Source organism: Photobacterium sp. 1_MG-2023 (assembly GCF_030547945.1).
Classification (GTDB): domain Bacteria; phylum Pseudomonadota; class Gammaproteobacteria; order Enterobacterales; family Vibrionaceae; genus Photobacterium.
The window spans coordinates 173014-230684 of record NZ_JAUORR010000001.1 but is presented as its reverse complement, the minus strand read 5'-3'; the positions used below and the strand labels follow the sequence as shown (position 1 = coordinate 230684).

Here is a 57671-nt window from a genome sequence, read left to right as displayed (position 1 = left end):
TGATCATGCACCCTGCCGTCAAGAAAATCTGCGAAGCAGATTTCAGAAAACTGTTCAAATGACCGCCTTTTTCAGTGATAGAAGTTAATGAAAATATCACTGAAGTCGGTGGAAAGATGGAAGCCATAACGTTACATCACAGTGCTCCTGAGGCAGTGTCTTTGCTTAAGGCCATGGCCAATGAGCGGAGGCTGTTGATTTTATGCTATTTGCTGGAAGGGGAATTGTCGGTTGGAACCATGAGTGACCGTCTGGACTTAAGCCAGTCGGCCTTATCTCAGCATCTGGCCTGGCTCAGACGAGATGGTCTGGTTGCAACCCGCAAAGAATCTCAGACGGTGTATTACCGCCTGAAGAGTCAGGAAGTCAAATCCATGATTGAACTGTTACAGCAGATGTACTGTCCGTGATGCTCTCTCGGGCAATACTCAATCAAAGGTCTGATTTCCAGACATAAAAAAACCGGCCTGAGCCGGTTTTTTTATTGCTGATGAATCAATTCACTGAATTACAGAGCTTTGATTTTTGCAGCCAGGCGCGCTTTATGACGAGCAGCCTTGTTTTTGTGGATCAGGCCTTTAGTAGCCATACGATCAATCACAGGTTGCATATCAGCGAAGGCTTTAACAGCAACTTCTTTGTCGCCTGCTTCAATAGCAGCAACAACTTTTTTGAAGAAAGTGCGCATCATAGAACGACGGCTAGCGTTGTGCTGACGACGTTTTTCAGAAGTGATTGCACGTTTCTTAGCAGATTTGATATTTGCCAAGGGTGTAACTCCCAAATTCTTGGTACGGTGACAATTTAAGGCCGAGGAATATGCCTCTAAAACCGAAGATTGTCAAATGATTTGTGCAAATAACAGCCGTGCCATTGAATTTGGCACTTGTGCATTAACACGGTTAATATGGCGGCAGATTCTATCAGCTTTTGGTCCTGCAAGTCACCTTTCTGGGCCATCTTTTATGAGGTTTTTTTTGTGAGTAAGCGTCTTTTGCGCTCAGGGCTGATTGTCAGCAGTATGACTTTCGTTTCCCGCGTCATGGGCTTAGTGCGGGATGTGGTGGTTGCCAACCTGATGGGGGCCGGTGCTGCCGCCGATGTTTTCTTTTTTGCCAACAAAATTCCTAACTTTTTACGCCGTCTGTTTGCTGAAGGGGCTTTTTCACAAGCGTTCGTGCCTGTACTGACGGAGAGTCATGCAGGCGGGGATATGGATAAAACCCGGGATTTAATCGCGAAAGTGTCGGGGACGCTGGGCGGTATCGTGACGCTGGTGACTCTGCTAGGCGTGTTGGGTTCCGGGGTGATTACAGCGTTGTTTGGTGCTGGCTGGTTTATTGACTGGCTGAACGACGGCCCGGCAGCCCCTAAGTTTGAGCTGGCCAGTTTACTGCTGAAAATTACGTTCCCCTACTTGTGGTTTATCACTTTGGTTGCCTTATCCGGTGCCATTTTGAACACGTTAGGGAAGTTTGCCGTCTCATCCTTCACTCCGGTTTTTTTGAACATTGCCATTATTCTGTGTGCCTGGTGGGTGTCACCTCGTCTGGCACAGCCGGAGATTGGCCTGGCGGTTGGAGTGTTTCTGGGCGGCCTGATTCAGTTTTTGTTTCAGCTCCCTTTCCTCTATAAAGCTGGCGTGCTGGTGCGTCCCCGCTGGGGCTGGCGTGATCCGGGCGTGGTGAAAATCCGCACCCTGATGATCCCGGCGTTGTTTGGTGTTTCTGTCAGTCAGATTAATCTACTGTTTGATACCTTTATTGCCAGTTTCCTGATGACGGGATCGATCAGTTGGCTTTATTACTCGGACCGCTTGCTGGAGTTTCCACTGGGATTGTTCGGGATTGCGATAGCGACGGTCATCCTCCCTGCGTTGTCCCGCAAGCATGTGGATCAGAACCGTGAGCACTTTGCCCAGACCATGGACTGGGGTGTTCGTATGGTGCTCTTGCTGGGTGTGCCTGCTATGCTGGGGCTGATGGTATTGGCAAAACCGATGCTGATGGTGCTCTTCATGCGGGGCGAATTCACGCCCCATGATGTTGAGCAGGCGGGCCTGTCTTTGCTGGCGTACGCATCGGGGTTGCTGAACTTCATGCTGATCAAGGTGCTGGCACCGGGATATTATGCCCGGCAGGACACCAAAACGCCGGTTCGCTACGGTATTATCGCAATGGTGACGAACATGGTGTTTAACGCGATCTTCGCCTCCATGTTTGGTTATGTCGGACTGGCGCTGGCCACCGCATTGTCGGCATTCGTGAATGCGGCGCTGCTTTATCGCGGGTTGCACCGGGACGGTGTTTATCAGATCACCCGGACAACGCTGAGTTTTATCTTCCGGCTGATTCTGGCAGGCGGGGCGATGATTTCGGTCCTGTTGTGGTTGTCTCCGGCGATGGCGGAATGGTTATCCCTGAGCTTTTTGCTGCGGGTATACTGGCTGGCTGGTTTGATTGGTGTCGGGGCGGTGACTTATTTGCTGACACTTCTGATCACCGGTGTTCGCCTGCACCATTTGAGGACGGAAGGTTAAGATGAACGACGCTGAGACGATGGCTGTTTTGGCAAAAAAGTGCATCTTCCGGGGCGGATGGTTTTCACCCGATTGCGCTCTGGTATATAATCCGTCAGTTTTTGACTTTGGTAATGATTAAGCTGCAGATGGAATTGATCCGAGGAATTCACAATATCCGGGCCGGTCATCATGGCTGTGTCCTGACGATAGGTAATTTTGATGGGGTCCATCTGGGCCATCTGGCGGTTTTGTCTCAGGTGCGGCAACAGGCCGAACGTCTGGGCGTGCCGTCAACGGTGATGACGTTTGAACCGCAGCCGATGGAGCTCTTCGCCAAAGAGAAAGCCCCGGCTCGGCTGACCCGTTTTCGCGATAAGTACCAGCAACTGGAACATGCAGGCATTGATCGCCTGCTGTGCGTGAATTTTAATGCCCGTTTCGCCAGTATGGCGCCGGAAGATTTTGTCCGTCGCTTGTTGGTCGAACAATTGGGTGTTAAGTTTCTGGTGGTTGGTGATGATTTCTGCTTCGGTAAAGGCCGTCGCGGGGATTTTGCGATGCTGGAAGCTGCCGGACGTGAGTTCGGCTTTGAAGTGGTCAGCACACAAAGCTTTTGTGTTGATGCGAAGCGGGTCAGCAGTACAGCGATTCGCGAGGCACTGGCACAGGATCAACTGGCAGAAGCGGAAGCCATGCTGGGTCGTCCTTACAGCGTCAGTGGCCGTGTGTCCCATGGTCGTAAACTGGGACGGACCATCGGCTTTCCAACAGCGAATGTACCGCTGAAGCGCCGTGTTTCACCGGTCTCCGGTGTCTATGCGGTTGAGGTACACGGTGTGGCAGACAATCCACTGCCCGGTGTGGCTAATATTGGCCGCCGCCCTACAGTGAACGGGGAACGCCAGCAACTGGAAGTCCATGTATTTGATTATCAGTCTGACATCTACGGCTGTCAGATTGAGGTGGTTTTACACCACAAACTTCGAGATGAAATTAAATTCGCCTCCTTTGATGCGCTGAAAGCGCAAATCGAGCGTGATGCCCAGACAGCGCGGGTGTGGCTGTCTGAGCATCGTCAACATGTCCAACTTCGCCCAAGTAACGGAATTGAGAATCAATGAGCGACTATAAAGATACCCTGAACCTGCCTGAAACAGGGTTTCCGATGCGAGGCAACCTGGCACAACGCGAGCCTGCAATGCTGAAGCGTTGGTACGACGAGGACCTGTACGGTGCCATCCGTCAGGCCAAGAAGGGTAAAAAATCTTTCGTACTGCACGACGGCCCTCCTTATGCCAATGGTGATATTCATATTGGTCACGCACTGAACAAGATTCTCAAAGACATTATTATCAAGTCGAAATCCATGTCGGGTTTCGACGCACCTTACGTGCCTGGCTGGGACTGCCATGGTCTGCCTATTGAGCTGATGGTTGAGAAAAAAGTCGGCAAACCAGGCCAGAAAGTGACGGCTGCTGAGTTCCGTGAAAAGTGTCGTGCATACGCAGCGGGCCAGGTGGAAGGTCAGAAAGAAAGTTTTATTCGTCTGGGTGTCCTGGGTGAGTGGGACAAGCCATACCGCACCATGGACTTTGCGACAGAAGCCAATATCATTCGTGCGCTGGGCAAAATTGCAGACAACGGCCACCTGCTAAAAGGCTTTAAACCAGTACACTGGTGTACCGACTGTGGTTCAGCGCTGGCTGAAGCAGAAGTTGAATACAAAGACAAAGTGTCGCCGTCCATTGACGTGAAATTCAAAGCTGTGGATGAAGCCGCTGTCGTCAGCAAGTTTAAACTGGCTGGCGATCATCAGGGTCAGGGCGATGTGTCCATCGTGATCTGGACGACCACGCCTTGGACCATGCCAGCGAACCGCGCCGTGGCCGTACGTGACGATCTGGAATATGTTCTGATTCAGGTCGAAGGTGAGCAGCCTCAGCGTCTGATCGTTGCTGCTGAGCTGGCGAAAGACGTGATGGATCGTGCCGGTATCGAGCATTACCACAATCTGGGTTTTGCCAAAGGTGCCGATCTGGAACTGATGCGTTTCAATCATCCGTTCTACAGCTTTGATGTCCCTGTCATTCTGGGTGACCACGTGACCACAGAATCCGGTACGGGTTGTGTTCACACCGCACCGGGCCACGGTCAGGAAGACTTTGCCGTCGGTCAGAAATACGGCCTGGAAGTTGCCAACCCGGTTGGCAGTAACGGTGTTTACCTGCCGGATACTGAAATGTTTGCCGGTCAGCATGTGTTTAAAGCCAACGATGCCATCGTGGAAACGCTGAAAGCGCACGGTGCGCTGCTTCATCATCATGCTTATGAGCACAGCTATCCGCATTGCTGGCGCCACAAAACGCCAATCATTTTCCGTGCGACACCACAGTGGTTTGTCTCCATGGATCAGAATGGTCTGCGTGCGAAAGCACTGGAAGAAATTAAAGGCGTGCAGTGGATGCCGGAGTGGGGTCAGAGCCGCATTGAGGGCATGGTTGAAGGCCGTCCGGAATGGTGTATCTCCCGCCAGCGGACCTGGGGTGTGCCAATCGCACTGTTCGTTCATAAAGAAACTCAAGAGCTGCATCCGGACACACTGGCGCTGATTGAAAAAGTCGCCAAGCTGGTTGAAGAAAAAGGCATTCAGGCCTGGTGGGATCTGAATCCTGCTGATCTGATGGGTGAAGCCGACGCGGCACAGTATGAAAAAGTACTGGATACGCTGGATGTCTGGTTTGACTCCGGTGTTACCCATTACGCAGTGGTCGACAGCCGTGAAGAATTCAATGGCCATGCTGCTGATTTGTATCTGGAAGGTTCTGACCAGCACCGCGGCTGGTTCCAGTCTTCTCTGATTTCGTCCGTTGCGATGAAAGACAAGGCGCCGTATCGTCAGGTGCTGACGCACGGCTTTGTGGTTGATGGCCAGGGCCGCAAGATGTCCAAGTCGATCGGTAACGTGGTTGCGCCGAAAGATGTCACCAATAAGCTGGGTGCAGATATCCTGCGTCTGTGGGTGGCTTCCACCGACTACACCGGTGAAGTTGCAGTGTCTGACGAAATCCTGAAGCGCAGCGCCGATGCTTACCGCCGTATCCGGAACACCGCACGTTTCCTGCTGGCGAACCTGAGTGGTTTCAACCCGGCAACGGACTGCGTTCCAGCCGAAGAGATGGTGGCACTGGATCGCTGGGCTGTGGCCCGTGCGAAAGCCGCGCAGGACGAAATCATCAAAGCTTATGATGAATACAACCTGCACGCAGTCACGCAACGCCTGATGCACTTCTGTTCCATCGAGATGGGGTCTTTCTATCTGGATGTGATCAAAGACCGTCAGTACACCGCAAAACGCGGTGGCCATGCGCAGCGCAGTTGCCAGACTGCACTCTTCTACATTGTCGAGGCACTGGTACGCTGGATGGCACCGATCATGTCGTTTACGGCAGATGAAATCTGGAACGAAATGCCGGGTGAGCGTGATCCCTTCGTCTTTACCGGCGAATGGTATGAAGGCCTGTTCGGACTGGCTGACAACGAAGCGTTCAGCAACGAGTTCTGGACTGAAGTGCAGTCGGTTCGTGGTGCCGTGAACAAGCTGCTGGAAGAAGCCCGGAATGAAAAACGCATTGGTGGTGCCCTGCAGGCAGAAGTGACTCTGTTTGCAGAGCCTGCACTGGCGGAGAAACTGAACCGTCTGGAAGACGAGCTGCGCTTTGTGCTGCTGACCTCAAAAGCGAAAGTCGCACTGGCAGAGAACCGTCCTGCCGATGCGAAAGCGACTGAAGTTGCGGGCTTGTCTGTGCTGGTAACCCCATCTGAAGCCGAGAAATGTGACCGTTGCTGGCACCATGTGGCCGATGTGGGCACTATCGCAGGCCATGAGAAAATCTGTGGCCGCTGTGTGACCAACATTGATGGTCAGGGCGAAGAGCGTAAGTTTGCCTGATGAGTAGCTTACCGACCCTGAAGCAATCCGGAATTCGCTGGCTGTGGCTGGCGGTTCTGGTCTTTGCGATCGATATTGGCAGTAAGCTGCTGGTGATGGACACCATGGGTTACGGCTGGCCGAATCGCATTGAGGTCCTGCCGTTTTTTAACCTGCTGTATGTGCATAACTACGGTGCTGCGTTTAGTTTTCTCAGTGATGCCAGCGGCTGGCAGCGTTGGCTGTTTACGGCCATTGCACTGGGCGTGACTGCGCTCCTGCTGGTTTGGATGCGCCGCACTCCGGCCACCAACCGGATTGCCAATCCGGCGTATGCGCTGATTATTGGTGGTGCGCTGGGCAACCTGTTTGATCGCCTTTATCATGGTTACGTGGTGGATTTCCTCGATTTCTACATCGGGAAGCATCACTGGCCGGCATTCAATATTGCTGATTCGGCGATTTGTATTGGTGCAGGCATGATCATTTTGGAAGGCTTTCTGGCAGGCAAGACAAAGACCAAAGAAAGTCACTAAGCTGGCAATCAGCTCACGAAGCAGGCGCTGCCCGTTGCGACGGGCGGCGCTTTATTGTAAAAACGGTACAACATGAACGTGAGGGATGATCGCTCACGTCGCTCACAGCAATTCAGGATGTACAGATGTCGGTAATTACAGAAAACAGTGAAGTTTTGATGCACTTTTCCATCAAGCTGGAAGACGGCTCCGTTGCAGAGTCAACGCAGGCGATGGGAAAGCCTGCCAAATTCCGGATGGGAGACGGCAGTCTGACCGACAATTTTGAACGTTGCCTGCTCGGCCTGGCCGAAGGGGCGAAGAGTCAGTTTGTTCTGGAGCCGGAAGATGCTTTTGGCCAACCGAATCCGGACAATATTCACTATGTTGATTTGGCGCGTTTTGGCGCGGATGCACCTGCAGAAGTCGGCACTATTATTGCCTTCAGTGGCCCGGACGGGCAAGATATTCCAGGTGTGATCACCGCCGTGCTTGGCGACTCCGTCACGGTTGATTTCAATCATCCGCTGTCTGGCCAGCGCGTGACCTTTGATGTTGAAGTCGTTCGCATCGAAGGCTGAACCCATTGCTGATCTGGCGCACGCGCAGACAGTAAGGATCGAAATGAAAGAGTCCTCAGATATGAAAATCTTACTTGCTAACCCTCGTGGCTTTTGTGCCGGTGTTGATCGGGCGATCAGCATCGTTGAGCGTGCGCTGGAAATGTACCAGCCGCCAATTTACGTCCGGCATGAGGTGGTCCACAACCGGTTTGTCGTGGAAGGACTGAAAAAACGCGGCGCGGTATTCGTCGAAGAACTGAGTGAAGTGCCGGACGATAACATCGTGATTTTCTCGGCACATGGTGTCTCTCAGGCCGTTCGTCACGAAGCCAAGGCGCGTAAACTCACCGTGTTTGATGCAACTTGTCCGCTGGTGACCAAAGTACATATGGAAGTGGCCCGCGCCAGTCGCCGGGATATGGAAGTGGTGCTGATCGGACATGCCGGTCACCCGGAAGTTGAAGGCACCATGGGTCAGTATGCCAGTGAGTCCGGCGGGATGTATCTGGTTGAAAAACCAGATGATGTTAACGTGCTGCTGGGCGTTGTGAAAGATCCGGACAACCTGCATTATGTCAGCCAGACAACGCTGTCGGTAGATGAAACGGCGGATGTGATTGATCGGTTACGCGAAGTGTTCCCGGCCATTCAGGGCCCGCGAAAAGATGATATTTGCTACGCGACCCAGAACCGGCAGGATGCAGTACGTGAAATGGCTGCCAGCGTGGATGTGATGATTGTGGTGGGCTCAAAGAACTCATCCAATTCAAACCGCCTGCGTGAACTGGCAGAAAAGCTGGGAACACCAAGCTACCTGACGGATTGTGCTGAAGATGTCGATGCCAATTGGTTCACGGGAATGCAAAGCGTCGGGGTGACTGCCGGAGCATCTGCGCCAGAAGCCCTGGTAAACCAGATCATTGCTCGTATTCAGTCGTTTGTTGGCGGTGAAGTTGAAGAGCTGAGTGGCCGGGAAGAGAACATGTTCTTTGAAGTCCCGCGCGAGCTTCAGGTGAAAAACGTCGGCTAAGCGTCGATGAAACGGATGAATTCAGGAACCCCGGCTTTGCCGGGGTTTTTTTTCGCCGGGAGACAGGCTAGATTAGTGGGCTGCTGAGAATTTTAAGGAGAAACAGCTATGGTCAGAATCGCGGTTGCCGGAGCGGCAGGGCGAATGGGACGTCAGTTACTTAAGGCGGCAGCTCAGTCTGAGCATGCTCAGGTCGGTGCTGCAACAGAACGTCCGCAAAGCAGCCTGATCGGAGTCGATGCAGGGGAGCTGGCAGGCATTGGAAAACTGGACGTTGCTGTGGTCGATGACTTAGAAAAGGCGATCCATGATTTTGATGTCCTGATTGATTTCACGGCACCTGTGGCGACCCTGGCGAATATCGCGCTTTGCCGCAAGCACAACAAGAAGATTGTGATTGGCACAACCGGCTTCAGTGAAGAAGAAAAAGCACTGATTGACGAAGCGGCTGGCGAGATTGCAGTGGTGATGGCGCCAAACTACAGCGTGGGTGTCAACCTGACCTTCAAATTGCTGGAAAAAGCCGCCAAAGTGATGGGCGAGTACTGCGACATTGAGATCATTGAAGCGCACCACAGACACAAAGTCGATGCGCCATCCGGCACAGCTCTGGGGATGGGTGAGGCGATTGCGAGTGCGATGGGCAATAAGCTGAGTGACGTGGCTGTGTACGCCCGTGAAGGCATTACCGGTGAACGCAGCCGGAACGAGATTGGATTTGCCACGATCCGGGCCGGCGATATCGTGGGTGAACATACGGCGATGTTCGCAGACATTGGCGAGCGGGTGGAAATCACGCACAAAGCAACCGATCGGATGACCTTCGCGAATGGGGCGGTACGCGCTGCAGTCTGGTTAGAGCAGCAACCAGCTGGCTTCTATACCATGCAGGATGTCCTTGGTTTGAATGACCTGTAATTTTTTCAACGGCCAGATTAATGGCCGTTTTTTTTATCTGTACGTGATAAAAAATGCCCCGCCTCGACCCCCGGTTTTGCATAATTTCTCAAAATGACCGAGATTGAATTCTCCTTGCGATGGCGGTTGCGTTTGCACAACTTAGGTTGCTATTTTCTGGTTTTTAGGCGCCTTAACTGAATATCGCCATCAAAAACCATGCTTATCTTGGGTTTTTTTGACTTTTTTTACGTTGTTTTCTTTTTTGGCTCTCGGTCCACAGTGCCGCAAACGGTTGCCTGAACATGCAGCCAGAAACACGGTAGAAACGGGCAGGAAAAGATGTTCTTTCACAGGTTTGGCGTCAAAGGAGACCTCTGATCGGGATATTTAAAATTAAATTTCACCCTGTTGTTGACACCTTGGACGTGGATCTCTAGAATGCGCGCAATTTGTCAAAAATCGGCTTGACTCGGTTGATGACTTTCTATGGAATGGGTGAGTGCAATTTTATCCGTTTTATTTGCGTTTTTATGAAGATTGGAGGTTGTCTTGAGCAAATCGGCGCTGTTAGTCCTTGAGGACGGGACTGTATTCCACGGCGTATCCATCGGTGCAGATGGTTCGGCCGTTGGTGAAGTTGTTTTCAATACCTCGATGACGGGGTATCAGGAAATTCTCACTGACCCCTCTTACTCTCAACAGATTGTGACCCTTACTTATCCCCACATTGGCAACACCGGAACCAATTCCGAAGACGAAGAATCTACTTCAATCCATGCGCAAGGCCTGGTAATTCGCGACCTCCCTCTGATTGCTTCCAATTTCCGCTCCCAACAGACCCTGTCTGATTATCTGAAATCCCAGAATATTGTCGGCATTGCTGATATTGACACCCGTAAACTGACCCGTTTGCTGCGTGAGAAAGGCGCCCAGAACGGTTGCATCATGGCGGGGGATAATCTGGACCCTGCACTGGCGCTGGAAAAAGCAAAAGCGTTTCCTGGCCTGAAAGGTATGGATCTGGCGAAAGTGGTGACGACCAAAGAAAACTACAGCTGGACACAAGGTTCCTGGACGCTGGAGAACGGTTTGCCGGAAGCACAGAATGCGAGCGACCTGCCTTACCATGTTGTGGCGTATGATTTCGGTGCCAAGCGCAATATTCTGCGCATGCTGGTTGACCGCGGCTGCCGCCTGACCGTCGTGCCGGCTGAAACCTCAGCCGAAGACGTGCTGGCCATGAATCCGGACGGTATTTTCCTGTCGAACGGACCAGGCGACCCGGAACCATGTACTTACGCGATTGAAGCCACTCAAACCTTCCTGGACAAAGGACTGCCAATCTTTGGCATCTGCCTGGGACACCAGATTCTGGCGCTGGCCAGCGGTGCCAAGACGGTGAAAATGAAGTTCGGCCACCACGGTGCGAACCACCCGGTGAAAGATCTGGACCGCAATGTTGTGATGATCACCAGCCAGAACCACGGCTTTGCTGCCGACGAAGAGACGCTGCCAGAGAACCTGCGCGCCACGCATAAATCTCTGTTTGATGGTTCCCTGCAGGGAATTCACCGTACCGACAAGCCAGCGTTCAGCTTCCAGGGTCACCCGGAAGCCAGCCCGGGCCCGCACGATGCGGCACCACTTTTTGACCACTTTATCGAACTGATTAAACAGCACAGCGCCTAAGCCGGAGTAGTAAAACGATGCCAAAACGTACTGACATACAAAGTGTTCTGATTCTGGGTGCCGGTCCGATTGTGATTGGCCAGGCGTGTGAATTCGACTATTCAGGCGCACAAGCCTGTAAAGCGCTGCGTGAAGAAGGTTATCGCGTCATCCTGGTGAACTCGAATCCCGCGACGATCATGACCGACCCTGAAATGGCGGATGCGACTTATATTGAGCCGATCCACTGGGAAGTGGTTCGTAAAATCATCGAAAAAGAGCGTCCGGACGCGATCCTGCCAACCATGGGCGGCCAGACGGCACTGAACTGTGCACTGGCGCTGGAAAAGCATGGTGTGCTGGAAGAATTCGGCGTCGAGATGATTGGTGCGACTGCAGACGCGATTGATAAAGCCGAAGACCGTTCACGCTTCGACAAAGCGATGAAATCAATTGGTCTGGCGTGTCCGCGCGCAGATACTGCGAAGAACATGGAAGAAGCCTACAAAGTCCTCGATATGGTCGGCTTCCCTTGTATTATCCGTCCGTCCTTCACCATGGGTGGGACCGGTGGCGGTATCGCGTACAACAAAGAAGAATTCGAAGAAATCTGCCGCCGTGGTCTGGATCTTTCTCCAACCAATGAGCTGCTGATTGATGAATCTCTGATTGGCTGGAAAGAGTACGAGATGGAAGTGGTCCGTGACAAAGCGGACAACTGTATCATCGTTTGTGCGATTGAAAACTTTGACCCGATGGGCATTCACACCGGTGACTCCATCACGGTTGCACCGGCTCAGACGCTGACAGACAAAGAATATCAGCTGATGCGGAATGCTTCTCTGGCCGTTCTGCGTGAAATCGGCGTAGAAACCGGTGGCTCCAACGTTCAGTTCGGGATTAACCCGAAAGATGGCCGTATGGTCATCATTGAGATGAACCCGCGTGTTTCACGTTCTTCTGCACTGGCGTCGAAAGCAACAGGCTTCCCGATTGCTAAAGTGGCAGCAAAACTGGCCGTTGGCTTCACGCTTGATGAGCTGATGAACGACATCACCGGTGGAGCAACGCCTGCGTCGTTCGAACCAACCATCGACTACGTTGTCACCAAGATCCCACGCTTTAACTTCGAAAAATTCGCGGGTGCAAACGACCGCCTGACGACTCAGATGAAGTCTGTCGGCGAGGTGATGGCGATTGGCCGGAACCAGCAGGAGTCGCTGCAAAAGGCGCTGCGTGGTCTGGAAGTGGGTGCCAATGGTTTCGACGAGATGGTTGATCTGGATGATCCGGAAGCCTTGACCAAGATCCGCCATGAACTGAAAGAAGCGGGTGCAGAGCGTATCTGGTACATCGCGGATGCCTTCCGTGCCGGTTTGTCTGTGGATGGCGTGTTTAACCTGACTAACATCGACCGCTGGTTCCTGGTTCAGATTGAAGAACTGGTGCAGATGGAAGCTAAAGTCAAAGAAGGCGGCTTTGCCGGTCTGACAGGCGACTTCCTGCGTCAGCTGAAGCGTAAAGGTTTCTCGGATGCGCGTCTGGCGAAACTGCTGGGTGTTGCGGAACTGGAAATCCGCAAAGAGCGTGACCGTCACGACATCCACCCGGTTTACAAGCGTGTGGATACCTGTGCGGCTGAATTCTCATCAGACACCGCTTACATGTACTCGTCTTATGATGAAGAGTGTGAAGCGAACCCGACTGACCGTGACAAAATCATGGTACTGGGCGGTGGCCCAAACCGTATCGGTCAGGGCATTGAATTCGATTACTGCTGCGTTCACGCCTCACTGGCTCTGCGCGAAGACGGTTACGAAACCATCATGGTGAACTGTAACCCAGAAACCGTCTCGACTGATTACGATACCTCGGACCGTCTGTATTTTGAGCCGGTAACGCTGGAAGATGTGCTGTCGATTGTTCGTGTTGAGAAGCCGAAAGGTGTGATTGTGCAATACGGTGGTCAAACCCCGCTGAAACTGGCACGTGCACTGGAAGCGGCCGGTGTGCCGATTATCGGCACCAGCCCGGATGCGATTGACCGTGCTGAAGACCGCGAACGTTTCCAGCAAGCGGTTGATCGTCTGGGTCTGAAGCAACCGGAAAATGCGACCGTGACGGCGATGGAGCAGGCGATTGAGAAATCAAAAGAGATTGGTTTCCCGCTGGTGGTTCGCCCGTCTTATGTTCTGGGTGGTCGTGCGATGGAAATCGTCTACGACGAAACCGATCTGCGCCGCTACTTCAACGAAGCCGTCAGTGTGTCCAACGAATCTCCGGTTCTGCTGGACCGCTTCCTGGATGATGCGACTGAAGTGGATGTGGATGCGATTTGTGACGGTGAGCGCGTTGTGATCGGCGGCATCATGGAGCACATCGAGCAAGCGGGTGTTCACTCGGGTGACTCGGCCTGTTCGCTGCCTGCATACACGCTGAGCCAGGAAATTCAGGATGAAATGCGCCGTCAGGTTGAAAAGCTGGCCTTTGAGCTGGGTGTTCGCGGCCTGATGAATACGCAGTTTGCTGTGAAAGATAACGAAGTTTATCTGATTGAAGTGAACCCGCGTGCAGCCCGGACTGTACCTTTCGTCTCGAAAGCCACCGGTGCGCCGCTGGCGAAAATTGCAGCCCGTGTGATGGCTGGTCAGTCGCTGGAACAACAAGGTTTCACCAAAGAAATCATTCCACCGTATTACTCGGTGAAAGAAGTGGTGCTGCCATTCAACAAGTTCCCGGGTGTGGACCCAATCCTTGGCCCTGAAATGCGCTCAACGGGTGAAGTGATGGGTGTGGGCGAGACTTTTGCAGAAGCATTTGCCAAAGCCGAGCTGGGTTGTGGCAAAGAACACAGCCGCGACCAGAAAGGCCGCGCGCTACTGTCTGTGCGTAACAACGACAAACGCCGAGTGGTGGATCTGGCTGCGAAGCTGGTGAAACTGGGTTATGAGCTGGATGCAACCCACGGCACTGCAGTGATTCTGGGTGAAGCGGGCATCAACCCGCGTTTGGTGAATAAGGTGCATGAAGGCCGTCCTCACATTCTTGACCGCATCAAGAACAATGAGTACAGCTACATCATCAACACGGCAGAAGGTCGTCAGGCGATTGAAGACTCCAAAGTCCTGCGTCGCGGTGCACTGGCCGAGAAAGTGAACTACACCACAACGCTGAATGCTGCCTTTGCAACCTGTATGGCACTGACTGCGGATGACCGCAATACAGTCACTTCCGTTCAGGAACTGCATGCCCGAATCAAATAAGTTTGATTCACGCTCAGTGAAATAACACTGAAATCCTGCAGGCCCCGGCAAATTGTCGGGGCCTGTTTTTTTTTGTCTCTGATCTTTGCGTGCAGCATGATCGTGATAAAACTCATCACTTGAATCTTGCATCATTCCACAATGCAATTGAGAGCATGATTGTACTTTTCAGTCTCACTTCTCCCATTTTTTGTATCTGAATCAATCTGACCTAGTTTTGAACTCAGCAAGCTTTTTTCACGGTTCATTGAGTCAAATCATCACGCTTAAAGCGTGGTGTCATGCGGCTTTGCGGATGAAAAGTCGTTCAGCACAGACAAAAATAAGGAATGGTTATGTCAGACGTCAGTTTTTTAGAGGATGCGTTCCACGGCCTGCTCCCGTTTGAGCAGGATGAAATTGCACAGGCTTATCAAGCTTGTCTCGAATTTGGGTTGCCTGAATCCAATGCGGAATCCAAACACATTCTGATTCTCGGTTGCGGGATTGCCGGTATGGTCTCGGCGGCTTTATTAAGAAAAGCCGGGCACCGGGTCACCATTGTTGAAGGGAATACCCGGGTCGGGGGGCGGATCCGGACATTTCGAAATACCCCGCAAAAGCGATATTTTGAAGATGATCATTTATCGGCTGAAGCAGGCGCAATGCGCATCCCGGATCAACACAAACTGGTGCAATACCTGATTGATTCGACTGGTGTTCAGAAGCAGCTTTTCCTGAATAAAAGTATTTCGAGAAAAGACGCGCTTTCCGGCAAGATTCAGCAGCCGGACCGGGATGCACAAGGCAATGTTGATCTTTCAAACCTGGCAGCGACCGGCAATAACCTTGTTCATGTGAACCGACGCCATGTGTTGCGGAAAAATTACGAGCTGGAAGGGTCAGATATTAATGAGTTGCTGAACTATGACCTCAACGCAAACGAGAAATTTTCCACCGCGTCTGAATTACTGGAAAAAGCGATTGGCGATCTGGTGAATCAGGTTCATGCGGATCCGAAAACAGCCTGGCCTCAGATCATTGAAAAATACGGTGAGTATTCCATGCGTCGCTTCCTGAAAGAGGCCATCGTTGAACTCAGCGGAAATGAGCATTTATCGGAAAATGCACTCGAGATGATCGGCGTGATCGAGAATCTTGAATCCCGTATGTCTTACTCCTTTATTCAGAGCTTTATTGAGCTCGCAATCATTCGGCCGGACACCGCTTTTTGGCTGATTCAGGGCGGCACAGACAAATTCACGCAAGCCTATTACGACCAGGAAAATCTTGATGATGTGACGTATCTGAATCAGACCGTCAACGCGCTGTATCTGTGCGAAGAAACCGGCAAAGTCAAAATTAAAACGGAAGTGTCCCACGATATTGCTGATCGTCTGGAGCAGGATCAGGCCGTTGCCAAGCTGCTGTCGGAACGCAGCTGGGACGAAGCCATTGTCACCATTCCGTTTTCGAGTTTCCGGATGGTGCAGGTGTGGCCGGAAATCAGTCAGGAAAAACGTAAAGCCGTGCGTGAACTGCATTACGATGCTGCGACCAAAGTGCTGCTGGAGTTCCGGGAGCGTTTCTGGGAAACCCGCAATGAGATTTACGGCGGTGGCTCGGTCACCGATCTGCCGAACCGGTTTATGTACTACCCGAGTGAGCGCATGGGTTCCAGTAAAGGCGGTGTGATGCTGGCGAGCTACTCCTGGGCAGATGATGCCCGTAAATGGGATTCGATGTCGGACTATGATCGCTATTGCTATGCCCTCAACAATGTCGCCATTGTGCATGCCGATCATGAGCCTGGCGCGGATTATGCCGTCAGGGAAGCTGCGCAACAGAAAATCCGGGATTTGTGTGTCTTCGATCCGAAGAAGTACAAGGACAATCAGGACAACATCGTTGGCGCTGCAACGGTCAGTTGGATGAACGATCCTTATGCTTTCGGCGAGGCTGCGATTTTCTATCCGGGACAGCTCCATTTACTGCACAAAGCCATTATTCAGTCGGAGTGGCCGCACCCGGAAACTGGCAAAGCCCGGCTGCATTTCGCTGGTGAACATGCATCTCTGAAGCACGCCTGGATTGAAGGGGCCGTGGAATCGGCGGTCAATGCGGCACTGCTGGCAAACGAAAATGAGTTGCCCACGCTGAAACGCGGATAAGGAGGCAGTATGAATCGGTTGCCTTATCTCAATCACCCGGACGGACTTTCGGCGGAAGCACTGGCGGCCTATGATCACATCTCGGCCAGCAGAGGGCATGTCTCCGGCGTATTTGCCTTATTGCTCAATTCACCGAAAGCTGCGGACCTGGTGGCGGATCTGGGTGGGTTTATCCGGTTCGATTCCTGTCTGAATCCGGCGGTGAAAGAGCTGGTGATCCTCACTGCACTCAGTGAAAACGCATGTCAGTTTGAGTGGGGCTATCATGTCGGTTTCGCACAAAAGGCGGGTGTGTCTCCGCAGGTGATCGAAGTGATAGGCCAGCGCTTGCCACTGGACGGGCAGTCAGAGGTCAGTGAACGCGAGCGGGAGCTGGTGGCTTACGTGCGTCGGCTGTTGGTAAACAAACGGGTGGATGATTCGTTATTTCGTAAATTTCAGGCGCAGTACACGGTGCAGGAAATCACTGAAATCACGCTGACGGCGGGCTACTACGCCATGGTCGCCGCTCTGCTGAATGCCGGTCAGATCCCGGCCGCATCCGGAAATCCGACCTTACCCGAACCGGGTGCATACCGTACCACATCTTTATAAATACAAAGCGAAAGCCGGTGCATACAGCACCGGCTTATTTTTTTATCTATCACTGAGTGGGCGATGTCCGGTGGTCTCAGCTGCATAGGGAGATGAGCAATGTCTGTGAATTTAAATCAAACCAATATTGGCTTAGACGACCCGAACTTTCAGACCGTTTTTGCTAACTTACAGGGCAACATTCTGAAAGGTCACGGCCGCGATGCCGCCCGGCATGTTTTTTTCAGTCTGGGTTCGGATGAAGCCGCCAACCGGCGCTGGATTCGGCAACTGGCTGAAACAGTGACCTCTATGTCGGAACAGGATCGCCAGCATCAGGCCTTTAAACAGCAGGGCAAAGCCGATCATCTGTTTGTCAATCTGATGCTCAGTGCGACCGGATACCGCCACCTTGGGGTGGCGCAGACACAATGGCCGGATGATCAGGCGTTTCTGGCCGGGATGAAAGATGTAACGCAGCGCTACGATACTGCGCCACGGGGGGATCACAAACCCACAGTAAATCCCCTGAATGATGACTTATCACAGTGGGAAACACCGTTTACACAAACGATTGATGGCATGGTGATCTTCGCGCTCAGCGGCGATCCGGCAACGGTTGAGCAATCGCTGGATCATCAGGTTCAGGCCCTGAAGCAATCCCTGGATGGCATCGGGCAGATTGTCGTGGTGCAGCGTGGTCATGTGATGCGTAATGACAAGCAGCAGGTGATTGAACACTTTGGTTTTGTGGATGGGGTCAGTAATCCAAAGTTTCTCTTCTCGGAGCTGAATGAGGAATACCGTAACGGCGGTTACAGCCAGAATGATCCGAGCGCGCCGCTCAGTCTGGTGATGGTGCCGGATCCCGGTGGCGATCAGTCGAGTTTCGGCACCTATGTGGTGTACCGGAAGCTGCAGCAAAACATCAAGGGGTTCTGGCAACGCGCGGATTTGCTGGCCAATACCTTATCTGAAAAAGCGGATCGGAAAGTTTCGCCGGACTTTGCGGGTGCCCTGTGTGTCGGACGGTTCAAAGACGGCACCCCTATCAGTGAACAGGCCGGGGATGGCTGGACCAATCTGTTCAATAACTTCAATTTTGATCAGGATGCCGATGGCTTGCGGTGCCCGTTTCATGCCCATGTCCGCAAGACCAATCCACGGGGTGATACGGTTCGTCAGTTTAATTCACCGCCCACGATCGAACGCAGTCGCCGGATTGTCCGTCGCGGGATCAGTTTTGGGGATACGGAACTCAACCCTGCCACGGAATGGACGGATGCCGGGCTGCTGTTTCTGAGTGTTCAGGCCAGCATTGTCGATCAGTTTATTTTCATGCAGCACACCTGGTGTAATAACGAAAACTTCCTGCGCGGAGATGTCGGGTTAGATCCTTTGGTGGGTCAGCTTCAACCCGGACAGACGCCGGAATCACAGACTTGGTCGACTGGCTGGGGAAGCCCGACGGCAGACAAAGTAAGCTTCAGCTTTTCCGGATTTGTGCGTACAAAAGGCGGCGAGTACTTCTTTATGCCGAGTCTTCATTTCCTGAAAAACTTACCGGCATGACAGGAGGTCCAATGCAAGACGATCCGACAACAATGCCCGTCGCCCGTTATGTACTGAAAGCCATTCAGGCCAATGGTGTTGACCATGTATTTATGGTCCCAGGCGGAGTGGTGGACCCGTTTCTCAATCAGTTTGGAACGGGGGATGAGGATGTGAAAGCCATCGTGGCGGCCAGTGAAACCGGTGCAGCTTATATGGCGGATGGCTATGCCAGAGCCAGTGGTCGGTTTGGTGTCTGTATGGGCATCGGTGGTCCCGGCACGGCCAATATGATCGGGCCGCTGGCAACGGCTTATACGGATGAGTCCCCGGTGCTGGCGCTGGCCGGGGAAATTCCGACCGCTTGGAATGGCCGCGGTGGTTTTCAGGATGCCAGTGAAGCCGGTCTGAATGACATCAGCATGCTGAGTCCGGTGACGGAAATGGCGATGAAGGTCCCGGAAGCGGACATGGTGCCGCATTTGCTGGACCGGGCATTTCGCACCATGCTGGGACAGTCACTCAGGCCGGTCAGCCTGAGTTTTCCCAAGGAAATTCAGACGCAGACGCTCAACAGCCAGCAACACCCTGTGCCGGTATTGCATGATTCGGCACGCACGCCGCGCGCCTTTGATCTGAAGGGTGCTGAGCAATTGTGTCAGGGGCTGATTCAGGCCAGCGAACAGGGGAAAGCCAATGTATCGATTCTGGTCGGCAGCGGAGCCATTCGGGCCGAAGCCACGCAGGCTCTGATAACCTTCGCGGAAACCTACCAGATCCCGGTGGCAACAACCCTGAAAGCCAAAGGTGTCTTTCCTGAAAATCATCCGCTCTCTTTGGGGGTATTCGGGTATTCAGGCACGCAGCACGCAACGCTGGCCTTGCTGCATCAGCATGCACTGGCGGCGGGTCAATCTGAGATAGCAGACAATCAGCTGCTGCTTGTGCTGGGTTCGAGCCTGAACCAGCGGGATACCATGCGTTGGGATCGGGCTTTAACACCGGAAGCAGGCATTTATCAGGCCGATCTGGACATCGGGATTTTCGACAAAAACTTCCCGGTTCAGTTCCCGATTCAGGGCGATGTGAGTGCGGTGCTGGACTGGCTGACGATGCCAGTACAGACAGAACGCTTAAAGCCGTTGCAGGCAATGAATTCGCGGCGCCAGTCATGGCTTCGCACGATAAAGGATCTCCCCAGGTTTTATGAACCGGAGGACCTGAACAGTCATGCGGTGCCGATGAACCCGGCGCGGGTCATTGCTGAACTGCAGCGTATCGCGCCGAAAGACTCCGTGATGATTGGAGATTCCGGCGCGCACCGGGCGTTTGCCGGACATTACTGGCAATGTGATGGCCCCAGGCAGTATCTGACGGCCACAGCACTGGCGCCGATGGGCTGGGCGATCCCGGCTGGTGTGGGGGCCAAAGTGGCCAATCCGGATCATCCCTGTGTGGTGATCACCGGGGACGGTTGCATGCTGATGAACGGGATCGAGATTCAGACGGCAGCGCGACATCAGTTACCCTTGGTGGTGCTGGTGATCAATAACAGCGCGCTGGGAAATGTTTACCTGCGCGCTGAAACCGACAATGCCAAAGCGCTCACAACGCTGGCCACACATGACTGGGTGGCATTTTCCCGCGCATTGGGCGGGGATGGCATCGTGGTTAAGTGTCCGGAGGAGCTGGCCCAAGCCTTTGATCGGGCTTTTACCGCCAAAGGCCCCTTTGTGATTGATGCTCGTTGTGACCCGAACATTCAAACACCGGTAAACCCATGGCGTCAGGAACTGGCGCATCCCGACTGGTCGGAATCCTGATTGTTCAGAGAAGGAGTGAAATGGATGGCAAAGTTACCTTTGATTGAGCGCGCTGATCTGGATGCGCAGGGGCAGGCAATTTACGACACTTTGCTGGGACCGCGAGACGGATTGTCCGGGATGTACCGGACCTTAATGAACCATCCGGTACTGGCACAGCATATTGGTCAGCTTGGCACTTATGTCCGGTATGAAAGTGAATTGGCAGGCGATCTGCGTGAACTGGGTATTCTGGCGACAGCCCGCTGCATTGGTGCCCCTTTTGTCTGGGAGAAGCATATTGTTCCGGCGGAGCGTGCCGGATTACCGCAACAGGTGATTCAGCAGGTTCTATCCGGAGATTTAGCGAGCGCAACGATGAAACCTCTTTACCTGAATACCTGGCAGGTGGCTCAGGATGTGGCGTATCAGCGCGGAATTGCTGAGACGACGCAACAGGCATTGATTGATGAAATCGGGGTGCAGGGATTGCTGGATCTGGTGATGGCTTGTGGCATGTACCGTATGATATCAACGGTGGTATTTTCATTTGATGTACCGTTGCCGGAAGCCGGTGAAGCACCGTTCTGAACCGCAATCTTATCCATCTCCCGGCCCTCAGAAAGTCTGAGGGCCGGGGATCAATGCGGAAGCATCAGTAGGCATTGTAGAGGTCGGTATACAGGATGCGTTCGAATCGGGTAATGTCCGGATCCGTCGGTGGCGCATCCGCTGGCTTTTCGGGGGGCAGATAGTTGGTGACAAACTGAACGACCAGCAGCGATTGACCGGATTTTGCTGTCATCACGCCAGCGAGATTGAAAGTGCCGTACAAAGAACCGGATTTCGCGGCCAGGTGCTGTTTCACGGGGGCCTGACGCACACTTTGACGATATTTCAGCGTACCGGTTTCACCTGCGATCGGAAAATCAGCCAGTAACCCCAGTTGCTTATCATGCTGATAAATGTAAGTGATTACTTTCATCATGTCCGTTGCCATAATCCGGTTATCCCGCGACAAACCTGAACCATCGGCCAGAACAGCAAGGCTGAGGTCAATGCCTGCGTGTGCTTGAATGATTTCCTTGATAGCGGCTGTCCCGTTGCGGAAACTGCCCGACTGTTCGTAGTAACGCTGTCCCAGAGTTTTCGCCAGATTATCAGCGATCAGATTATCTGAGTCTTCCAGCATGACTTTCAGTAACACGGGCAGCTTGTCTGAATGATGTGAGACCAGCATCTTGCCCTGTTTCCGGTCATTTCGCAGGATTTCCCCTTTGAACTGAATCCCATTCCGTTTCAGCTCTTGCTGCAGCACACTGCGGACATAAGCTTCGGTATCAACCACGGCGAAATTCAGTGGCAGGGGATTTTCCCGCTGAGGCAGGCAGCCCGAGAGCTGATAATGGTTTCCGGGTTGAGTCACCAGTTCTAATGCACAGAATTCTGATGTCTGTTCCTCTTTGGTCACGACTTTTGCTGTGCTGGTGGCAGAAATGGGCTGATGTGCAGGGACATGTAGCCGGGTCAGTTGTCCCGGTTGCTGGTCACTGTACAGGGCTGCCTGCACACAGTTGTGCTCGAGTGTGATGCTGCTCGAGGGGGCGCTGTAACAGACGCCAAGGCTGTCCCATGGCCAACCCGGTGCCTGCTCATAGCCGGTAAACTGGCTCCCGTTCAGATAAATATTGCCGCGAATCCGGCGAATGCCCTGCTTTTTCAACTGGCGCAGCATGGCCGTTAAATCCTGGCGCGACAATGTCGGATCACCGCTGAAGTTCAGGATCAGGTCATCGCCCTGTTGCTCGATTTGGGTCGTAAAACGGAAATTGTCTCCGAGGTACAGCTTTGCGGCTAATGCGGTCAGAACTTTTTGGGTACTGGCCGGTGCCTGAAGTTGTTCCGCCCTTTGGCTGTAAATGAGTTCGCCTGTGGCCGGATTGCTGATCATCAAAGCAAGGTCGTGCCCGGGAGGCAGCGTTTCAATGGCCGCCTTCGGCGAGAAACTGGCAAATGCCGGAGGCATCAGCAGCAGGGAAGAAAGAAGAAGGCCAACTGTTTTTTTCATCATTGTCATTATTTGCCGTTGCAGGTTGAATCGGGAATCTTAGGGATTTTGAGACCGCTCCGGCAAATAAAGTTCGTCAGTATCCTGTTAAATCATCCGGAAAGGGATTTGCTTTCCAGAATATGACGGTGTTGAACGATGCGCAGGCTGATCTCATCATTTAAGTCGGGTGAACTGGGTGGGGCATCATTCCCCTTATTTTTCATGCGTGATATAGCATATCAGCTCAGAGGAAACACTGCATGATGGCGACATCGTCATAGATAAAGAGACTTTTTCGGACACTTTATCAGAACCATGATTCAGAGGTTGCATCCGGGCCTGAGTATTAGGTATCTTGTGGGACAGAAATTGAAGTTCTTCTATATGCGTTAGCCCAGACTTGTGCTGGGCTGGCTTTTTTTTTGTCCGAAAAGCAATCTCGCTTTTTTGGCGTTTCGAGGTAGATAACATTATGGAAAAGATCCCAATGACAGTCCGCGGCGAACAGCAGCTGCGTCAAGAGCTGGACGCCTTGATGAAACGTCGTCCACAGATTACTGAGGCCATTGCTGAAGCGCGTGAACTGGGTGATCTGAAAGAAAATGCTGAATATCACGCTGCCCGCGAAGAGCAGGGAATCTGTGAAGCTCAGATCCGTGACATCGAATATAAACTGTCTGTTTCGCAAGTGATCGATGTGACCAAGATGACGAACACAGGAAAAGTCATTTTTGGCGCGACAGTCTCGCTGCTGGATATCAATACAGATGATGAAGTCACTTACTGCATCGTGGGTGATGATGAGGCCGATATCAAACGTGGTCTGATTTCGGTGAATTCACCAATTGCTCGTGGGTTGATTGGCAAACAGGAAGGTGACGAAGTCAGTATCGCCACACCGGGCGGTAAGAAAGAATTCGAAATCGAAAAGGTCGAGTATATTTAATGACCGGGGGCCAGCAGGTTTATTGTTAATAAATGTAACAACCAAGCTGGCCTGTCACGATAAAAAAGGCCGCGTTGGCGGCCTTTTTTATTTGCGTGGAAGCTCGATTTTTCGATCTTCAGACTGACGATATAGCACCAGGATGTTGCCGATCACCTGGACTTTTTCTGCCTGAGTTTCACGGACGATCGCGTCAACAATCAGTTGTTTGGTTTCGCGTTCTTCCGCAGCAACCTTCACCTTGATTAATTCGTGATGGCCAAGGGCCAGTTCAATTTCTGACAGCACGGCTTCAGTCAGGCCGTTTGCCCCCATCAGGACAACTGGCTTCAGGCTGTGAGCAAGGCCTTTCAGGTATTGCTTCTGTTTGGTGCTTAGATTCATGGTGACTCAATATCTATAACAAGGGTTGAAAACAGGGTATTCTAACGCCATCTAGTCAATATGACTAACGTTGTTTCGTTACGCTGGTGTTCCTGCCAACTCTGGGCCACAGTAAAAGTAGTACCGCTGAACCAGAACGGGAACAAAAGGTAGCTTGGTGTAAACGCATTGGGTAATGCATGAGTAAAAAGAAACATTCGGCCAGCTCAGGGCGCTGGCTGAAAGAACATTTTGATGATAAGTATGTCCTGGAAGCTCAAAAGAAGGGCTACCGTTCCCGCGCTATTTTTAAGCTGGAAGAAATCCAGAATAAAGATAAGTTATTGAAACCAGGAATGACCGTGGTGGACCTCGGGGCTGCACCAGGTGGCTGGTCTCAATATGCAGCGAATGTGGTCGGTGATGACGGGCAAGTGATTGCCTGTGATATTCTGCCCATGGATTCGCTGCCGGGTGTCAGCTTCTTACAGGGAGATTTCCGTGAGGAGGCTGTGCTGGATGCGCTGCTCGAACGTATTCAACCAGACATGGTGGATGTGGTGTTGTCTGATATGGCGCCGAACATGAGCGGCAATCAGGCATCCGATCAACCTAGAGCAATGTATCTTGTTGAACTAGCATTAGATATGTGCAGACAGGTCCTTGCACCAAACGGAAGCTTTGCAGTAAAAGTATTCCAGGGCGAAGGCTTTGATCAATATCTGGCAGAAGTGCGTAGTATGTTCAAGGTCGTTAAAATCCGTAAACCTGACTCCTCCAGGGATCGATCCCGGGAAGTCTATATTGTGGCTACAGGTTATAAACTGTAGTACTCTACATTCATCTTTAAAGTTATCGCGAGGTTAACACCTTGAGTGACATGGCAAAAAACTTGATTTTGTGGTTAGTCATCGCTGTGGTGCTGATGTCTGTTTTTCAGAGCTTCGGTCCCGGTGATAGTGCTGGCCGTCAAGTCGACTACACAACTTTTGTCCGGGAAATCGGTCAGGATCAGATTAGGGAAGTACGATTCAATGATCGTGAGATCACGGTATTTAAGCGTGATAACACCCGTTACTTGACTTACCTGCCTGTCTTGAATGACCAGAAATTACTGGACGACCTGATCAACGCAAATGTCAAAGTCGTTGGGACACCACCGGAAGAACAAAGCCTGCTGGCTTCTATCTTCATCTCCTGGTTCCCGATGCTGTTGCTGATCGGGGTATGGATATTCTTTATGCGTCAGATGCAGGGCGGCGGTGGCAAAGGCGCCATGTCGTTCGGTAAATCTAAAGCGCGCATGATGAGTGAAGATCAGATCAAAACAACGTTTAATGACGTTGCTGGGTGTGATGAAGCCAAAGAAGATGTGAAAGAGCTGGTGGATTACCTGCGTGACCCGAGCCGCTTCCAGAAACTGGGGGGTAAAATCCCAACAGGTGTTCTGATGGTTGGTCCTCCGGGTACGGGTAAAACCCTGTTGGCGAAAGCCATTGCTGGTGAAGCCAAAGTACCGTTCTTTACAATTTCCGGTTCTGACTTTGTTGAAATGTTTGTCGGTGTGGGTGCATCCCGTGTCCGTGACATGTTTGATCAGGCGAAGAAAGCTGCGCCTTGTATCATCTTCATCGATGAGATTGATGCCGTCGGTCGTCAGCGTGGTGCTGGTGTGGGTGGTGGTCACGATGAGCGTGAGCAAACCCTGAACCAGATGCTGGTTGAAATGGATGGTTTTGAAGGTCACGAAGGGATTATCGTGATTGCGGCAACGAACCGTCCGGATGTTCTGGACCCAGCTCTGCTGCGTCCGGGCCGATTCGACCGTCAGGTGGTTGTTGGCTTACCAGATGTCCGTGGCCGTGAGCAAATTCTAAAAGTTCATATGCGTAAGGTCCCGCTGGATGGTGATGTTGAACCATCACTGATTGCCCGTGGTACGCCAGGATTCTCCGGTGCCGATCTTGCGAACCTGGTGAACGAAGCGGCACTCTTTGCCGCACGTGGAAACAAACGCACCGTCTCTATGGTGGAGTTCGAGCTGGCGAAAGACAAAATCATGATGGGCGCAGAGCGTAAATCGATGGTGATGTCTGAAGATCAGAAAGAATCGACGGCTTATCACGAAGCAGGTCATGCCATTATTGGTCGTCTGGTGCCGGATCATGACCCTGTCTACAAGGTCTCGATTATTCCACGCGGTCGTGCACTGGGTGTCACCATGTATCTGCCAGAGCAGGATCGTGTCAGCCACTCGAAAGAGTACCTGGAATCCATGATTTCCAGTCTGTATGGTGGCCGTCTGGCGGAAGAGCTGATTTACGGTTTCGAAAAAGTTTCGACTGGTGCATCGAACGACATTGAACGTGCCACAGATATCGCACGTAAAATGGTGACACAGTGGGGTTTCTCAGAAAAGCTGGGTCCTCTGCTTTATGCAGAAGATGAAGGTGAAGTTTTCCTGGGCCGTTCTGTGACCAAAACCAAGCATATGTCTGAAGACACTGCGCGTGCGATTGATGAAGAAGTTCGTTCAATTATTGATCGGAACTATGAACGCGCACGTGAGATTCTTGAAGGCAATATGGACATTCTTCATGCGATGAAAGATGCGCTGATGAAGTATGAAACCATTGATGCTGGTCAGCTGGATGATCTGATGGAGCGCAAGTCTGAAATCCGTGCCCCGAAAGGGTGGGGGGATAAAGACGATACACTGAAAGCGGACACGCTTGAATCAGAGAACAAAGTGGCAAGTACTGAAGGGAAGGATGCGGAAAAACCAGCAGACAAACCTGAGCAGGTGCAACCACACCACAGCGAAGAAAATGACAAGCCACAGGCCTAAACCTTGTGGTGAGACCAAAACCCCGGGGCGACTCGGGGTTTTTTGTTTCCAGGGTAATATGATGAACCTTAGCAAGTGAGCCACGCCAGCGTGTGCTCCCCCAGTCAGGAGTAATGGGCCTTGTTATTGAAAAGTAAAGAAAAAGCACTTGACCTTTCTTACCCGCATACCATGGGTATTCTCAACTTCACGCCGGATTCCTTCTCCGATGGCGGTCAATTCAATCATTTGGATAATGCGCTGCGACACGTGGAAGCGATGCTGGCCGTTGGCACCAGTATCATTGATGTGGGTGGCGAGTCTACCCGGCCTGGTGCGGCGGATGTGTCGGTTGAAGAAGAACTGGCGCGTGTCGTCCCGGTCATTGAAGCGATTCGATCGCGATTTGATTGCTGGATTTCTGTGGATAGCAGCAAAGCAGCCGTGATGACAGAATCGGTGAATGCTGGCGCGGATTTGATTAATGACATCCGGGCACTGCGTGAACCCGGTGCCATGGCAGCTGCGGCTCAGGCCGGTGTCCCGATTTGTTTAATGCATATGCAGGGCCAACCGCGTACAATGCAGCATGAGCCACACTACGAGGATTTGCTCAAGGATGTGAATACATTTCTGACTGAGCGAATTCAGGCTTGTGAAGCAGCAGGTATAAACCGGGATCAGTTGATTCTGGATCCGGGGTATGGCTTTGGGAAAACCCTGACGCATAACTATCAGTTGCTGGCTCATCTGGATAAATTTCATCAGTTTGGCTTACCCCTGTTGGTGGGGATGTCCAGAAAATCCATGATCTGTAAACTATTGAATAAATCACCTGCGGAAGCGTTGGCAGGGAGCCTTGCGTGTGCGTCCATTGCGGCAATGAAAGGTGCCCAGATTATCCGGGTTCATGATACTCAGGAAACTCAGGACGTGCTGGCTGTCTGCCGAAAGACGCTGGAACAGGCAAAATAAAGAGCTAGGAGCTATTTTTCATGGCTGAACGTAAATATTTCGGCACCGACGGTGTCCGTGGCCGGGTTGGCCAGTCACCGATCACCCCAGAATTTGTGTTGAAGCTGGGCTGGGCTGCCGGCCGGGTTCTGTCTCAACAGGGCACGAAAAAAGTCATTATCGGAAAAGATACCCGGATCTCAGGCTATATGCTGGAATCTGCGCTGGAAGCGGGGCTGGCAGCAGCAGGTTTGCAGGCAGCATTTACCGGTCCGATGCCAACCCCGGCGGTGGCTTATCTGACACGGACTTTCCGTGCTGAAGCGGGCATTGTGATTTCTGCTTCTCATAACCCGTATTACGACAACGGAATCAAGTTTTTCTCTTCTGAGGGCACTAAACTGCCGGATGAGGTGGAAGCTGCCATTGAAGCGGAACTGGATAAAGAGCTGGTGTGTGTTGAGTCGGCCAGTCTGGGGAAAGCTTCTCGGATCAATGATGCTGCCGGTCGTTATATTGAGTTCTGTAAAGGGACTTTCCCGTCTCACTTAAGTCTGGCGGGCTATAAAATTGTTGTCGATTGTGCACATGGTGCAACCTATCACATTGCCCCGAATGTCTTCCGTGAGTTAGGTGCTGAAGTGATCACGCTGGGCTGTGAGCCAAACGGTATCAATATCAATGCTGAAGTGGGTGCCACAGATGTGCGTGCGCTTCAGGCAAAAGTGATCGCAGAAAAAGCACATTTCGGCATTGCGCTGGATGGTGACGGCGATCGCGTGATCATGGTGGATGAAGAAGGCAATAAGGTGGATGGCGATCAGATCGCATACATCATTGCACGTCATGCACAAAACCGGGGTGAGCTCAAAGGCGGCGTTGTCGGCACCCTGATGACCAATCTAGGCATGGAACTGGCACTGAAAGCATTGGATATTCCGTTTGTCCGGGCCAAAGTGGGTGACCGCTATGTGATGGAAGCGCTGGTGAAGCATCAGTGGAGTATCGGTGCGGAAAACTCCGGCCACGTGATTGTGCTGGATAAAGTGACCACGGGTGATGGTATTGTGGCTGGCCTGCAGGTTATGGCTGCGATTGTGGGCACGCAAAAAACGCTGCAACAGTTGTGTGAAGGCCTGACCATGTTCCCGCAGATACTGGAAAATGTCCGGTTTGCTGGAGATGCCAACCCGCTTGAATCCGAAGCAGTTCTTGCTGCGCAACAGGCAGCTGAAGCGCAACTGGGTGAACGTGGGCGCGTGCTGCTGCGTAAGTCCGGTACTGAACCGTTGATCCGGGTGATGGTCGAAGGCGAAGATGAAGCACTGGTTCGTGAATCAGCGTTGTCAATTGCACAAGCTGTGAAAGAAAACTGCTAAGGTTTTGCATCATAAAGAATTCCGGTCAGCAGTGTCTCATCGGAATTCTTTTTACAAAAACGATTATTTCTTACTCAAGTGATCCACCAATTGCGACATTCTTGGAAAAATCGCTTGTCACTCATGTCGGCATTCGCTAGTATTCCCTCGCTCCTGACGAAGGGGTGCGCTGGCACTGCTAACGCAAAGCCGGCACAACAATATGGAACATAGGTGGAACCCATGTACGAAATTCTACTTGTGATTTATCTGTTGGCTGCGCTTGGTGTAATTGGCCTGGTTCTGGTTCAACAGGGTAAAGGCGCAGATATGGGAGCCTCATTCGGGGCTGGTGCATCAGGAACTTTGTTCGGTGCCAGCGGCTCTGGTAATTTCTTGACCCGAATGACTGCAGTTTTTGCAACCGTATTTTTTGTGATCAGCTTGATTCTTGGCAACATGAGTGCCAAGCAAGAGGATACAACCAGTGGCTGGGAAAACTTAAGTGTTCCAGCACAGCAAGAACAATCTGTTGAAAAAACTGAGAAAGCGCCAGTAAACAGCGATATTCCTCAGTAATCAGCAGCGTTGCCGAGATGGTGAAATTGGTAGACACGCTAGCATGAGGTGCTAGTGCCGTAAGGTGTAGGGGTTCAAGTCCCCTTCTCGGCACCATTCTTCAGTTACTTGAAAGAGTAACGACTGAGGGATATAATCGCCTTCAGAATTACGGACGCGGGGTGGAGCAGCTTGGTAGCTCGTCGGGCTCATAACCCGAAGGTCGTCGGTTCAAATCCGGCCCCCGCAACCAACTTGGATGATAATTGAGTAATGCTCAGTTATCAGTGGCTTGCCGCCCAGATGAAATCGGCGCCACATCCGGGTTTAGAAAAGCGACGATTCCTGGAACAGAATCGCTGTCGTTTTTCTGCTATAACCTTTAGAGGTTTTAGCTATCAGGGTCCAGAGATAATAAACCCCGTAATTCGGGGTTTTTTATTATCTGAAACATGACCATTCAGGTATCTACTGGGCTTTAATGCCCTTTTTTTGTTTCCAGGGGGTTGTCTTGACCGCTTTAGAAATGCAATTAACCGAACTGCTGGAAGCGCCAGTTACAGCCTTGGGGTATGAACTGGTGGGTCTGGAGTTTATCCGTGCGGGTGAACATTCCACACTGCGTGTGTTTATCGACCACGAAAACGGTATCACTGTCGATGATTGTGCCGACGTGAGCCGTCAGATAAGTGCGGTGATGGATGTTGAAGATCCAATCACTGTTGCTTATAACCTGGAGGTTTCCTCCCCTGGTTTAGATCGTCCGCTGTTTAAAGCGGCCCATTATGAACAGTTTATTGGCCACGAGGTCAGCCTGGTCCTGAAAATGGCGATGAATAATCGCCGTAAGTGGAAAGGTGACATTGTTGCTGTTGACGGTGAGCTGGTCACGTTGAACGTGAAAGGCGATGAAGAAACCTTTGCGCTTAGCAATATTGCCAAAGCCAACCTGGTTCCAAAATTCTAACCGCTAAATTGGGGCATTAGAAATGAACAAAGAAATCTTGGCTGTCGTTGAAGCGGTATCCAACGAGAAAGCTGTACCGCGTGAGCGTATCTTCGAAGCTCTGGAGATCGCCCTGGCAACAGCAACAAAGAAAAAGTACGAAGCAGAAATCGATGTGCGTGTTGCTATCGACCGCAAGACCGGTGATTTCGAGACTTTCCGTCGCTGGAAAGCGGTTGAGGAAGTGACGGCACCAACGTTGGAAATCACGTTGGAAGCGGCTCAGTACGATGATGAAACCATGGAACTGGGCAGTTTCGTGGAAGAGCAGATCGAATCTGTAACGTTCGACCGCATCACCACGCAAACCGCGAAGCAAGTGATCGTACAGAAAGTTCGTGAAGCTGAGCGCGCACAAATCGTTGAACAGTTTATCGACAATGAAGGTGAGTTGATCACCGGCGTTGTAAAAAAAGTAAATCGTGATGCAGTGATCATTGATCTCGGGAATAACGCTGAAGCGGTGATCCTGCGTGAAGACCAACTGCCACGTGAAAATTTCCGCCCGGGTGACCGCGTGCGTGGTCTGTTGTATGCTGTGCGCCCTGAAGCGCGTGGCTTCCAACTGTTCATGACCCGTTCGAAGCCTGAAATGCTCTCTGAGCTGTTCCGCATTGAAGTGCCGGAAATTGGCGAAGAGATGATCGAGCTGATGGGTGCGGCCCGTGATCCGGGTTCTCGCGCCAAGATTGCAGTCAAGACCAATGACAAGCGTATCGACCCTGTCGGTGCATGTGTCGGTATGCGTGGTGCGCGTGTACAGGCTGTGTCTGGTGAGCTGGGTGGCGAGCGGATTGATATCGTACTGTGGGATGAAAACCCGGCTCAGTTCGTCATCAATGCGATGGCTCCGGCAGAGGTGAGCTCTATCATCGTTGATGAAGACAACCACACCATGGACATCGCGGTAGAAAAAGACAATCTGGCTCAGGCGATCGGTCGCAGCGGACAGAACGTCCGTCTGGCATCAATGCTGACTGGCTGGGAACTGAATGTCATGACCGTCGAAGACTTGCAGAACAAGCATCAGGCTGAAGCACAGGCTTCCATTGATCTGTTTGTGAAGCATCTGGATATCGACGAAGAATTCGCCGTGGGTCTGGTTGAAGAAGGTTTTACCAGCCTGGAAGAAATCGCTTATGTTCCTGTGCAGGAACTGATGTCGATTGACGGTCTGGATGAAGATACGGTGAACGAACTTCGTAACCGTGCGAAAGAGGCGTTGACCACAATTGCCCTTGCTCAGGAAGAATCCTTTGATGGTGTTGAACCGGCTGAAGATCTCCTGAACCTGGACGGTATGGAGCGTGAACTGGCGTTCAAACTGGCTGCTAAAGGTATCAGCACTCTGGAAGACCTGGCAGACCAGGGCACAGATGATCTGCTGGATATCGAAAGTCTGGATGAAACCAGAGCGGGTGAACTGATTATGGCTGCCCGTAATATCTGCTGGTTCAGCGACGAAGCATAATTCAATTAGCAAGGGAGGAGCAGCATGTCAGAGGTTACAGTTAAGGCACTTGCCGACGAGATCGGTACTCCGATTGATCGGTTGCTTCAACAGTTTTCCGATGCTGGTATCAGCAAGAAGGCTGAAGACAGTGTCAATCAACAGGAAAAAGAGTCTCTGTTGACCCACCTGAAGAAAGAGCATGGTGGTAACACTGACGAGGCACCGACCCGCCTGACTCTGCAGCGTAAGACCCGAAGCACCCTGAGTGTATCCGGCTCTGGCGGTAAGAGTAAAAACATCCAAGTTGAGGTGCGCAAAAAGCGCACCTATGTGAAGCGCTCTGCCCTTGAGGAAGAGCAACGTGCAGAAGAAGCACGTCAAGCTGAAGAAACTGCAAAACGTGCTGCGGAAGAAGCAGCAAAACGTGAAGCAGAAGAGCAGGCTAAACGTGAGGCTGAAGAAAAGGCCAAGCGCGAAGCAGAAGAGAAGCGCTTAGCAGAAGAGAAAGCGAAGCAGTTGGAAAAGCAGTCTGAGCGTGATGCAGCAGTGGATGCAAGTGAACGTGATACTGATGATAAGCGTGACGCTGAAGATAAAGCCAAACGCGCCGCCGCTGAGCAAGAAGCTAAGAAAGAAGCTGAGGCACTGCAACGTCGCCGGGAAGAGGAAGCCAAGCGTAAAGCCGAAGAAGACAGTCAGCGTCAGCTAGAAGAGGCACGCAAAATGGCAGAAATGAACGAAAAGAACTGGTCGAAGAAAGACCAGGACACGAGTGATATGGAACGAGCAGACTACCACACGACCACTTCCACCTATGCCCGTGCGGCGGAAGACGAACAAGACCGTCGCGAGGAAGCAACTCGCCGTCGTTCTAAGAAGAAAAAAGCAAGCGGACCGAAAACAGAGGATCGCGAACAGCGCGAACGTCCGATGTCTCAGCGCGGTGGCCGTAATCAACGCGGTCGCGGCAAGCAGCAGATGAGCAAGCCGTCATCCATGCGCCATGGTTTTGATAAGACAGCAACCGTTGCAAAAGCAGACGTTGTGATCGGCGAGACCATTGTTGTTTCCGAGCTGGCAAACAAAATGGCTGTGAAAGCAGCTGAAGTCATCAAAGTGATGATGAAGCTGGGCGCTATGGCAACCATCAACCAGGTCATTGATCAGGAAACCGCACAGCTGGTTGCTGAAGAAATGGGCCACAAAGCAATCCTGCGTAAAGAGAATGAGCTGGAAGAAGCTGTTCTGTCTGATCGCGACGAGAACCTGACAACTGTGCCGCGCGCACCAGTTGTGACCATCATGGGTCACGTCGACCACGGTAAAACGTCTACGCTGGACTACATCCGTAAAGCACACGTTGCTGCGGCCGAAGCCGGTGGTATTACCCAGCACATTGGTGCTTACCACGTTGAAACCGACAACGGCATGATCACCTTCCTGGATACTCCTGGACACGCCGCGTTTACCGCAATGCGTGCGCGTGGTGCTCAGGCAACAGATATCGTCATTCTGGTTGTTGCAGCAGATGATGGTGTGATGCCACAAACGATTGAAGCAATTCAGCACGCGAAAGCTGCCGGTGTACCGCTGATCATTGCTGTGAACAAGATCGATAAAGAAGACGCGAACCCAGACAACGTGAAGAACGAGCTGGCTCAGTACGATGTGATTCCTGAAGAGTGGGGCGGTGAGAACATGTTCGTTCACATCTCTGCGAAGCAGGGCACCAACATCGACGGTTTGCTGGAAGCCATTCTGCTGCAAGCAGAAGTTCTGGAGCTGGAAGCGGTTGCAGAAGGTATGGCGAAAGGTGTGGTTGTCGAATCACGTCTGGACAAAGGTCGTGGTCCGGTTGCAACGGTTCTGGTTCAGGAAGGTACGCTGCGTAAAGGCGATATCGTGCTGTGTGGCCTAGAATATGGCCGTGTTCGTGCAATGCGCGACGAGCTGGGCCGTGAAATTGAAGAAGCGGGTCCATCCATTCCGGTTGAGATTCTGGGTCTGTCTGGTGTGCCTTCTTCTGGTGACGAAGCGACTGTGGTTCGTGACGAGCGTAAAGCCCGTGAAGTTGCACTGTACCGTCAGGGTAAATTCCGTGATGTGAAACTGGCGCGTCAGCAGAAAGCGAAACTGGAAAATATGTTCTCGAACATGACTGCCGGTGAAGTGGCTGAACTGAACGTGGTTCTGAAAGCCGACGTACAGGGTTCAGTGGAAGCGATTGCAGACTCACTGCGTAAGCTGTCAACTGAAGAAGTGAAAGTGAACATCGTGGGCTCGGGTGTTGGTGGTATCACCGAAACCGATGCGGTACTGGCTGCAGCTTCGAACGCAATCGTTCTGGGCTTCAACGTGCGTGCAGATGCATCTGCCCGTAAGACGATTGAAGCGGAGAACCTGGATCTGCGTTACTACTCCATCATTTACCAGCTGATCGACGAAGTGAAAGCTGCGATGGGCGGTATGCTGTCTCCTGAGTTCAAGCAGGAAATCATTGGTCTGGCTGAAGTGCGTGACGTATTTAAGTCACCGAAGTTGGGCGCAATTGCCGGCTGTATGGTCACTGAAGGGACCATCAAGCGTAGCAACCCAATCCGCGTTCTGCGTGAGAACGTGGTGATCTACGAAGGTGAGCTTGAATCTCTGCGTCGTTTCAAAGATGACGTTCAGGAAGTGAAGAACGGCTACGAGTGTGGTATCGGCGTGAAGAACTATAATGATGTTCGCGTTGGTGACCAAATCGAAGTTTACGAAATCGTTGAGATTCAGCGTACGCTGGACTAATTATTCAGGTTGCTCGTAAACCTGGCTAGAACACTGGGGAGCTTCGGCTCCCCTTTGTGTCAGGTTCCGCGGGCCACTGAGAGAGAGAATCAAATGGCGAAAGAATTCAGCCGTACACAACGTGTTGCTCAGCAGCTGCAAAAAGAGCTGGCAGTGATTCTGCAACGCGAAATTAAAGATCCGCGCATTGGTATGGCAACCATTTCCAGTGTGGAAGTGTCCCGTGATATGGGATACGCCAAAGTCTATGTGACTTTCCTGACTGTGGGGGAGCAAACACCGGAAGACAGTCTGGAAGCTCTGCGTGAAATGGCACCTTACATCCGTTCATTACTGGGCAAGCAGATCCGCCTGCGTGTCACGCCGGAGCTGAACTTTATCTTTGACCAGTCGCTGACGGAAGGCATGCGCATTTCCAACCTGGTCAGCAAAGTGGTTCGCGATGATGAAGCTCGTCGTGGCGATGAACCTCAGGATGAAGGTGAGGACAAGTAATGGCACGTCGTCGTAAAGGACGTCCGGTTGACGGCGTTCTGCTGTTAGACAAACCGGGTGGCATCACGTCAAACGATGCTCTGCAAAAAGTGAAACGCATTTTCTTTGCAGAAAAAGCGGGACACACCGGCGCACTGGATCCCCTGGCGACCGGGATGCTGCCGATTTGTCTGGGAGAAGCGACTAAGTTTTCTCAGTTCCTGCTGGACTCGGATAAACGCTATCGCGTGATCGCAAAACTGGGTGAGCGGACAAATACCTCTGACTCAGACGGTGAAGTGGTTGAAACCCGTGACGTGAAAGTTGATCGGGGCCTGCTGGAGCGCTGTATTGCCAAGTTCCGTGGCACGACCAAGCAAATTCCGTCTATGTTTTCGGCGCTGAAATATCAGGGACGCCCGCTGTACGAATATGCCCGTGAAGGTAAAGAAGTACCGCGTGAAGCCCGTGATATCACCGTGTATGAAATCAGCCTGCTTCGCTTCAGCGACAATGAAGTTGAGATGGAAGTGCATTGTTCAAAAGGCACTTATATCCGCACGATTGTTGATGATCTGGGTGAGATGCTGGGCTGTGGCGCGCATGTAACCTACCTGCGTCGGATCGGTGTCTCCAAGTATCCGTTGGAGAGCATGGTCACGCTGGAGCAACTGGAAGCACTACTGGAACAGGCGCGTGAACAGGATATTCAGCCGAAAGAGTTGCTGGATCCGCTGTTACTACCAACTGACACCGCAGTTCAGGATTTACCTGAAGTCAATCTTCTGCCGGTTGTCGCCAGCTATGTGCTGAACGGTCAGCCGGTTCAGGCGGGTCGTGTTCCGGAAACCGGAACATTGGTGCGGCTGACTGCCGGAGAGCAGCGTGATTTCATCGGTGTAGGTGAAATCGATGCAGAGGGGATGGTTGCCCCGAAGCGTGTACTGGCAAACAAGCAGTAAGCACGCCTGCTGAGAATATTCCGCTTGCGGCCCGTTTGACGGGTGCGTATAATTCGCGGCTCGGGTGCCGGCTGAATCAGAGATTGGCTGGCACAAACTTTACTATTTTGTATTAGGAATGAGTTATGTCTCTGAATGCAGAAACTAAAGCAGCTATCGTTGCTGAATACGCACAAGGCACAAACGACACGGGTTCACCTGAAGTTCAGGTTGCACTGCTGACTGCACAAATCAACCACCTGCAAGGCCACTTTTCTGAGCACAAAGGTGACCACCACAGCCGTCGTGGTCTGCTGCGCATGGTTTCTCGCCGTCGTAAGCTGCTGGACTACCTGAAAGGCAAAGATCTGGGTCGTTACCAGTCTCTGATCCAGCGTTTGGGTCTGCGTCGCTAAGATTGCTTGAAGAGAAAGGAGCCGACAGGCTCCTTTCTTTTTATGCCCTCACAGGGCACAATGTTTGTTGTTCAACAAACGCTCTTTATGAATGAAATCACGGTACTTCACACTTTCACGAGTCGTTTTCGTCGACCTTCAGGTCGCGGCTATTGACAGCATCTGTGCTGAACGGTTGTTGTCATTAGTCGCGATGCGTGAATTGTAAGTGCCACTTCACATGACGCTTTTTGATGTGTCGGATATACTTACTGGCGCAAATAGAAAAAGCAGATCAATATTTTAAGGAAATTCACGTGAATCCTATCGTAAAAACCTTCCAGTACGGTAACCACACCGTCACTCTGGAAACTGGTGTTATGGCACGTCAGGCAACTGCTGCTGTGATGGCCAGTATGGATGACACTTCTGTCTTCGTCAGCGTTGTTGGTAAGAAAGAAGCTGTTGAAGGTCAGGACTTTTTCCCGCTGACTGTAAACTACCAGGAGCGTACTTACGCTGCCGGTAAAATCCCGGGTGGTTTCTTCAAACGTGAAGGCCGCCCATCTGAAAGCGAAACTCTGACGGCACGTCTGGTTGACCGTCCTATCCGTCCACTGTTCCCGGATGCATTCAAAAACGAAGTTCAGGTGATTGCGACTGTCGTTTCTGTGAACCCGGATGTGAGCCCGGATATCGTAACCATGATCGGTACCTCTGCGGCACTGGCGATTTCTGGTATTCCGTTTAATGGCCCAATCGGTGCAGCACGTGTTGGTTACATTAATGATCAACTTGTTCTGAACCCAAGCAACAAAGAATTGGCAGAAAGCCGTCTGGATCTGGTGGTTGCCGGTACTGATTCTGCTGTGCTGATGGTTGAATCTGAAGCAGAACGTCTGACAGAAGAACAAATGCTGCAAGCAGTTGTGTTTGGTCACGACCAACAGCAAACCGTGATCAACGCGATCAAAGAGTTTGCTGCTGAAGTTGCAACCCCAGCCTGGAACTGGACTGCACCAGAAGTCAATACAGCACTGAAATCACGCGTTGCTGAAAAAGCAGAAGGTCGTTTGGCTGAAGCGTACCAAATTACTGAAAAAATGGCGCGTTACGAGCAAGTTGGCGCCATCAAGAATGATGTGGTTGCAGCATTGCTGGCTGAAGATGACACGCTGGAAGAGCGTGAAATCCGTGATATGCTGAGCTCTCTGGAAAAGAACGTTGTTCGTAGCCGTATCATTGCTGGCAATCCGCGTATTGACGGCCGTGAGAAAGACATGGTTCGTGCGCTGGACGTTCGTACCGGCGTTCTGCCGCGTACTCATGGTTCTTCTCTGTTCACTCGTGGTGAAACGCAGGCACTGGTGACAGCGACTCTGGGTACCCAGCGTGATGCGCAAATCCTGGATGAACTGACAGGCGAGCGTAAAGAGCACTTCCTGCTGCACTACAACTTCCCTCCTTACTGTGTGGGCGAGACTGGCTTTGTGGGTTCTCCGAAGCGTCGTGAAATCGGCCACGGTAAACTGGCGAAGCGTGGTATCCAGGCTGTGATGCCAAGTGTGGATGAGTTCCCGTACACCGTTCGTGTGGTTTCTGAAATTACCGAATCAAACGGCTCTTCTTCAATGGCTTCTGTTTGTGGTACTTCTCTGGCACTGATGGATGCAGGCGTACCAATTAAAGCTTCTGTTGCGGGCATCGCAATGGGTCTGGTGAAAGAAGGCGAAGATTTCGTGGTTCTGTCTGACATTCTGGGTGACGAAGATCACCTGGGCGACATGGACTTCAAAGTGGCGGGTACGAACGACGGTATCACTGCACTGCAGATGGATATCAAAATCGAAGGTATCACCAAAGAAATCATGCAGATCGCTCTGAACCAGGCGAAAGGTGCGCGGATGCACATCTTGGGCGTGATGGATCAGGCAATCAGCACAGCACGTGACGATATCTCTGAGTTTGCACCGCGTATTCACACTTTGAAGATCAACCCAGAGAAGATCAAAGATGTGATCGGTAAAGGCGGTGCGGTGATTCGTCAGCTGACTGAAGAAACCGGCACAACGATCGAAATCGAAGACGATGGTACTGTGAAGATCGCTGCAACCGAAGGGACTGCTGCGAAAGAAGCGATCCGTCGTATCGAAGAAATCACCGCTGACGTTGAAGTTGGTCGCATCTATACTGGTAAAGTAGTGCGAATTGTTGATTTTGGTGCATTTGTTTCTGTCATTGGCAGCAAAGAAGGTCTGGTACACATTTCTCAGATCGCTGAAGAGCGTGTCGAGAAAGTATCTGACTACCTGCAAATGGGTCAGGAAGTACAAGTGAAAGTACTGGAAATCGACCGTCAGGGCCGTATTCGCCTGAGCATGAAAGAAGCGAAGAGCGAACCGGCACCAGCCGCAGGTGAAGACGCTTAATCCTTTTGGTTTTTGCGACCACTTCATCAACAAAGTATTAAGGGGCTGTATGGCCCCTTTTTTATACCAATGAACTTACTGAGACTGTACTCGGGTTGTGGGCTTTGACACATCGAATAAACTGAAGAAATCAAAGTACTGCCGGGTCGGTTAGGGAGAATGGCATTGTTTGCAAAGAGGCTTAAGTTCGCAGTCATCGCGATGGCCGCCATGCTCGGCGGGTGTTCGACAAGTACTTACTCCAGTTGGGAGCAACCGCTGATCGCAGTACCGTTGCAACCCTCCTTCGAGCAACAAGTACAGCTGGCGCGGATCGATCAGCTGTTGGGACGCAGCGATCTGGACGATGAAACCCGCTCTCAGATTTTTTATGAGCGTGGTCTGCTGCATGATGGGATTGGCTTACGGGATCTGGCCCGATTGGATTTTGAACGGTCGCTCAAGCTGTATCCGGCCCAACCCGATATCTTTAATATCCTGGGTGTTTATCTGACACAACGCGCCCGGTTTGATGAGGCTTACGAGGCATTCGACTCCGCACTGGAACTGGATGTGAGCCATCCGTATGCACAGCGAAACCGTGGGATTGCATTGTACTACGGCGGTCGCTATACCCTGGCTAAACAAGATCTGATTGCGCATTATGAGCAGGATCCGAATGATCCTTATCGCACAATTTGGCTGTACTTCGTTGAACTGGAAACGGCACCGGAAAAAGCGGCACAAAACCTGACAAATCGGTTCGATCGTGCCGAGCGTGAGGATTGGGGCTGGAATATTGTCAGCATGCTGATGGGTTCAGAGACGGAGCAGCAGCTTTTGGACAGCATTGTCAGAAGCAGTGAAAGCAATGCGCAAATGGCCGAACGTCTGACAGAAAGTTATTTCTACATGGCAAAGCGCTATCAGCATGAGAATCAATACGCTGAAGCGGTTCAATTGTACAAGCTCACATTGTCCGGCAATGTGTATGAATTTGTTGAGCATCGTTTTGCAGCGCTGGAGCTGAATCGCTTACTGGCTGCGTTGCAAAATGGGACTGCACAGGTTGAATCCGAAGACGAAGCGTTATAACGCTGTCTATGAGTTAAGAAAGGTTGCCCCGCAGGAGCCGCTATAGTTAAGGCGATAGCGGATTGAGCAAGTCTGGGGGCAGCCATGAAACGTATCGTTGTATTTCTCTTGGTCTGTCTGGGCGCAGCCGCCTCCGCAGATCAGAAACTGGATTATGTTCATGCGGTGACCACGCCGGGGCAGGGGCGGTTAGTGACCGTCGATGATTACTGGCTGCTGGCTTTCAGCAATACGTATGATATCCGGTTGCCCGAGCATGTGACGGAAGGGCAAAAACTGCAAATTCAGGTGAAGGCGGAAGACGCCTGGCAGTCAGAGCCGTTCACTGTCGTCGCTATTAGTATCTATGAAGATTTGTGTCGTCTGCACCGGCAGCATCCGAGTCAGGATGGCCGTTTTCCTTCGGATGCCATTTATATTCAGCCCTGTGCCCGTGAATAAACCCGTTAACAGAAAAACGCCCCGGTTTTCCGGGGCGTTTGTGTATCATACCAACCGCAGTCAATCACTGGTCATCCTAGCTTGTTCAAATGTTCAATCACTGCGTTAGATTTTGTGATTGTAGAATCAGGACTTATCTAAAAATTCTGCCTCGTACTCAAACATTTTTCCTGCGCTATTTTTGATCACTGACTTACTTTGATTGGTATAACGCGATCAGACAAGCCCGGTGGTGAGGTGGACCACAATGACGGTAAACGCTGACATTAATGGAATGGCCATGGTCACCACGGCAATATCACCATAGCTCTGTCTGTGCGTCAGTCGGCACACGGCCAGCAGGGTAATGACCGCACCACAGTGTGGTAAGGTATCCAGCCCGCCTGCTGCCAGCAGCACGACACGGTGCAGCACTTCCGGGTTGATCCCCGTGCTCAGGAAATCATTCCCCAGCATTGCCAGTACCATCCCTGTCCCCCCAGAAGAAGAACCGATAATCCCGGCCAGACTGGTAGAGGTGATAGCAACCTTGAACAGGTCCGGAATATCAATAGCGGCAATACCGGCTTTGATGGCCACAAAAGCCGTCAGCGCTGTGATGACGGCACCATATCCGACTTCCGAAGCTGTATTGAAAATTGGCAGCAGGGAACCTACAGAACCGTCGAAGACATGTTTGTTGGCTTCAAACAGGTAACGGCGATAGGCAACCAGCATGAAGGCAATGGCCACTAGAAGCGCCAGAATGACAGGCCAGGTGCCGTTAACGCGCGTTTCCAGGGCCTCGTAGGCTGCGATAATCTCAGGTGATTTGAAGTAAATATTGGTCAGCACAAAGTTAATGACAAAAACCAGCAGGATTGGCAGTAATGACAACAGCAAGCCTGGGGCGGCAGTGTTTTCTGCGGTTTCATCTTTGCCGTCCTCATGCTCACCGTAACCTTCACCGGCAAGAATGGCTTTATTTGCACGGAATTTGATCCATAAAACACCCAGTACCAGCATCATGGTCCCTGCAAGCAGCCCCAAGGCTGGTGCAGCATAAATGGTGGTGCCAAACGGAATCGTTGGCATCGTGTTCAGGTATTGTGGTGTGCCCGGCAATGCGGTCATGGTAAAAGTGAACGCACCCAGTGTGATGGCTGCAGGCAGCAGGCGTTTCGGAATTCCTGCGGCGCGGAAGGTTGCAGCGCCAATCGGGTACATCGCAAAGACAACCACAAAGAGCGATACACCACCGTAAGTCAGCAAGGCCGTGGCCAGCACCACAGACAGAATCGCATGTTTCGTGCCCAGGTATTGAATAATCGAGCGGGAAATGGTTCGGGCTGCACCGGAAGCCCCCATCAGCTTACCGAAAATTGCACCCGCGATAAAAATTGGGAAGTACAGCTTGATGTAGTTTGCCGCGGCAGGCATGAAGACATTCGAAAGGGCATACAAGAATGGGAAATCACTGGTCAGCAATGCAGCTGACATGGCTAAAATCGGCGCAAGTACCAACACGGATACGCCCCGGTAAGCGAAGTACATCAAACCCACCAATGTGAGCAGTATGACGGCAACATCCATATTTTATTTCTCCGTATGATTAAAATGTAACAGGCTGATAACATCCTAGCCGGGTCAGTCTTGAATTAAAATCACACTGGTCCGGCCAGGTCTCATGCCTTTCGTGAAAGTGGGAGCGCTATCAAGCTCTGCTGCGGAAAAATAGCGCCAGCTGTCGGTATTGATAAAGATATTTTTTAAGTATATCAATATGTTATCACGGCAATCTTACCGTGGTTAGCTAGTTTTGAAAAACACAATTTCATATGTAGCTATTAAAGCGTCACCATGTGATTCATACACTTTGGGCAGTTGCATGTTAAAAGGAAGTCGCGCATGGCAGTGGTCCAGCTTACATCAGAGCAGGCATCAGCATGGATTCAGGATGGACAGTCCGTGCTGTTGGGGGGATTCATTGGATCTGTGGTACCGGAGTCGATTCTCAGAGCATTGGGGGAGCGCTTTGAGCGTGAACAGTCGCCCGCTGCACTGACCTTGATTTTTGCTGCAGGTCAGGGAGACGGTCAGGGCAGAGCTGCAAACCATCTGGCGAAGCCCGGTATGGTGAAACGTGTGATCGGCGGGCACTGGGGATTGGTGCCAGACCTGCAAAAACTGGCCCTGAGTAATGAAATTGAAGCCTATAACCTGCCTCAGGGCGTGATCTCTCATCTGTTGCGTGACACGGCTGCTGGGAAGCCCGGCACTTTGACGACCACTGGTTTGGGCACTTATGTTGATCCCCGGCTTGAAGGGGGAAAAATCAATGCCGTGAGCAGGGAAGAGCTGGTCTCAGTCGTTGAACTGGCCGGGGAAGAGTATCTGTTCTATAAGCGATTACCGGTGGATGTCGCGATATTGCGGGGCACCACAGCAGATACGCAAGGTAACATCACCATGGAAGATGAATGTCTGGTTCTGGAAAATCTCGCCTCGGCTCAGGCGGCGAGAAATCAGGGCGGCAAGGTGATTGTTCAGGTGAAGCGCATCGTGCCAGCGGGGACGCTGGATCCTCACAGCATAAAAATCCCCGGCATTTTTGTGGATGCCGTGGTGCTTTGCGACCATGAATCGGAGCATATGCAAACCTTCGCGACCGGATATGAACCGGCTTTTGTTGGCCGCGACAAAGGCTCATCCCGGCCCGTGAAGCCGATGTCTGACGATGGCTTACTGGATGCGAAAACCATCATCGCCCGACGCGCGGTGATGGCGCTCATGCCCCACGCCGTTCTGAATCTGGGCATTGGGGTGCCAGAGTATATTGCCATCGTTGCTGGCGAGTTGGGGATGCTGGATGCCCTGACGCTCACCGTAGAACCCGGTGCAATTGGTGGCTTACCGGCCAGCGGTCTGGATTTTGGCGCCAGCCGGCATCCTCAGGCCATTATTACGCAGGATCAGATGTTTGATTTTTACGACGGCGGTGGGATCGATCAGGCATTTCTCGGGCTGGCACAATGCTCGGCGCGAGGGGATATCAATGTCTCTCGATTTGGTGACCGATTACCGGGCTGCGGTGGGTTTATCAATATCAGCCAGCACGCCAAATCAGTGTATTTCTGCGGGACCTTTACCGCGGGCGGGCTGCGAACGGATGTCACTGAGGGCCAACTGAAAATTCTTCAGGAAGGCAAGGGCATGAAATTTGTGGCGCAGGCCGAACAGGTTACCTTTTCTGCCAGTCGGGCCAATGCGGTGCATCAGTCCGTCCGCTACCTGACCGAGCGAGCCGTGTTCCGGCTGGAGCCGCAAGGCATTGTACTGGAAGAGATTGCCCCCGGCGTGGATTTAGAGCGGGATATTCTGGCACATATGGGCTTCATGCCGCTGATTGACCCGGATTTGCGTTTCATGCCAGCAGAAATATTTGCCCGAGATTTTTCATTCCGGTTTGACTGAGCATTGCTGAGTTCAAAACAGAGTGTGAAGCACGCTGGAACTTCTGGCATTTCTGTTGATGCATATGGGGCTCAGGAGGCATGATTGGTGCTGGTTTAATATCAACACACACCTGAGCCGTCCGCATAGGTGTGTCCGCCTTTGTATAAGGAATGCGCTATGACTCAGCAACTGGTCGGGATCAACCCGCGCCAGCAACAACTCGATAAAATCGTCTTTTTCTGCTCTGTCATTCAGCATGGCTCATTTCGCGAGGCTGCTGAAGTGTGGGGGATTTCTGCGGCGGCTGCAAGCCGGTGGATCAAAGAGCTTGAAGGACTGATGGCTGTTGAACTGATCAAGCGAAGTACCCGGCAACTGGTCCCAACGGATGCCGGTGAGATGTTGTATCAGCGATTTTCTTCTCTGCTGCCTGAAATCGATACCATCTGTTCGGAAGTGGGCAGTATGGCAGATGAGCAGCGCGGGATCATCAGCATTTCTTCAACGCCCTTGTACGCAACGTATTACCTGCGTGAGATTATCGCGGAATATATGGAAATGCACCCGCAGGTGAACTTCAGATTGTTCATTGAAGCCGGAGAAACGGATCCGCTGCATGTTGATTTCATGATTCGTGCCAAGGCCACAAACCGGGAAACGGAAGAAAAAGATTCGTTGCTGATCCGCCGTTTACTGCTGAGTGAGCCTTTGTATGCCTGTGCGTCCCCTCAATATCTCGCCCGGTGTGGTATTCCACTGGAACCTGAATCCTTACGGGAACATCGTTGCCTGTATGCCAGTTCGCTGGTGGGCGGAAACCGATGGTATTTCCGTCTGAACGGTATCAATCGGCCTGTCACGATTAGTGATGCGCTGGAGTGTGATAACAGTGAAATACTGCGTGACATGGCGATTCGGGGCGCAGGGATTGCCTATTTGCCGCATTCTGTCATTAAAGCGGCTATGGATCGCGGGGAACTTCAGGTCTTGCTGACAGATTATGTGGCCAGCCAGTTCGACATCAATCTGTATTTTCGTCCCCGTCACCCGATGCCTGCCCGGTGTCAGGCTTTCAAAGAATATATGTTGCGGCGGACGGAAGAAATCATCATCGAGCAGGGGACCTGTCAGCACAGAATCTAGCGATTCCCTGCGCCCCTTGCGGTCTCATACCAATCGCAGTCAATAACGGGTCATTCTAGCTTGTTAAAATGTTCGATAACTGCGTTGATTTTTTTGTTTGTAGAACAAATGCTTATCTAAATTATCCGCCTTGTGCTCAAACATTTTTCCTGAGCTATTATTGATCACTGACTTACTTTGATTGGTATCAGAGTTTACTGCGAAGGTTTTTGAGCAGAATGGTTTCCAGATCATGTTTGGGTAGAGGCCGGAAAAAGTGGAAACCCTGAATATAGTCGCAGTTGAGATTCGAGAGCAGGGCTGCCTGCTGACGGGTTTCAACCCCTTCAGCGACCACACACATCTTGAGGGCTTTACCCAGATTGATGATATTTTCAATCAGCGTCAGCTGCTTTGGTACTGTCTCAAGATCTTTGATGAAAGCCCGGTCGATTTTCAGTTCATCCAGCGGAAAACGTGCCAGATAAGACAGGGATGAATAGCCCGTTCCAAAGTCATCAATCGACAGAGCAAAGCCAAGCTTTTTGATGGCGTTGAGCATTTGAATCGTGTGTTCATTTTCCCCCATCATGGCGCTTTCGGTCAGCTCGAAGGTGATGTCATTCGGATTTACGCCCGTCGTCCGTTGCAGATCGGCCACGTACTGGATCAGATTGGGATTGCCAAACTGCTGCGGCGACAGGTTAATTGCGACCCGCCCTGGCAGCAGTCCCTGTTGTTTCCAGCGCTTCACCGTTGTGAACACTTCCCGCATCACCACCTTGCCTAGCTGCTCAATCAGGCCTGAGCGCTCTGCAACCGGAATAAATTGTGCCGGACTGATATAGCCTTCAATGGGGTGCTTCCAGCGAACCAGTGCCTCGGCACCATGGATGGAAAAATCCCGGGCACTGACTTTAGGCTGATACCAGACCTCAAGCCCACGGTTTTGCAGGGCTTTCTGTAATTCGATTTCCAGCCAGAGACGCATTCTGGCTTCTTTGTTCATGGTTTCGTCGAAAGTCACCATCCGGTTGCGTCCCCGGTTTTTTGCTTCATACATCGCCGTATCGGCATGCTGGAGCAACATACGCGCGTCGCTGCCATTCCCCGGGTAATTCACCATGCCGATGGAGCAGGCGAGGTGCTTGCTGAAATGCAGCAGATCGAAGGGCTGATTCACCAGCGCAATGATTTTTTTGGAGACCTGCTCACCAATATCGGTATGTGCTGGCTCGGGCAGCAGGATACCGAATTCATCTCCGCCAAGATGGCCAATCACGGCATTTTCCGGCAGCAGTTGCCGCAACCGCTGTGAGATTTCCTGCAGCACACGATCACCGATATGATGACCCAGTGAATCGTTGATATTTTTGAAGTTATCGATATCCAGATACAACATCGCCAGTGGGATCTGGCGTGTGATCATCTGTTCCAGACGGCGACTGAAGCCATGGCGGTTAAACAGCCCGGTCAGGGGATCGGTATGGATCAGTTGCTCGACTTGCTCCGGCTGGACCTGATGGGTCTGGGCTTGCCGCAAGACCACCAGACTGGCTGGGGAACCGACGACTTGCGTATCTTTGAGAATGAGTGTCAGGGCATGCTCTGTCTGGCACTGTGCGCTGGTCAGGCAATGATAGGTTTTCCCATTGCTGAGGGCTGCCAGTTGCTCACCAAACGGGCGGTGATTGCGGCTGTCAATTAAGAGTTGTCCGAGATCTTCGCCCACCAAAGCCTCGGCGGACGCAAATCCCAAAATCTGAGCGGCTGTGGCATTGGCTGAGAGAATCTGATTTTTTTCAATCAGCAGGCAGCCATCACTGACCAGGTGACTGAGCTGGTGGAAGTGCTCTTCCCGCTCTGCGAGTGCATGACTGAGTTGCAGGCGTTCGGAAGTATCGATGGCATGCATCACGATGTGTGTGATCTCTGAGGCATCGTTACGCAGCGGTGACACACTGAAATGCAGGCTGGTGTGGTGGCGGTGTTCATTCAAAATGACTTCGCCTTCCATCGACTCACCGAGTAGCGCACGCTCATAATAAGGCTTCAACGTGGCATAGAATACTGCACCCAGAATATCGGTGTCACACCGCCCCACCAGTTCTTCGCGGCTCAGGCCGCTAAGCTGGCAATAATGGTGGTTTACGGCAACATAACGGTGATCTTTATCCAGAATGGCAAAAAGAAACGGGCTGTTGCCAGTCAGTTGAAAAAACCAATTGTGAATAAGTTCAGTCGGCATGGAGCTATCGTTTGTGTTCGGGGTTCAGCAGACATCAAGGCGATGTCTTCATCTGGGTAAGTCGTATCCGTAATATAACGCCAGAAAAAGCCTGAATGTCAAAAATATCTGTATTTAGGCAATAATTTTGAGTGAAACAGCAAAAAATATGGATTTAATGACATTGGTTACAAAAATGAGACAAACCATCATATATGGGTTGCGTATTAAGGATATGTTTCTAAAGAATAAAGATAACAAAAAGAATGCATCTTGTGCATTCGTTCTGTGGGGGTGCTGTCTTGTTTTCTAGGCATAAATTGGCATATCAGGCCTCCAAACGAAGTGTAATAAAATGTTTAACTGCTGGAATTCTGAACGATATGCCAGGCATGCTGTGCAATCGATGCCATCAGTGATTGCATCTGCGACTCAGTCTGCGTGGCGAAAGAAATCAGAAAAGTGGTTGTTATCCGTATAACCTGACCTCACAATAGGCGCGGTACGTGGGGTTTCCACGGGGTCTGTCGATGGTCGGAACCATCAAACTGAGGAATGCTATGCTGATACGAACTGAAGTGCCGTCGGATATTTTGCCGATCGATGCGTTGCTGAAAGCAACCTTTGAAACACAGGCGGAAGCAAATCTGGTCATGGCATTGCGTGAAGAGGGTCAGAGAACATTATCCTTGGTTGCCTGTACAGATGAGGGTGAGGTGATCGGCCATGCTTTTTTCAGCCCGGTGACTGTCGATGGTCAGGATGATGGCTGGCAGGGGTTGGCGCCTCTGGCGGTAAAATCTGACTGTCAGGGGCAGGGGATTGGTCAGGCGCTGATGCGCGAAGGTGCTGAAATCCTGGCGGAACTGGGATATCCCGTGGTCGTGGTGCTGGGTGATTCGGCATATTATGGTAAAGGTGGCTTTGTCACAGCGGCCAATCATGGCTTGCGATGTTCCTGGCCAGTGCCGGAAGAAGCGTTCATGGTGAGAGAGCTCATTCACGGAACACTGGATCAGCGGCAGGGGCTGGTGGAATACAGTGCCCCGTTTTCGGCGCTGTAATCGGCCGGATATTTACACTCATGACAGATATCAATCAACGATAAAGACTGATGCAACAACGAGATATTCAAATCCTGCAGGAAATGGGGCTGTCCGCATGGCAGATTCGAAAACCCGACTGTTTTCCTTCGCTGACGCAATCGGTCATTGATCTGCCGGCGCAGTGTCGGCTGCTGTTCGTCACAGCAGAAACACTGGACGAACATGATGCCTGGCTGTTCGGAAACATTTTGCGCAGCATGAAACTGACCCCGGAGCAAGCATTGTCCTTACCGCCGCACGCACTCAGTGAACTGGGGAAGCACCATCTGATCTGGTGCTGGTTTGCAGGATGTGATGGTGTCGCACCGAGCGATTGCCGGGTGCTGCATTCTGAATCTCTGCGGTTGATGCATGAAAAGCCAGCCAGCAAAAAAGCCTTATGGCAGCAGATCTGTGCATTCAATGATTGAGTGTATCCCGATGCAGGCGAGGCACCTGGATGCCGTCTGGGCTATCGAGCAATCGGCTCATCCATATCCCTGGACGGAAAATCAGATCCGCGAAACGCCGGGTCGGCTGGCATTGAATCTGACCCTGCTGGTCGATGGCTGCGTGGCTGGTTATTGTTTCGGACAATCTGTCGCTGGCGAGGCAAGTTTACTCAATATTGCTGTCGATCCGCAGTGGCAGGGACGGGGACTGGGACGGCAGTTGCTAAGGGCGTTCATGGTTGCCGCCAAAACGGGGGGAGCGGAGGAAATCTGGCTCGAAGTACGGGCTGGCAATCAGAACGCCAGCCATCTGTATCAGACCTGCGGGTTCGTGCTGATCAGTCGCCGGGAAGGCTATTACCGGGCGGGTGACCTTCAAACGGGCACCGAGCGGGAAGATGCCCTGATCATGAAGGCTGAACTTTAGTTCACGCGAGTTGCAGTGCTGTTTTCCCCGGGCTGACGATGTTCCGACAGTGAATCTGCCAGCGTGATGAAGGCACTCAGGTAATCAATTTCCAGATCCGTTTCCCGGACCCCCAGATGAATGTGTTTCTGGATGCCTGTCTCTCCCAGCCGTACCGCTTTGATCGATAATTTATCCCCATACTCCTTGGCCAGCCATTTCGGCAGGGCCGCAACGCCCCGACCGGCAGCGACCATTTGCAGCATAATGTCTGTAGTTTCAATCAGCTTATGTTTGCGCGGACTGCATTTAGCTGGCGTCAGAAAGCTGGTGTAAATATCCAGTCGGCTCTGTTCGACCGGATAGGTGATCAGGGTTTGATCCAGCAGCATCTCCGGCGCGATATAGTCGGCTTCAGCCAGCGGGCTCTGTGCATCCACCACCAGTACCTGCTCATAGTCGAACACCGGAATATAACGGATGCCCGGCCGCAATAACGGATCCGGCGTCACCAGCACATCGATCTCATATCCGAACAGGGCGCCCAGGCCGCCAAACTGAAATTTCTGTTTTACATCCACATCCACATCCGGCCAGGCTTTGAGGTAAGGGTTCACGACCTTGAGCAGCCACTGGTAGCAGGGATGGCATTCCATGCCGATCCGCAGTGTTCCCCGCTGGCCAGTGGAAAACTGCTGCATCTGCGATTCTGCGTGCTCAAACTGGGGCAATACGCGTTCTGCCAGCCTGAGCAGATATTGTCCAGCCTGCGTAAAGTGAAGGCTGCGGCCAGACTTGGTCCAGACCGGCGTACCGAGCTGCTGTTCCAGCTTTTTCATGCTGTGGCTGAGTGCTGACTGGCTGAGATAAAGGCTGTCGGCTGCGGCGGTCAGTGAGCCTTGTCGGTGGACTTCGCGGAGAATGGCGAGATGGCTGCGCTCTATCATGGTGATCCTTAACTCATGAGTGCTTTTCATAGATTGATGAAATAATGCCATTTTTTTTCATCATCAGATAGCCATAAGATGTCTTCATCAACGACGGAGGACGTATAGATGGCTAAAATTCATAACCTGGGTTTCCCACGTATCGGCGCAAATCGTGAACTGAAATTCGCTTTGGAACAGTACTGGAAAGGCGACACCTCACAGCATGAACTCACCGGGCTCGCAGCCAGCCTGCGTCAGAAGCACTGGCAGCACCAGTCTGAGCTGGATCTGACCCCGGTCGGTGACTTTTCTTTCTATGATCAGGTGCTGGACACCAGTTTTACGCTGGGTCATCTTCCGGCCCGTGTGGTAGGGCTGGATGGGGACGAGCTGGATAATTATTTTCGTGTGGCACGGGGGCGTTCTGCCAACGACAGCGGCTGCAGCTGTGTGCATGCTGGCGAAATGACCAAGTGGTTCGACACCAACTATCACTACATCGTGCCTGAGTTCACCGCAGAGACGACGTTTGAACTCAATCCTGAGCGTCTGCTGACACAGCTGGCTGAAGCACAGGTGCAGGGTGTGGCTGCAAAACCGGTGCTGGTGGGGCCGGTGACTTATCTCTGGCTCGGGAAAGAAAAAGACCACTCAAACAAATTAGAATTGCTGGAAAAACTGTTGCCGGTTTACAGTCAGTTACTGGCATTGCTGGCAGAAAAAGGGGTGGAATGGGTTCAGATTGATGAGCCGATCCTGGTCACTGAACTGTCCTCGGAATGGCAGCAGGCACTGAACAAAGCCTATCAATTTTTGAATCAGGGGCAGGTGAAACTGCTGTTGGCCACCTATTTTGGGGAGCTGAAAGAAAACCGATCCCTGGCGGTGAATCTGCAGGTTCAGGGACTGCATGTTGATGCCGTTCGTGGCCGCAATGAAGTCGAGGCCGTGATTCAGGCACTGCCTGCAGACAAGGTGTTGTCGCTGGGGGTGATTAACGGCCGGAACATCTGGAAAACCGACCTGAATGGCGTGTTGGACTGGTTGGAACCGATTGCCCGGGATCTGGGTGAACGGCTGTGGGTCGCACCCTCGTGTTCATTGCTGCATGTGCCGGTTGATCTGAACAGTGAACAGCAGCTGGATGCGGAAATTAAATCCTGGCTGGCCTTTGCCCTGCAGAAACTGGACGAACTGGCTGTTTTGGCCAAAGCCCTGAATCAGGGGCGCGAGACTGTGGCTCAGGCACTGGCAGAAAACCAGCAGGCGATAGACAGCCGCCGCCAGTCAACCCGCGTGAATCATCCGGCGGTTCAGGCCGCGGTGGCTGCGATAACACCAGCACTTGGGGAACGTCAGCACCCGTATGCGGATCGGATTGCCAAGCAAACTGCGCATCTTAATTTGCCAGCTTTCCCGACCACGACCATCGGCTCATTCCCGCAGACGGCGGAAATCCGTCAGGCCCGCCTGAAATTCAAGAAAGGGGAATTGGATCAGGCGACTTATGTTGCGCAGATGCAGGAAGAAATTGCCCGTGCCGTGCGCGAGCAGGAAGCGCTGGGACTGGATGTACTGGTGCACGGCGAAGCCGAACGGAACGACATGGTTGAGTACTTTGGTGAGCAACTGGACGGCTATGCCTTCAGCCAGTTTGGCTGGGTACAGTCTTATGGCTCCCGGTGTGTGAAGCCGCCGATTCTCTTTGGGGATATCAGCCGTCCGAAAGCCATGACCGTCGCCTGGACTCAGTACGCGCAGTCGCTGACTGAAAAACCGATGAAAGGCATGCTGACCGGCCCGGTCACGATTCTGAACTGGTCTTTTGTGCGTGACGATCAGCCGCGTGCGGTGTCTTGTTACCAGCTGGCACTGGCGATCCGCGAAGAGGTACTGGATCTGGAAAAAGCCGGGGTGAAAGTCATTCAAATTGATGAGGCCGCCTTGCGTGAAGGCCTGCCTCTACGCCAGTCTGAGTGGCAGGACTACCTGAACTGGGCCGTGACATCTTTTCGGATCACTGCCAATGGTGTTGCTGATGAAACACAGATCCATACCCACATGTGTTATTCCGAGTTCAACGATATCATCGCATCGATTGCACAGATGGATGCAGATGTGATCACAATCGAGACCTCGCGCTCAGATATGGAATTGCTCGATGCCTTTGATAACTTCAAGTATCCGAATGAGATTGGGCCGGGCGTGTATGATATTCACTCCCCCAACATTCCGAGCGAAGCGCAGATGGTCAAACTGATGCAGCTGGCTGCAGAGCGGATTTCGGCTGAGCGCCTGTGGGTGAACCCGGACTGCGGTCTGAAAACCCGCCAGTGGGCTGAAGTGGTGCCTGCACTGAAAAACATGGTTGCGGCAGCAAAAACACTGCGTGGCCACGCTTAATACAGTGACGCATATTGAAGGTGTTGATTCCGGGGCTGCACCGACAAGGGCAGCCTTTGGATGATTTTCTGGTTGCATCATGGCGCATGGTGCGGAGAAAGAAAAGAAAGATGAAACGACGCTATTTTTGGATATACCCGTCAGGTTTGAATCCGGGTATTTTTACGGGATGTGATTCAATCAGCTTTAATATCTAACTTAACTATAGATTTATTTATCATTATTTTTAAGGTGTGATTTAATTTGCGTGGCATCAAAAAAATGCTTTTGATTTTTTTACACTTCAGTGAACGCTGTTAAGCTTTGAGTTCATATATTGTGAATGTCTGTTTCCGGACAAATTCAGAATTGCTGTTTCATTTGGGTTGAACCCCGCTGACTTTCAAGCGTTGGGGTGTCATTCTGTTGTTGACGACGTACCGCAAAATCAAATCGCTGTGGGTGAGTAACCTTTTAAATCAGGGAGAGAATGGTGAACGTCAAAAGCTTACTCTGTGGGCCGGCGGAAAAATATGATGTTGTCAGCCGAGCGATAATGACCGGGGCTAGTGTCGCCCATTTTGATTTGGAGGACTCCGTGCCTCTGAACCGGAAATCGGCGACACGCGCTGCGATTCTGAAGCAACTCAAACATGCCATCCCTATCCCGACAGCCGTTCGGATCAATGCTTTGAATACTCAATTTGGCCTTGAGGATATTCTTGGGTTTATTCATCAGAACGTTGCCCCGGATATTATGATTGTGCCCAAAGTTGAATCGCCGGAAACAGCAAAGATAGCCGGTGAAATTTTAAAAGAACATTTTCCGGAAACGCGTATTTTTTGTGTCATTGAAAGTATTAAAGCGCTGAAAAGTCTCGACAGAATCATTCTTGAACCTGATTTTATTCAAGGCATGATTTTTGGCGCTGCTGATTTTTCCGGTGATATGGGCAAAGTTCCGAGTGCCCTCGATCTGACCTATGCCAAAACACAGATTGCTTTGGCGGCGAATCAAATCAATGCGGTGGCCATCGATTCTCCCTGTTTTCAAATTCATGACGTCTTACGCCTGGAAACGGAATGCCTGCAGGCCAGAGCGCTTGGATTTCACGGCAAAATTGCGATTCACCCCGGACAAGTCTCAAGGATTAATCAGGCATTTGCGCCGACCGAGCATGAATATACCTTTTCGAAAAATATCCTCGACACACTGACGGGACCGGATGAGCGCAACTCATCGAGTATTCGCACTGTGGGCGAAAATATGATCGGGCCCCCTTTTATCCGTATTGCAGAAAAGATTGTGAAATCAATGGAGTGAATCGCATGAAAGCCAAAATGCTCAGCCGGTTACAGCCTGTCGGGGAACAACGATATGTCGAGTCCCACGGGCTTTATTATGATGACTTTGAAATTGGCGATATTTACGAGCATCGTCCGGGCAGAACTGTTACGGAAGTCGACAATATCTGGCAATCGCTCATCAATATGAACACCCATCCGCTTCATATTGATGCGGTCTATGCGTCTGAAACTGAATTTGAAAGGCCGCTGGTCTCGAGTCTGGTGACCTTCTCGATCATTGGCGGGCTGAGTCTGGCCAGTACCAGCGCCAGAGCCATTGCGAATCTGGGCTGGAAAAATGTGGCTCTGAAAGCGCCGGTATTTGTGGGTGATACCCTGTATGCGGAATCCAGAATCCTGCATAAGCGCTTGTCGAACTCTCGCCCGAATCAGGGCATCGTCACCGTCGAAACCAAGGGGCTGAAAGACAGCGGGGAAGTTGTACTGATCTGGGAGCGCAGCTTTCTGGTGCCAGTGGATCCGGAATTGCAGGTTCTGCGATGAAAATTTTCCGGGCCTGTGACATCCACCGACTGATTCAGCAGACCGATCTGATTGCATGCTTCACTCAGCAACTGGCTCAGAAACCTGAGGGTATCACGGTGCCGCAGCGGACACTGATGATTGATCCGTCTCCTTTCTCTGTGTTTGGCACCATGCCAGCGAAAGATGATCTTGCCGGTCTCTTCATGGTGAAGAATGCGGCGTTGGTGAGCAGCAATCGCGATGCGACCGTTCATGCCATCACTCAGGTGTTTGATACACACACCGGTGAGCCCGTGGCCATCATGGATGGTGCCGCGATGACGGGCTACCGGACTGCCGGAGTTGCGGCTGCAATCATGCTGCATTGCACGGATGAAGCGGCAGACAATCTGGCCGTGCTGGGTGCAGGTCTTCAGGCCAGACATCACCTGATGGCTGTGTTTGCGGTGAGGCGAATCCGGGAGGTCAGCCTGTACTCAAGAGGACAGGAAAGATTGCGGGCATTGCAGCACTGGATAGAACAGACTTATCCCGAAGTCCGTGTCCGTCTGGCGGGTTCAGCGGCAGACTGCGTTGCCGGGAAGTCACTGGTGGTTGCCGCCACTACCAGTCGGGAGCCTTTGTTCTCTATGGACGGGCTGGCCGCCGGAGCACATGTCAGTCTGATTGGTGGCCATTCGCTGGAAAGCCGGGAACTGAGTCATGCCGATATGTTCCGGTACAGGGTGATCACTGAAGACCGGGCGTTTGCGATGGCAGAGGCTGGGCATTGTCATGCCGACTGTCTGGAGCCTCATGAGCTGTTTCAGATAGATCGTTCGGACCTGGCAGCTCAAAAGACAATTTTCAGCTCGGTGGGTACCGCCCTGATGGATCTTTATTTCGTCCGGTTTTTACTGGATATCAGCAAGAACGTATCGCTTTCACAACTCTCAATAACGGACTGAGGCCGTGAATCATGAATCAATATTCAAACCTGAAAAAGATGATTGAACTCGCTGAAGAGGCATGGACTGCTGCATCCTCCAATGGCTTAACCCATATCCGAACCCGCTATACCGAGGGAAGCCAGCTGGTGACGGGAACGGGGCATGAGTTTATCAATATGTGCTCCTGTTCTTATCTGGGACTGGATAAACATCCTGCGATTATTCAGGGCGCCATTGATGCGTTAACTGAGGAAAAGGTGGTGATCTTACCGACGTCCAGAACCCGGATTGGGTTGTCATTGCTGGATGAAACTGAAACCGATCTGCGTCGGCTTTTTCAGGCTGAGGCGATTGTAACCCTTTCCTGTGCTGCCGCGTCCAGTGGGATGTTACCTTTAATTGCATCAGGTGCCCTGAGTCAGCAGGAAAAGCCCCTGATGATCTTTGACCGCTATGCTCATTTTTCAATGAATCATCTGAAGTCCGGTTGCGGTGATGAAACGGATATCCTGACCTGTCCTCATAATGATTTGGCCTGGATTGAGACCGAACTGAAGAAAGCGAATGGTCGTCCTGTATTTTATATTGCGGACGGCGCTTACAGCATGGGGGGCTATACGCCGATTGAAGACCTCAAAGTGCTGCAGGAAAAATATGGTCTGTATCTGTATTTTGATGACTCTCATTCCATCAGTATGTACGGCAATCAAGGCGTGGGGTTTGTCCGTTCGAGCTATGACACTTTGCATCCGCGTACCATTATTGTCGCTTCGTTAGGGAAAGCTTTCGGGGCGACAGGCGGGCTGGTGCTGCTGGGGGATCCGAAAATGCGCCGGGCCATTGAGATTTATGGCGGCCCGCTGGGGTGGTCGCAAACAGCCAATGTCCCGGCGTTGGGCGCGATCAGAGCCTCGGTCCGGATTCATGAATCGGATGAACTGGTCACTTTACAGCGCAAGCTTGCCGGGATCATGAATACGTTTGACGAGCTGATCCCGACCGAAAATGCCTTGAACAACCTGCCCATTCGCGTGGTGGATCTCAACGACGCGGAACGCGCGATTGAAGCGTCTGCAGAAATTTACCGGCGGGGATTTTATACCTCGGCGGTGTTCTTTCCGATTGTCGCCCGAGGGCGTGCCGGGTTGCGAGTGATGGGGCGTGCCGATCTGGCCCATGAAGATATCGCAGCATTTTGTCGGGCGGTGGCTGATTTTCAGTAGCGTGAATGGCAGGGGGCAGACGGTGTCCGCTTGCCCCTGCGTCCGATTCAGCCGATGTGCGTCTCGAGCCCTGACAGCCGGTGCCAGTAGCCGTTACATTGCAGACGATCTGGCAAGGCAAGCTGCGGGGATTGCCGTTCAGCCGCTTTGAACGCCTTCAGCGTGTCCAGAGTTTCAGGGCCAAGCGGGCTGAGACGCACCACATCCACCAGCCCCTGCATGCCGGACAAATCATTGATCAGGTTGTAACAGTAACCGGACTGCGTCTGAATGCCGTTCAGGGTGAACAGACGTTGTCCCTCCTGACTGTGGGCGGCCAATCCGTCCGGATACCGGATACAGCAGGTCTCACATTCATCTTTGCCCCGGCCTTCTGCCCGGGCAGTAAAACACCGGGCGGAATAGGCCAACGGCAGATAGCCATAACTGAAGACTTCGGTTTCAAACTGGTGGCGGATCTTCAGCGCCTCACAATCCTGAAGCAGGGTTTGAAGCCATGCCCGTGAAAGCTCGACCGGCATGCACCAGCGGATCATCCCGAGCTTCAGAAAATGTTGCAGGGTCTGCGCGTTGTAGCTGTTGATCGCCGGGCCCACCACAAACGGCACCTTGTGCTGATGCGCGAGATGAATGGCGGCGACATCGTTCGCCTCGATGGTGAACGCACCGTTGTTGATATAGTCTTTCAGGACACGGACTTCGCTGGGTGCTTCGAGCAATGCCTGAGTCGAAAGCACCACTTCTTTACCGTGGTCGGCCAGAGCCCGGGCGAGATCCAGCCAGTCTTTGACTTTCATCTCCCGTCGCTTGGCACAGACGGTTTCTCCCAGATAAACCACATCGGCATTGCTGTGACAGGCTTGCTCATAAAATTGCGAAACGTCTGCTTTGGGCCAGAAATACAGCAAAGGTCCAAGGGAATACTTCATAATGTGCTCCTTTACTGCCACTGGCGCTGATAAGCACCTAAAGTTGTTTGTGCTCCTTCGGATAAACGGCTCAGCGTTTGATCCCAGTCGGCTTTCACCTGATAAGCCGCCGGTTGTGCCTGATAGCTGTCGATGGCCTGACGCCAGACGCGGGTCACATCCGACACGTAAGCCTGACTGCGCTGGCGGCCTTCAATCT

At 52.0% G+C, this 57671-nt stretch carries 49 protein-coding genes and 2 tRNA genes (2 of these 51 only partly in view); 43 read left to right on the top strand and 8 right to left on the bottom strand.

Features of this window, described 5'->3' with window-relative positions; translation table 11 throughout:
• Nucleotides 1-62, top strand: partial view of a transcriptional activator NhaR gene (gene nhaR / locus Q4579_RS00995; protein WP_211647202.1) — the final stretch only. It extends 826 nt beyond the left edge of the window; the window shows 62 of its 888 coding nt (coding positions 827-888); its start codon lies beyond the left edge, outside the window; its stop codon occupies nt 60-62.
• A 54-nt stretch (nt 63-116) separates the two neighbouring features.
• Complete coding sequence (locus tag Q4579_RS00990) at nt 117-410, top strand: helix-turn-helix transcriptional regulator (protein ID WP_211647203.1); 294 nt, start codon at nt 117-119, stop codon at nt 408-410.
• A gap of 98 nt (nt 411-508) precedes the next feature.
• Here the strand turns inward: Q4579_RS00990 and rpsT are convergent, their stop codons facing one another.
• Entirely contained in the window at nt 509-769 is a 261-nt protein-coding gene (rpsT, locus tag Q4579_RS00985; RefSeq protein WP_211647204.1) for a 30S ribosomal protein S20, read from the bottom strand.
• 210 nt (nt 770-979) lie between these two features.
• Here rpsT and murJ point away from each other — a divergent pair, with 210 nt between their 5' ends.
• From murJ to Q4579_RS00915, 14 genes are all read left to right on the top strand, one after another.
• Nucleotides 980-2539 carry a murein biosynthesis integral membrane protein MurJ gene (murJ, locus tag Q4579_RS00980; RefSeq protein ID WP_303560922.1) on the top strand — a complete coding sequence of 520 codons (1560 nt, stop codon included), beginning with the start codon at nt 980-982 and terminating at the stop codon, nt 2537-2539.
• 128 nt (nt 2540-2667) lie between these two features.
• The gene (gene ribF / locus Q4579_RS00975; protein WP_303560921.1) at nt 2668-3642 is read left to right on the top strand and encodes a bifunctional riboflavin kinase/FAD synthetase; all 975 of its coding nucleotides are present in this window, start codon (nt 2668-2670) and stop codon (nt 3640-3642) included.
• Nucleotides 3639-6470, top strand: a complete 2832-nt coding sequence (gene ileS, locus Q4579_RS00970; RefSeq protein WP_303560920.1) for an isoleucine--tRNA ligase — start codon at nt 3639-3641, stop codon at nt 6468-6470. Before ribF ends, ileS begins: the two co-directional genes overlap by 4 nt.
• Complete coding sequence (lspA, locus tag Q4579_RS00965) at nt 6467-6985, top strand: signal peptidase II (protein ID WP_303561155.1); 519 nt, start codon at nt 6467-6469, stop codon at nt 6983-6985. The genes ileS and lspA overlap by 4 nt, the downstream gene beginning before the upstream one ends.
• Before the next feature lie 125 nt (nt 6986-7110).
• The gene (fkpB, locus tag Q4579_RS00960; RefSeq protein WP_303560918.1) at nt 7111-7545 is read left to right on the top strand and encodes an FKBP-type peptidyl-prolyl cis-trans isomerase; all 435 of its coding nucleotides are present in this window, start codon (nt 7111-7113) and stop codon (nt 7543-7545) included.
• A gap of 61 nt (nt 7546-7606) precedes the next feature.
• A complete protein-coding gene (gene ispH, locus Q4579_RS00955) occupies nt 7607-8557 on the top strand; it encodes a 4-hydroxy-3-methylbut-2-enyl diphosphate reductase (RefSeq protein WP_303560917.1) in 951 nt (316 codons plus the stop codon).
• Between the two features lie 108 nt (nt 8558-8665).
• Nucleotides 8666-9475, top strand: a complete 810-nt coding sequence (gene dapB / locus Q4579_RS00950; protein ID WP_303560916.1) for a 4-hydroxy-tetrahydrodipicolinate reductase — start codon at nt 8666-8668, stop codon at nt 9473-9475.
• Between the two features lie 531 nt (nt 9476-10006).
• Nucleotides 10007-11146 (top strand): glutamine-hydrolyzing carbamoyl-phosphate synthase small subunit, encoded by a 1140-nt coding sequence (gene carA / locus Q4579_RS00945; protein WP_303560915.1) that lies wholly within the window; start codon nt 10007-10009, stop codon nt 11144-11146.
• Nucleotides 11147-11163: 17 nt separating this feature from the next.
• On the top strand, nt 11164-14388 hold the full coding sequence (carB, locus tag Q4579_RS00940) for a carbamoyl-phosphate synthase large subunit (protein ID WP_303560914.1): 3225 nt from the start codon (nt 11164-11166) through the stop codon (nt 14386-14388).
• 335 nt (nt 14389-14723) lie between these two features.
• Nucleotides 14724-16538 (top strand): FAD-dependent oxidoreductase, encoded by a 1815-nt coding sequence (locus Q4579_RS00935; protein ID WP_303560913.1) that lies wholly within the window; start codon nt 14724-14726, stop codon nt 16536-16538.
• 9 nt (nt 16539-16547) lie between these two features.
• Nucleotides 16548-17132: a carboxymuconolactone decarboxylase family protein gene (locus Q4579_RS00930; protein WP_303560912.1), complete on the top strand. Its 585-nt coding sequence runs from the start codon at nt 16548-16550 to the stop codon at nt 17130-17132.
• 99 nt (nt 17133-17231) lie between these two features.
• Entirely contained in the window at nt 17232-18683 is a 1452-nt protein-coding gene (locus tag Q4579_RS00925; protein ID WP_303560910.1) for a Dyp-type peroxidase, read from the top strand.
• Nucleotides 18684-18694: 11 nt separating this feature from the next.
• Nucleotides 18695-20485: a thiamine pyrophosphate-binding protein gene (locus Q4579_RS00920; RefSeq protein ID WP_303560908.1), complete on the top strand. Its 1791-nt coding sequence runs from the start codon at nt 18695-18697 to the stop codon at nt 20483-20485.
• A 24-nt stretch (nt 20486-20509) separates the two neighbouring features.
• The gene (locus tag Q4579_RS00915; RefSeq protein ID WP_303560906.1) at nt 20510-21055 is read left to right on the top strand and encodes a hypothetical protein; all 546 of its coding nucleotides are present in this window, start codon (nt 20510-20512) and stop codon (nt 21053-21055) included.
• Nucleotides 21056-21119: 64 nt separating this feature from the next.
• On the opposite strand, the gene dacB is transcribed toward Q4579_RS00915, so the two are convergent.
• Nucleotides 21120-22532 (bottom strand): serine-type D-Ala-D-Ala carboxypeptidase, encoded by a 1413-nt coding sequence (gene dacB, locus Q4579_RS00910; RefSeq protein ID WP_368501947.1) that lies wholly within the window; start codon nt 22530-22532, stop codon nt 21120-21122.
• A 454-nt stretch (nt 22533-22986) separates the two neighbouring features.
• On the opposite strand from dacB, the gene greA reads away from it, so the two are divergent.
• Nucleotides 22987-23460, top strand: coding sequence for a transcription elongation factor GreA (gene greA, locus Q4579_RS00905; protein WP_303560904.1), 474 nt, complete (start codon nt 22987-22989; stop codon nt 23458-23460).
• An 87-nt stretch (nt 23461-23547) separates the two neighbouring features.
• On the opposite strand, the gene yhbY is transcribed toward greA, so the two are convergent.
• The gene (gene yhbY, locus Q4579_RS00900; RefSeq protein WP_211647220.1) at nt 23548-23844 is read right to left on the bottom strand and encodes a ribosome assembly RNA-binding protein YhbY; all 297 of its coding nucleotides are present in this window, start codon (nt 23842-23844) and stop codon (nt 23548-23550) included.
• Nucleotides 23845-24023: 179 nt separating this feature from the next.
• On the opposite strand from yhbY, the gene rlmE reads away from it, so the two are divergent.
• The 16 genes from rlmE (at nt 24024) to Q4579_RS00820 (ending at nt 40520) form a co-directional block, all read left to right on the top strand.
• Entirely contained in the window at nt 24024-24653 is a 630-nt protein-coding gene (gene rlmE / locus Q4579_RS00895) for a 23S rRNA (uridine(2552)-2'-O)-methyltransferase RlmE (RefSeq protein WP_211647221.1), read from the top strand.
• 50 nt (nt 24654-24703) lie between these two features.
• Nucleotides 24704-26671 (top strand): ATP-dependent zinc metalloprotease FtsH, encoded by a 1968-nt coding sequence (gene ftsH / locus Q4579_RS00890; protein ID WP_303560902.1) that lies wholly within the window; start codon nt 24704-24706, stop codon nt 26669-26671.
• A gap of 120 nt (nt 26672-26791) precedes the next feature.
• On the top strand, nt 26792-27625 hold the full coding sequence (folP, locus tag Q4579_RS00885) for a dihydropteroate synthase (RefSeq protein ID WP_303560901.1): 834 nt from the start codon (nt 26792-26794) through the stop codon (nt 27623-27625).
• Nucleotides 27626-27645: 20 nt separating this feature from the next.
• Complete coding sequence (gene glmM, locus Q4579_RS00880; protein ID WP_303560900.1) at nt 27646-28983, top strand: phosphoglucosamine mutase; 1338 nt, start codon at nt 27646-27648, stop codon at nt 28981-28983.
• Between the two features lie 222 nt (nt 28984-29205).
• The gene (gene secG, locus Q4579_RS00875; protein WP_211647225.1) at nt 29206-29541 is read left to right on the top strand and encodes a preprotein translocase subunit SecG; all 336 of its coding nucleotides are present in this window, start codon (nt 29206-29208) and stop codon (nt 29539-29541) included.
• An 11-nt stretch (nt 29542-29552) separates the two neighbouring features.
• A tRNA-Leu gene (locus Q4579_RS00870) sits at nt 29553-29637 on the top strand.
• Between the two features lie 59 nt (nt 29638-29696).
• Nucleotides 29697-29773: transfer RNA gene (locus Q4579_RS00865), tRNA-Met, on the top strand.
• Between the two features lie 258 nt (nt 29774-30031).
• Complete coding sequence (gene rimP / locus Q4579_RS00860; protein WP_046219158.1) at nt 30032-30487, top strand: ribosome maturation factor RimP; 456 nt, start codon at nt 30032-30034, stop codon at nt 30485-30487.
• A 22-nt stretch (nt 30488-30509) separates the two neighbouring features.
• Nucleotides 30510-31997: a transcription termination factor NusA gene (nusA, locus tag Q4579_RS00855; RefSeq protein ID WP_303560899.1), complete on the top strand. Its 1488-nt coding sequence runs from the start codon at nt 30510-30512 to the stop codon at nt 31995-31997.
• A gap of 24 nt (nt 31998-32021) precedes the next feature.
• The gene (infB, locus tag Q4579_RS00850; RefSeq protein ID WP_303560898.1) at nt 32022-34766 is read left to right on the top strand and encodes a translation initiation factor IF-2; all 2745 of its coding nucleotides are present in this window, start codon (nt 32022-32024) and stop codon (nt 34764-34766) included.
• Between the two features lie 93 nt (nt 34767-34859).
• Nucleotides 34860-35261: a 30S ribosome-binding factor RbfA gene (gene rbfA / locus Q4579_RS00845; protein ID WP_211647228.1), complete on the top strand. Its 402-nt coding sequence runs from the start codon at nt 34860-34862 to the stop codon at nt 35259-35261.
• Nucleotides 35261-36202, top strand: a complete 942-nt coding sequence (gene truB, locus Q4579_RS00840) for a tRNA pseudouridine(55) synthase TruB (RefSeq protein ID WP_303560897.1) — start codon at nt 35261-35263, stop codon at nt 36200-36202. The genes rbfA and truB overlap by 1 nt, the downstream gene beginning before the upstream one ends.
• Before the next feature lie 125 nt (nt 36203-36327).
• Nucleotides 36328-36597: a 30S ribosomal protein S15 gene (gene rpsO / locus Q4579_RS00835; RefSeq protein ID WP_211647230.1), complete on the top strand. Its 270-nt coding sequence runs from the start codon at nt 36328-36330 to the stop codon at nt 36595-36597.
• Between the two features lie 296 nt (nt 36598-36893).
• Nucleotides 36894-39005, top strand: coding sequence for a polyribonucleotide nucleotidyltransferase (gene pnp, locus Q4579_RS00830; protein WP_303560896.1), 2112 nt, complete (start codon nt 36894-36896; stop codon nt 39003-39005).
• A gap of 159 nt (nt 39006-39164) precedes the next feature.
• The gene (gene nlpI / locus Q4579_RS00825) at nt 39165-40079 is read left to right on the top strand and encodes a lipoprotein NlpI (RefSeq protein ID WP_303560895.1); all 915 of its coding nucleotides are present in this window, start codon (nt 39165-39167) and stop codon (nt 40077-40079) included.
• An 84-nt stretch (nt 40080-40163) separates the two neighbouring features.
• Nucleotides 40164-40520 (top strand): hypothetical protein, encoded by a 357-nt coding sequence (locus Q4579_RS00820; RefSeq protein ID WP_303560894.1) that lies wholly within the window; start codon nt 40164-40166, stop codon nt 40518-40520.
• A gap of 216 nt (nt 40521-40736) precedes the next feature.
• On the opposite strand, the gene Q4579_RS00815 is transcribed toward Q4579_RS00820, so the two are convergent.
• Nucleotides 40737-42092: a GntP family permease gene (locus Q4579_RS00815; protein ID WP_303560893.1), complete on the bottom strand. Its 1356-nt coding sequence runs from the start codon at nt 42090-42092 to the stop codon at nt 40737-40739.
• A gap of 315 nt (nt 42093-42407) precedes the next feature.
• Here Q4579_RS00815 and Q4579_RS00810 point away from each other — a divergent pair, with 315 nt between their 5' ends.
• Together Q4579_RS00810 and Q4579_RS00805 are read left to right on the top strand one after the other, a co-directional pair.
• Nucleotides 42408-43973, top strand: coding sequence for an acyl CoA:acetate/3-ketoacid CoA transferase (locus Q4579_RS00810; RefSeq protein WP_303560892.1), 1566 nt, complete (start codon nt 42408-42410; stop codon nt 43971-43973).
• Nucleotides 43974-44132: 159 nt separating this feature from the next.
• Nucleotides 44133-45098: a LysR family transcriptional regulator gene (locus tag Q4579_RS00805; RefSeq protein ID WP_303560891.1), complete on the top strand. Its 966-nt coding sequence runs from the start codon at nt 44133-44135 to the stop codon at nt 45096-45098.
• A 187-nt stretch (nt 45099-45285) separates the two neighbouring features.
• On the opposite strand, the gene Q4579_RS00800 is transcribed toward Q4579_RS00805, so the two are convergent.
• Nucleotides 45286-47325 carry a bifunctional diguanylate cyclase/phosphodiesterase gene (locus Q4579_RS00800; RefSeq protein ID WP_303560890.1) on the bottom strand — a complete coding sequence of 680 codons (2040 nt, stop codon included), beginning with the start codon at nt 47323-47325 and terminating at the stop codon, nt 45286-45288.
• A 539-nt stretch (nt 47326-47864) separates the two neighbouring features.
• Here Q4579_RS00800 and Q4579_RS00795 point away from each other — a divergent pair.
• The 3 genes from Q4579_RS00795 to rimI are packed head-to-tail and all read left to right on the top strand — an operon-like array spanning nt 47865 to nt 49268.
• Nucleotides 47865-48368 (top strand): GNAT family N-acetyltransferase, encoded by a 504-nt coding sequence (locus Q4579_RS00795; RefSeq protein WP_303560889.1) that lies wholly within the window; start codon nt 47865-47867, stop codon nt 48366-48368.
• Between the two features lie 50 nt (nt 48369-48418).
• The gene (locus Q4579_RS00790; protein WP_303560888.1) at nt 48419-48820 is read left to right on the top strand and encodes a DNA polymerase III subunit psi; all 402 of its coding nucleotides are present in this window, start codon (nt 48419-48421) and stop codon (nt 48818-48820) included.
• Nucleotides 48813-49268 (top strand): ribosomal protein S18-alanine N-acetyltransferase, encoded by a 456-nt coding sequence (rimI, locus tag Q4579_RS00785; RefSeq protein WP_303560887.1) that lies wholly within the window; start codon nt 48813-48815, stop codon nt 49266-49268. Before Q4579_RS00790 ends, rimI begins: the two co-directional genes overlap by 8 nt.
• Here the strand turns inward: rimI and Q4579_RS00780 are convergent.
• Nucleotides 49265-50245 (bottom strand): LysR family transcriptional regulator, encoded by a 981-nt coding sequence (locus tag Q4579_RS00780; RefSeq protein ID WP_303560886.1) that lies wholly within the window; start codon nt 50243-50245, stop codon nt 49265-49267. The genes rimI and Q4579_RS00780 overlap by 4 nt on opposite strands.
• A gap of 57 nt (nt 50246-50302) precedes the next feature.
• Between Q4579_RS00780 and metE the strand changes: the two genes are divergently transcribed.
• The 5 genes from metE to Q4579_RS00755 all read left to right on the top strand — a co-directional run bounded on the left by metE (nt 50303) and on the right by Q4579_RS00755 (nt 56543).
• A complete protein-coding gene (gene metE, locus Q4579_RS00775; RefSeq protein WP_303560885.1) occupies nt 50303-52579 on the top strand; it encodes a 5-methyltetrahydropteroyltriglutamate--homocysteine S-methyltransferase in 2277 nt (758 codons plus the stop codon).
• A gap of 469 nt (nt 52580-53048) precedes the next feature.
• A complete protein-coding gene (locus Q4579_RS00770) occupies nt 53049-53882 on the top strand; it encodes a CoA ester lyase (RefSeq protein WP_303560884.1) in 834 nt (277 codons plus the stop codon).
• 5 nt (nt 53883-53887) lie between these two features.
• Nucleotides 53888-54409, top strand: a complete 522-nt coding sequence (locus Q4579_RS00765) for a MaoC family dehydratase (protein ID WP_303560882.1) — start codon at nt 53888-53890, stop codon at nt 54407-54409.
• The gene (locus Q4579_RS00760; RefSeq protein ID WP_303560880.1) at nt 54406-55338 is read left to right on the top strand and encodes an ornithine cyclodeaminase family protein; all 933 of its coding nucleotides are present in this window, start codon (nt 54406-54408) and stop codon (nt 55336-55338) included. The genes Q4579_RS00765 and Q4579_RS00760 overlap by 4 nt, the downstream gene beginning before the upstream one ends.
• 11 nt (nt 55339-55349) lie before the next feature.
• Complete coding sequence (locus Q4579_RS00755; protein ID WP_303560878.1) at nt 55350-56543, top strand: aminotransferase class I/II-fold pyridoxal phosphate-dependent enzyme; 1194 nt, start codon at nt 55350-55352, stop codon at nt 56541-56543.
• Between the two features lie 47 nt (nt 56544-56590).
• On the opposite strand, the gene Q4579_RS00750 is transcribed toward Q4579_RS00755, so the two are convergent.
• The gene (locus tag Q4579_RS00750; RefSeq protein WP_303560877.1) at nt 56591-57472 is read right to left on the bottom strand and encodes a U32 family peptidase; all 882 of its coding nucleotides are present in this window, start codon (nt 57470-57472) and stop codon (nt 56591-56593) included.
• 11 nt (nt 57473-57483) lie between these two features.
• Nucleotides 57484-57671, bottom strand: partial view of a peptidase U32 family protein gene (locus tag Q4579_RS00745; protein WP_303561153.1) — the end only. The gene runs 820 nt beyond the window's last position; the window shows 188 of its 1008 coding nt (coding positions 821-1008); its start codon lies off the right edge, out of view; it ends in the stop codon at nt 57484-57486.

Excerpts from the sequence above, each read along its gene's own strand:
- Q4579_RS00990 (WP_211647203.1), top strand. The coding sequence starts at position 117 with ATGGAAGCCATAACGTTACATCACAGTGCTCCTGAGGCAGTGTCTTTG.
- ribF (WP_303560921.1), top strand. The coding sequence starts at position 2,668 with ATGGAATTGATCCGAGGAATTCACAATATCCGGGCCGGTCATCATGGC.
- ileS (WP_303560920.1), top strand. The coding sequence starts at position 3,639 with ATGAGCGACTATAAAGATACCCTGAACCTGCCTGAAACAGGGTTTCCG.
- fkpB (WP_303560918.1), top strand. The coding sequence starts at position 7,111 with ATGTCGGTAATTACAGAAAACAGTGAAGTTTTGATGCACTTTTCCATC.
- ispH (WP_303560917.1), top strand. The coding sequence starts at position 7,607 with ATGAAAATCTTACTTGCTAACCCTCGTGGCTTTTGTGCCGGTGTTGAT.
- dapB (WP_303560916.1), top strand. The coding sequence starts at position 8,666 with ATGGTCAGAATCGCGGTTGCCGGAGCGGCAGGGCGAATGGGACGTCAG.
- carB (WP_303560914.1), top strand. The coding sequence starts at position 11,164 with ATGCCAAAACGTACTGACATACAAAGTGTTCTGATTCTGGGTGCCGGT.
- Q4579_RS00935 (WP_303560913.1), top strand. The coding sequence starts at position 14,724 with ATGTCAGACGTCAGTTTTTTAGAGGATGCGTTCCACGGCCTGCTCCCG.
- Q4579_RS00930 (WP_303560912.1), top strand. The coding sequence starts at position 16,548 with ATGAATCGGTTGCCTTATCTCAATCACCCGGACGGACTTTCGGCGGAA.
- Q4579_RS00925 (WP_303560910.1), top strand. The coding sequence starts at position 17,232 with ATGTCTGTGAATTTAAATCAAACCAATATTGGCTTAGACGACCCGAAC.
- Q4579_RS00920 (WP_303560908.1), top strand. The coding sequence starts at position 18,695 with ATGCAAGACGATCCGACAACAATGCCCGTCGCCCGTTATGTACTGAAA.
- Q4579_RS00915 (WP_303560906.1), top strand. The coding sequence starts at position 20,510 with ATGGCAAAGTTACCTTTGATTGAGCGCGCTGATCTGGATGCGCAGGGG.
- dacB (WP_368501947.1), bottom strand. The coding sequence starts at position 22,532 with ATGAAAAAAACAGTTGGCCTTCTTCTTTCTTCCCTGCTGCTGATGCCT.
- greA (WP_303560904.1), top strand. The coding sequence starts at position 22,987 with ATGGAAAAGATCCCAATGACAGTCCGCGGCGAACAGCAGCTGCGTCAA.
- yhbY (WP_211647220.1), bottom strand. The coding sequence starts at position 23,844 with ATGAATCTAAGCACCAAACAGAAGCAATACCTGAAAGGCCTTGCTCAC.
- rlmE (WP_211647221.1), top strand. The coding sequence starts at position 24,024 with ATGAGTAAAAAGAAACATTCGGCCAGCTCAGGGCGCTGGCTGAAAGAA.
- ftsH (WP_303560902.1), top strand. The coding sequence starts at position 24,704 with ATGGCAAAAAACTTGATTTTGTGGTTAGTCATCGCTGTGGTGCTGATG.
- glmM (WP_303560900.1), top strand. The coding sequence starts at position 27,646 with ATGGCTGAACGTAAATATTTCGGCACCGACGGTGTCCGTGGCCGGGTT.
- secG (WP_211647225.1), top strand. The coding sequence starts at position 29,206 with ATGTACGAAATTCTACTTGTGATTTATCTGTTGGCTGCGCTTGGTGTA.
- nusA (WP_303560899.1), top strand. The coding sequence starts at position 30,510 with ATGAACAAAGAAATCTTGGCTGTCGTTGAAGCGGTATCCAACGAGAAA.
- infB (WP_303560898.1), top strand. The coding sequence starts at position 32,022 with ATGTCAGAGGTTACAGTTAAGGCACTTGCCGACGAGATCGGTACTCCG.
- rbfA (WP_211647228.1), top strand. The coding sequence starts at position 34,860 with ATGGCGAAAGAATTCAGCCGTACACAACGTGTTGCTCAGCAGCTGCAA.
- truB (WP_303560897.1), top strand. The coding sequence starts at position 35,261 with ATGGCACGTCGTCGTAAAGGACGTCCGGTTGACGGCGTTCTGCTGTTA.
- rpsO (WP_211647230.1), top strand. The coding sequence starts at position 36,328 with ATGTCTCTGAATGCAGAAACTAAAGCAGCTATCGTTGCTGAATACGCA.
- nlpI (WP_303560895.1), top strand. The coding sequence starts at position 39,165 with ATGGCATTGTTTGCAAAGAGGCTTAAGTTCGCAGTCATCGCGATGGCC.
- Q4579_RS00820 (WP_303560894.1), top strand. The coding sequence starts at position 40,164 with ATGAAACGTATCGTTGTATTTCTCTTGGTCTGTCTGGGCGCAGCCGCC.
- Q4579_RS00815 (WP_303560893.1), bottom strand. The coding sequence starts at position 42,092 with ATGGATGTTGCCGTCATACTGCTCACATTGGTGGGTTTGATGTACTTC.
- Q4579_RS00810 (WP_303560892.1), top strand. The coding sequence starts at position 42,408 with ATGGCAGTGGTCCAGCTTACATCAGAGCAGGCATCAGCATGGATTCAG.
- Q4579_RS00805 (WP_303560891.1), top strand. The coding sequence starts at position 44,133 with ATGACTCAGCAACTGGTCGGGATCAACCCGCGCCAGCAACAACTCGAT.
- Q4579_RS00800 (WP_303560890.1), bottom strand. The coding sequence starts at position 47,325 with ATGCCGACTGAACTTATTCACAATTGGTTTTTTCAACTGACTGGCAAC.
- Q4579_RS00795 (WP_303560889.1), top strand. The coding sequence starts at position 47,865 with ATGCTGATACGAACTGAAGTGCCGTCGGATATTTTGCCGATCGATGCG.
- Q4579_RS00790 (WP_303560888.1), top strand. The coding sequence starts at position 48,419 with ATGCAACAACGAGATATTCAAATCCTGCAGGAAATGGGGCTGTCCGCA.
- rimI (WP_303560887.1), top strand. The coding sequence starts at position 48,813 with ATGATTGAGTGTATCCCGATGCAGGCGAGGCACCTGGATGCCGTCTGG.
- Q4579_RS00780 (WP_303560886.1), bottom strand. The coding sequence starts at position 50,245 with ATGGCATTATTTCATCAATCTATGAAAAGCACTCATGAGTTAAGGATC.
- metE (WP_303560885.1), top strand. The coding sequence starts at position 50,303 with ATGGCTAAAATTCATAACCTGGGTTTCCCACGTATCGGCGCAAATCGT.
- Q4579_RS00770 (WP_303560884.1), top strand. The coding sequence starts at position 53,049 with ATGGTGAACGTCAAAAGCTTACTCTGTGGGCCGGCGGAAAAATATGAT.
- Q4579_RS00765 (WP_303560882.1), top strand. The coding sequence starts at position 53,888 with ATGAAAGCCAAAATGCTCAGCCGGTTACAGCCTGTCGGGGAACAACGA.
- Q4579_RS00760 (WP_303560880.1), top strand. The coding sequence starts at position 54,406 with ATGAAAATTTTCCGGGCCTGTGACATCCACCGACTGATTCAGCAGACC.
- Q4579_RS00755 (WP_303560878.1), top strand. The coding sequence starts at position 55,350 with ATGAATCAATATTCAAACCTGAAAAAGATGATTGAACTCGCTGAAGAG.
- Q4579_RS00750 (WP_303560877.1), bottom strand. The coding sequence starts at position 57,472 with ATGAAGTATTCCCTTGGACCTTTGCTGTATTTCTGGCCCAAAGCAGAC.